Source organism: Limosilactobacillus balticus, assembly GCF_014145615.1.
Lineage (GTDB): Bacteria > Bacillota > Bacilli > Lactobacillales > Lactobacillaceae > Limosilactobacillus > Limosilactobacillus balticus.
This window is the reverse complement of the sequence record NZ_JACIVH010000064.1, coordinates 113,302-160,830: the sequence shown is the minus strand read 5'-3', so window position 1 is coordinate 160,830 and position 47,529 is coordinate 113,302. Positions and strand designations below refer to the sequence as shown.

Sequence of the window (47,529 nt, the reverse complement as noted above, 5' to 3'; positions counted from 1 at the left end):
TGGTCTTGACCGGCATAAGTTCCAGAGTGGTGACGGCGAATATCAATCCCAACATAGGCATTGAGTTGGTTAGAGTTATCAAAACGACTAATGTCACCTAATTCTCCCATTAGTTGGGCGGCAGTCTGCTTGCCAATTCCCGGAAAAGAATAGTACAGGCCATACTCTGGCAAGAGCTGGGCAATAGATTCCATCCGCTTGATCACCTCTTCTTTTTTACGTGCTAAGGCAATTAATTGGCGAGTATAGTAGCGAACTTCATCAACCTGAATAGCGTCACTAGAAACAGCCGAATATGATTGTTGGGCAAGATCGATTAATCGATCGGCATACTTATAAGCTTTCATCTTAGATATTCGTTTATCTGTAGATGCCATTAGAATATTCTTTAATTTAACTCTCGAATAAGGCCTAACTAGTGCTGGGTGAGGGAAAAGCTCCACGATATTCAACGCTAATTTAGATGTTTTATTTACAAATAATTGCTTAAGTTCTGGAAAAACCTGTTCAAGTGCAGTATGAAGATGGTTTAGACGATAGTTCCAATCAGCGTTGAGCTGATTATAGAACCGACTAAGCTCATGTAGCTGAAGATAGTCTTTTTTCCAAGGAACTGTTAATCGAAAAGTATTTTCCTGGACAGTGAGAGCAATCCGATGAGCGTCTTTCTGATCGGTCTTAACTCGTCGTAGACTCTCGGACTTTAAATGAAGTTCTAGTGGATTAAGACGGCAAAAGCGGAGACCATTGGTCTCACAGAAATGTTCAATTACTCGCGAATAAATTCCAGTCGCTTCAAAGTAGATAATTGGCTTCTGAGCTTTCTTAATCATATCTCGTAGAGCATTAAACCCCGCTTTCGAGTGTACTAAAGAAAACTCTTTTAAGCAGTGTTTCCCTCGATACCAGACACAGTAACTTTTCCCCATTGAAACATCCAAGGCAAATATATCAGCCATAAAAAGACTTCCTTTCTAGAAATAGAGCTAGTCATTACCACCATCCTAGATTTGTACTTCATTTCCTAAATACCCGAACTCACAGTTCCACAACCTAAAAGCAAAATATCAAATCAAAGATAGCTGAAATCATTTTTTAATACGGACTCGAAGTCCCTGAGGCTATGTACGACCTTAGCTCTACCTTTAGAGTAACAAAAAAGTTCAGAACAAAATTATTTTTGTCCTGAACTAATCTTAGGTTGTTTTTACGAACAATAGCAAGATAACGTGGAAAATAATCACAAGGCTCGAGTCTAAGTACGAACGCTAATCAGCCCGTGCCGTGCTAATCATCGTTCTAGCTTAGCCCACCACCTTGTCGAGGAGATTATTTCTCACTTCCACACGTCTCCAGATTTTTATAATTGCTTTTTATTCTTTGCCAGCTTTTTAATTTCACAATCATAGTCACAAGCTGCACATTTACCTTGCTTGCCTCGTTGAAAAGTCTTAACAAGGAGGTAAAAGGCTAACGCAATAATTGCAACAATAATAATAACATTAATAATTAATTTCATTTTAACTCACCCCATAAACAATCGACCAACTTGAAAGATAATAAATGCAAGCCCATAAGCAACGGCTAAACTGGATGCAACAGAATAAAGCATCCACTTAGTAGAACCAGTTTCCTGCTTAATAGTTGCTAACGTTGCGAAACATGGTGCATATAAGAGAATAAAGACTAACAATGTATAAGCAGAAAGCGGGGTCATAAACTGACCAAGTGAAGCGATGAGGAATGCTTTACTGCTTGTATGGAACATTACCATCATACTAGAAGTAATAACCTCTTTAGCAAGGATTCCTGTAAACAAAGCACTAATTGGCTGCCACTGGTCAAGACCAATTGGTTTGAAAATCGGAACAAGGATATGTCCCAGGTCGGCGGCAAAACTATTAGCCGAATTAGTAACAAAACCACTAGTACCAAAACTTGATAAGATCCAGATTAAAACAGTTCCGGCAAAAATAATTGTTCCAGCTTTTTTAATAAATCCCTTACCTTTATCCCATGTACCGTGCCAAATTATATCAAGGCGGGGAAGATGGTAGTGCGGAAGTTCAACTACAAAAACTGAGCTTTCTTTTACCTTAAAGATTACTTGATAGAATTTTGCCATTGCTAAAGCCACAATAATTCCTAAGAAGTAGACTGATAGAACAATCAGTGCTTGGTGACGGGGAAAGAAAGCAGCAACAAACAAACTATAAATCGGCAGGCGGGCGGAACAGCTCATAAACGGCATGATTAAGGTAGTAATCAGTCGTTCTTTAGGCTGCTCAATTGTTCGCGCGGCCATGATTCCCGTAACATTGCAACCAAAACCAATAATCAATGGAATAAAAGATTTACCATTTAAACCAATCATCTGCATAACCCGGTCCGTTACTAAGGCTGCCCGCGCCATGTAACCAGAGTCCTCAAGCAGGGAAATACAGGCAAAGAGCATGAAGATTTGCGGAATAAAGGCTAAAACTCCTCCAACTCCGGCAATAATACCGTTAACGACTAGCGACCGTAACGCGGAAATTGCCCCTAGACTAGCTAATGTTTGGTCGGCAGTAGTTGAAACCGGGCCTGAGATAAACTGATCAAGCATGTCTGAAAGGGGCGTGCCAACCCAATCAAAGGACAGCTTAAACATTACAAAGAAAATTAAGACGAAAATTGGTAAGCCAAGAACTGGGTTGGTAACGATTTTGTCGATTCGACTTGTTATCTCAACTTGGCTACCGTTGTTAAGTGGATGACGAGCCTGGTCGAGCGTGTCCTCAATAAACTGTAACCGGACTTCAAAAATCTGGTCAGCAAACTTTTGCGCATCATAATATTTTTGTTGCGAAAGAAGGGGAGTTAGCTCTTTTTCCTGGGCAAATTTGCGGATTACTTTATTCTTACTTATAAATTGAATCGCTAACCAACGCGCAACTTGGGGCGAAAAAGAATAATCACTTTCAAGCGCAGTACTTGCCTGCCTGATTGCCTGTTTGATCATCGGGGGATAATCTAAATCTAATTGGGTAGGATGGAGTGTATTACAATTGACAGTTTCTTTTCGTAATTGATCAATTCCCTGGTGTCCACGCGCATTTGTTGTCATTACTTTACAACCCAGCCTTTTTTCAAGCAGGTCAAGATCATATTCATAGCCTGCTCGACGGAGGTCATCAATCATGTTAAGAACCAATACAACAGGATAGCCGAGTTCCAATACCTCAATTGTTAACAGCAGGTTTCGCTTTAACTGACTAGCATTAGTAATATTTAGGACCATATTAGGTTGATTATGCATTAAATAGTTAGTTACCACTGCTTCATCTTTTGTTAAAGGATCAAGTGAATATACACCAGGTAAATCGATGATAATAATATCGGTTCCTTTAAGCGTCCCTTGCTTCTTTTCAACTGTGACTCCTGTCCAATTACCGACATAGGCGTATTTATCAGTTAAAGAATTAAACAGGGTAGTTTTCCCAGTATTAGGATTTCCAATCAGCGCAACTGTAGTCATCTCACTTTGCCTCCGTAAGCATCGTAAAAACAGTGTACCGCAAACCGATTCGTTGGTGGTCATTTTCAATTATTACTGGGCCATGAAAGGGATATCTTTGAACCACTTTAATCGGACACCCTTCACACAAGCCCATATCATGTAATCGGGCAGCTGTTGCTGTATTTAAACAATCAAATGAGTGAAGAATATAATTTTGTTGCATTATTATTGCCACCTGCCTCGCTGAATATTCCTAAATTATATAAACACTATATTATATCTTCATTATACACTTAAAAGATTTTTCTAGAAAGCGCTTAAAATAAATTGAGATGAATAGTTTTATTTTTTTATTATTCGGATATAATAAGAATGTAAAGAATTTATTGATATTTATGGAATATTTACCGAGAATATTTTGGAATATTTCGGTCAGGAGGATGAATTTTATGGCAACACTAGAAATAAAGGATCTTCACGTTTCAGTTAAAGATGAAGAAAGCAAAGAAGAAAAGGAGATCCTTAAAGGGGTCAACCTTAAGATGAAGACTGGAGAAATTCATGCGATTATGGGACCAAATGGAACTGGTAAATCTACTCTTTCTCAAACCATCATGGGTCATCCTAATTATCATGTTACGCAAGGAGACATTCTCCTAGATGGTGAGAGTATTGTTGATATGCCGGTTGACGAACGGGCACGAAAAGGCCTCTTTCTTGCAATGCAATATCCAGCTGAAATTCAAGGGGTTACTAATGCTGAATTCCTCCGTGCTGCGATCAATGCTCGTCGTCCTGAAGATGATCAGATTTCAGTTATGGACTTTATTAAGAAACTCGATAAGAACTTGGAATTACTTGATATGAGTCAATCAATGACTGAACGTTATCTTAATGAGGGATTCTCGGGTGGTGAAAAGAAGCGGAATGAAATTTTGCAGCTTTTAATGATTGAACCCAGTTTTGCGATTCTTGATGAGATTGACTCTGGACTTGATATTGATGCCCTTAAGGTGGTTTCAAAGGGCGTTAACTCAATGCGCGGCGACAATTTTGGTTCATTGATTATTACCCACTATCAACGCCTCTTGAACTACATCGTTCCTGATACAGTTCACGTAATGATGGGTGGTCGAATTGTTAAAACTGGCGGTCCTGACCTTGCAAAGAAACTTGAAGATGAGGGGTACGCTGGTTTACGTGATGAATTAGGTCTTGATATCAAACTTGTAGATGATGAAGACTAGGAGGCAGTTTGATGACAGAATTAAACTCAGCAAAAGAACAAATACTTGCTGCTAGTAAGGCAAATAATGAATCTCAGCAATTGATTGATCGCCGGCTTAGTGCTCGGGAGTTGATGGAAAAGCTTCGTTTGCCACGGATGCAACGGTTCGATTTTCGGACTTGGCCCCTGATTGCGGAGCGGCCATTGAAATGGATTAAATCAGACGCTAACCTAGTTGAAGAACCTACCGCCGATGATGAAGTAATTAAGGTAACCCAGTTTGGGCAAACTTTGCTCCATGTTAACTTGCCACAAAAGCTTCAAGATCAAGGAGTTCTTTTAACAGATATCTTTACTGCTGCTCGCAAATATCCTGAACTTTTCAATAAGTACTTCATGACTGCAATTAACCCTGAAGAAAACCGCTTAACTGCTTATCATCTTGCTTACCTTAATGCTGGTCTCTTCCTCTATATTCCAAAAAACGTTGAAATTGAAAAACCAATTGAGGCCGAGATTATTCAGGATAGCACTCAAGACAATCCCCTGATTTCGCATGTTCTAGTAATTGCCGATCGTGGGAGCCGAATTAAATTTATCCAACACCTTACAACGGTTGGTGATCATGAAAATGCCGCTAATATGATGATTGAATTAATGGCGCAGGAAAATAGTGAGATCGACTTTTCTTCCTTAGATGAATTCGGCCCTCATACCCATACTTACTTTAAGCGGCGTGCCGATATTGGCAAAGATGCACATGTTGAATGGGCAGTCGGCTTGATGAATGATGGTGCCACAGTTGGTGACATGGATTCCGAATTACTAGGTGATGGGGGTTATGCTAATTCAAAGATGATTGCCGTAACTACTCGTGACCAAGAAGTTGGCGTCAACAACCGCGTTACCAATCATGGCAAGCACACCACCGGATTGATTAACCAGCGGGGCGTTATTCTTGAAAAGTCTGAATTGATTTTTAATGGAATTGGGCAAATTATTCATGGTGCTCATGGCGCTAAAGCTGATCAACAAAACCGGGTATTGATTATGTCGGATCAAGCACGGGGGGATGCAAACCCAATTCTGTTGATTGACGAAAATGACGTTGAGGCTGGACACGCAGCTAGCGTTGGCCCGGTTGATCAGCAACAAATGTATTACTTAATGAGTCGGGGAATTCCGCGTGCACAAGCAGAACGAATGGTTATTCGAGGATTCCTAGGAGCAGTCTTGAGTGCAATCCCAGCAGCGGACGTCCGGAATAAGTTGATTACAATTCTTGAAAGGAAGCTCGCCGATGGACAACAATACGAATAATTATTTAGCTGATTTTCCAGCGCTTAATCAGCGGGTTAATGATGAACGCTTAGCCTACCTTGATAATGCTGCGACCGTTCAGCGTCCGCGTCAGGTAATTCAGGCACTTGTTAATTTTTATGATCAAGATAATGCAAATGTTCATCGAGGGGTTCATACCCTAGCAGAACGTGCCACTAAGGACTATGAAGAAGCACGAAAAAAAGTGCAAAAGTTTATTAACGCGTCGAGTGCTAATGAGATTATCTTTACTAAGGGGTGCACAGATGGATTAAACCTTGTTGCTGCAACCTATGGCGAACAAAATATTCAGCCTGGTGATGAGATTGTCATTTCAATTATGGAACACCATAGTAACCTTATTCCTTGGCAACAATTAGCTAAGGAAAAGGGTGCTACCCTGAAATATATTGAATTAACTCCAGATGGCGAACTTGATCTTGCAGATGCTAAAAAGAAAATTACCGATAAGACAAAGATTGTGGCAGTCACTCATACCAGTAATGTATTAGGAACAGTGACACCCTTGAAAGAATTAGCAACGATTGCCCACCAACATGGAGCGGTTATTGTCGGTGATGGAGCGCAAGCGGTTCCCCATATGCCAGTCGATGTACAAGACCTTGATGTTGACTTCTATGCTTTCTCTGGTCATAAGATGATGAGTCCAATGGGAATTGGGGTTTTATACGGAAAAGAGAACTTATTACGAGCGATACCTCCTTACCAATATGGCGGGGAAATGATTAACGATGTTCACCGTGATGAGAGTACATGGGCTGATATCCCGTTTAAGTTTGAAGCCGGAACCCAAAATATTGCGGGGGCAGTTGGGCTAGGAGCCGCGATTGATTATTTAAATGGTGTTGGAATGGATAGAATTGTGCAAAAAGAACAGGAACTTGTTAACTATGTTTTGCCCAAGTTAATCGCTATTCCAGATGTCGAAGTTTATGGTCCACAATCACCAGCAAAGCATACGGGGGTAATTGCCTTTAATATCAAAGGCCTTCATCCCCATGATGTTGCTACGGCTCTTGATATGGATGGGGTAGCAGTTCGCGCTGGTCACCACTGTGCGCAACCGCTCATGGAAGACTTAGGAGTAACGGCAACCGCGCGTGCCAGTTTCTATTTTTACAATACTAAAGAGGATGCTGATCAATTAATTAACGCAATCAAGGAAACAAAGGAGTTCTTTAACATTGGGACTATCTAAGTTAAATAGTTTATACCGTGAAGTGATTCTCGATTATGCTGATCATCCACATAATAAAGGGCAATTAGCAACTACTACGAATGCAATGACCCTTCATAATCCTACTTGTGGAGATACGATTAATCTTCAGGTCGAAGTAGAAGATAACAAGATCAAAAATATTGCCTATACTGGGGATGGCTGTACCATTAGTCAAGCATCGGCAAGCATGATGACCGATGCTGTTAAAGGAAAAACAACTGAAGAAGCCCTTGCGATGGCCAAAACTTTTTCTGATATGGCAATTGGTAAAGAACATTCAAAAGCTGATTTGGATCAACTAGGGGATGCCCAAATTCTTACCAGTATTATGGAATTTCCAGCTCGAATAAAGTGCGCCACGCTTTCATGGTGGGCATTACAACGAGCATTGTTGAAAGATAGCAAGGAGGAAGAAAATAATGAGTAATGATGCAGCTAGCATTATAAATAATAGTGACCAGTATGAATACGGCTTTCATGATGACGTTGAGCCGGAATATTCAACTGGAAGAGGATTAACAGAAGAAACTGTCCGCAAAATTTCAGCTGCTAAGCATGAACCTCAATGGATGCTAGATTACCGGCTTAAGGCCTACAAGATTTATCAAGAATTACCGATGCCAAAATTTGGGCCGGATTTATCAGAATTAGACCTTAAGAATATGCTTTACTATCAAAAGATGACTGATAAAAAGTTTCGCGACTGGGATGATGTGCCTGAAGATTTAAAACGGACTTTTGATCGATTAGGAGTTCCAGAAGCAGAACGAAAATACCTTGCCGGTTCATCTGCTCAATATGAATCCGAAGTTGTCTATCATAATATGAAAAATGAATTTGAAAAGCTGGGGATTATTTTTACCGATACGGATACAGCTTTAAAAGAATACCCAGAATTATTTAAGAAATGGTTTGGTAAATTAGTTCAACCAACTGATAATAAATTTGCAGCCCTAAATGCAGCAGTATGGTCGGGTGGATCATTCATTTATGTACCAAAGGGCGTTAAGACAAAGACACCAATTCAATCATACTTCCGGCTTAATGCGGAGAACTCAGGACAATTTGAACGAACCTTGATTATTGTTGACGAAGGGGCAAGTGTTGATTATGTTGAAGGATGTACTGCTCCTAATTACTCTTCTGATAGTCTCCATGCTGCGGTTGTTGAGGTTAATGTCTGCAAGGATGCCTATTGCCGCTACACAACTATTCAAAACTGGTCTGATAATGTTTATAGTCTGGAAACAAAACGGGCTGCAGCGGCAGAAAATGCAACCATGGAATGGGTTGATGGTAACCTTGGCTCAAAAGTTACGATGAAGTACCCAAGCGTCTACCTTAATGGTGAGGGGGCACGGGGAACCATGCTTTCCATCGCAGTTGCCAGCAACGGAATCCACCAAGATTCGGGAGCCCGAATGATCCACAATGCTAAAAATACATCTAGCTCAATTGTTTCAAAATCAATTGCTAAGACGGGAGGATCAACTGATTATCGTGGAACAGTCCGCTTTGGTAAACACTCTGACGGCTCTAAAGCTCACGTTGAATGTGATACGATCATTATGGATGATCAATCATCCTCAGATACGATCCCATATAATGAAATTGACAATGCTCATGTCGCAATGGAACATGAAGCTAAAGTATCTAAGATTTCTGAAGAACAACTTTACTATCTCATGAGTAGGGGGATTTCAGAAGCAAAGGCAACTGAAATGATTATTATGGGCTTCGTGGAACCATTTACGAAACAATTGCCAATGGAATATGCAGTTGAATTGAACCGTTTGATTAGTTTTGAGATGGAAGGTTCAATTGGTTAATTGAACTAGTAAATAAGTTTGGAGGAATGTTTATGGCTGACGAAAAAGATACCCCCTTTTCACCAATTGAAAATAAAGTGATGGATGCCTTGGAAGAAGTTATTGATCCGGAATTGGGAATTGACCTTGTTAATCTTGGCCTTATTTACGATGTTAAGGTTGATGGTAATGGTGAATGTACGGTTACAATGACTTTAACGACAATGGGCTGTCCATTAGGCGATATCTTAAACCGGGACATTACCAAGGCAGTTACTTCTGTTGAAGGTGTAACTAAATGCAATATTAACCTTGTGTGGGAGCCAGTCTGGGATTTGTCAAGAATGACCAGGTTTGCTAAAATTGCATTAGGAATTCACGGCTAGATATAGGAGGTCAGACATGGATATTAAACGCTTTGTTTATCAACGAAAAAGACTCGGCTACTCACAAGTTGCCTTAAGCAAGGGGATTTGTACCCAGTCGACCTTAAGTAAGTTTGAGAGTAACGGTCAGGTACCATCACTTACAATTCTAGCGCAGCTTTGCGACCGGCTAGGACTAACGATTGATGATTTAAGTAAGGACAATACGTCTTCAATTCGTTATATCCGGAGTCTGCTTGACCAGATTGAGTTAGCTTTAATGATTGAGCACTTTCCACAGGCAGTTAGCAACCTTAAGAAGATTCGGCTTGAAGATTTGAAATCGCCGCAAGATCGGATGCAATATTATTATTTAAAAGGGATGATTTACACTTTAACTAATAATAACGCGTCGACAAGTCTCTTTAACTTTACTAAGATTTTAGATGAACTAGATGAGCAACATCGGACGATCTTTTCGCCATTAGCATATTTAGGATCAGGGATCTTATATGCACGGCAAAATTCAATGGAACATGCTGATTTCTTTTTTTCGAAGGTTATTGCATTCCTAAGATCAAAGGCAGATGAAGACTTAGAAGGCGTTGGTCGAAACTATTATCTCCGGATTGTAACGATGATGTACTACGCTGCCGAGTACCATTCATTAAATAAGCGGCTAGAGGTTAGTAACCAAGTTTTGGAGGCTACGACAAAGATCTGTGCTAGCAATCATGTTACTTATTTCTTACCACGAATCAAATTACTAGAAGCAAATAATGCAATTGAGTTGGGGGAAAATTCAAAAAAAATACGCCAACTTTTAACTGAAGCAGAGGTATTTGCTCGCTTCAATAAAAACAATGTTGTTGAAGTTCAAGTAGCTGCTCTTTTAAATAACTTTGACAAGACGATTAGTAATAAATGAAAATAATGGGAGCGAGGCAAAAGTCAGAGGTGACTTCTGTTTCACTCCCATTATCTATAGGTCTACTAATTGATGTTTAACTGCATAGTGGAGAAGTTCTGCGTGTGAAACAAGATTTAATTTTTGCATAATCTTTGTCTTATGGGCTTCAACAGTTTTAGGAGATATAAACATCTTAGTAGCAATTTCTTTGTTAGTATATCCTAAAACAATCAACGGTAAGATTTCCTGCTCACGTTTTGAAAGAGCAGTGTAATTTCCTAAATCGAAGTGTGGAGAACCGCCTTTGATAACTAATAAATCTTTCTTTGTTACCATAATATTATTGTCTAAGTATTTTTCACTATTAATAGCGTGGCTTAGAGCGTGAACTAGTTCTTTTGGCGAGGAACTTTTAAAGATATAGCCATTTGCGCCATTATAAATTGCCTGATTGATGTATTGAGGTTCATTACGAGAAGAAAAAATAATAATTTTGATATTAGGGAAATGTTCGTGAATTCGTTTGATTGTGATTAGGCCATTTTCACCAGGGGGCATCGTCAAATCCATGATAACGATATCAATATCACCTTGTTCAACCCGTAATGAGGCATCTATTCCGGTTGCTTCTTCAGCAATTACTTTGAAATTATCCAGTTGCTCAACCAGATTTTTAACTGCCATTCGAATGATTGGATAATTATCCGCCACAAGTACTCTATACATCAATAAACCTGCTTTCATTCTTAAAGTTATCTCTTCTTCAGTATCTTCTTTTTGCTCATAATTATCAAGATACGAAGGTTATTTTTCACACTTGCTGAAATAGTTTCAATAAACGGCTGGAATAATTGTGAAAATTTATTGCAGAATAAAACTAATGCTGTAAAATAAAAGAGGATCATTGATGACATGACAACATCAATGGTCCACAGTAGAAGTATGTTGGCGAAAGTGATTGCAGAATCACCTTCGCCTTTTATTATACCAATTTTTTGTACTAATGTAATAAAGATTATCTTTTTATCTATAAATTATTTTATGAAAAGAATGAAGAAGTAATCAAAAAGCCGATTTTAATAGTTTTATTAAGTTGATTGAAGAAAAAATAATAATCATCTAATAATTAATGCATTTATGAATTGTTTGATCTAGAATGTAATTATTAGCTATTCTTGAATCAGAGAAAGGTGAAGCATTGATGGCAGAAAAAACATTTACAACAACCGAGCTCGCTGAGTTCGATGGTCGAAATGGACATCCCGCATACGTTGCCGTTAAAGGGATTGTTTACGATGTCTCTAACGTTCCGCAATGGAAGGATGGTAAACACCATGGAAACCTTGCTGGTCGTGATTTAACTTCAGTAATGCCTCGTTCTATCCATCTGGAATCAGTTCTTGAAAGCATCCCTGTTGTTGGTAAACTAGTTGACTAGGAATAACTATGTAAAAAGCTAGGAATTGGTAGTTTTAAACTATCTCTTCCTAGCCTTTTTATATTGTAACTTTGAAATAATCGCGCAAGTATTTTGCCAGCCCATTGTGTTCGTTATCAATTGGTGTCACATCATTGGCAATGCTCTTCAACTCAGGAATCGCGTTATGCATTGCAACACCGCGTCCCGCTGCATCAAGCATTTCCAAATCATTATGTTCGTCACCAAACGCAATAATATTTTGGCGGTCAATTTGGTACTGTTTAGCGATATAGAACATTCCTGACTCTTTATGAGTACCACGATGGATTAGTTCTAAGATGTTGTAAGGGCCACCCCATACTCGTGGTTCAACGAAATCGCCGTATTTTTCATTAACTGCCTTAATGATTTCTTCTTGGTGTTCCGGCGCATATTGGATTGTCATTGCAATTGGATTGCCTGATAAGTTAGCCGCGGTTAGGATTTGATCATCGCGCAACTTGTTTGGTAAGAATTCAGGTAAATCATTACTAGCTTGATTAGCCCATACATGATGCTTATTTTCAACGGTAATTGTTTTAATCCCTAGTTCTTTCCGGTGGGCTAGGAGGTCTAAGGCTAGCTCTCGTGTTAATTCAACATCATATTCTTTCTCCCAGTGTTCATGAGGTATATGCGTTAAGGCCCCATTAAAGTTTACCATCGGGGTCTTAATTCCAATTTCATCGTAAATGTGTTTGGCAATCCGGTAAGGACGACCGGTAATGATGCTAACAATATGTCCATCCCGGGCAAGGGCACGTAAAGTTATAATTGTCTCATTTGTTAATTTTGATTGATTATTTAATGTTGTGCCATCAAGATCAAGCGCGATCAAGTGTTGATCCATTACCATCTCACTTCTCTTTCTATAAAAAATTCAATTATAATATTGTAAACAAAAACTTAACACTTTGCCAAGTATTTTGGCTTAAAAAGACTAAAAAATAAGTTACAATAAAGATATTACGATAAAGAGGAGCGAGAAGTTAACGTGCAATTACCAAATGAATTTGTCACGAAATACAAAAAACTAATGGGAGCAGAAGCCGATGAATTTTTATCAGCACTTGCTCAGTCAAGTTATAGTGGTTTTCGCGAGAATCCATTAAAAAACGGACAGCCAGTTGCAACAATTGAAAAAGCTACGGGGAAAGTACCATATGTATCTACAGGATATTATGGCCAAGTGAATGGAAAGTCATTAGACCATGTTACTGGATGGGTATATAGTCAAGAGCCATCAGCAATGTTTGTAGGAGAAGTGGTTAATCCACAAGCAGGAGAACGAGTGCTAGACTTATGTGCAGCTCCGGGAGGCAAAACAACACACCTCATCGCCAAAATGAACAACCAGGGACTATTAGTTGCCAATGAAATTTTTCCTAAGCGGGCGAAGATCTTAGCTGAAAACTTGGAACGATGGGGCGCAAAAAATGCAGTTGTCACTAGTGAAAGTCCCGCCGATTTAGAAAAACAATTTCCTCAATATTTTGACCGGATTCTTGTTGACGCGCCTTGTTCTGGAGAAGGAATGTTTAGAAAAGAGCCCGCTGGAATTGAATATTGGTCACCAGAATACCCTGCTGAGTGTGCTAACCGTCAGCAGAAGATCCTAGCATCCGCAATGAAAATGCTAAAGCCAGGAGGAACATTAGTATATTCGACCTGTACTTTTGCACCAGAAGAGGATGAACAAAATATTTCATGGCTGCTCAATAGCAATCCAGCCTTGAAACTTATCCCAATTGAAAAGGCGGCTGGGATGGATGATGGTCGTCCAGAATGGGCTGACGGCAATGAAGAATTGAAAAAAACGGTTCGCCTATTTCCACACCATCTCAAGGGAGAAGGACATTTCATTGCTAAGTTAGTAAATGGTGAGCCGGAGTCAACTGAGAAAAAACGCAAAAAGAAGAATAAGCGGAAAAAGCAATCGATTGTTAAACCGGACAAAGAACAGGTCAAACTCTTTAACCAGTTTGCTACAAGCGTTTTTCCAGACTATCAACCACACCAATTGATTTTATTTGGTGACCAGCTCTATGATTTGCCATTAGAAGAGGACAAGATCGAGGGACTAAATGTACTCCGACCTGGACTTCACCTCGGCACTTTTAAGAAAAATCGATTTGAACCAGCGTTGGCATGGGCTCTTGCCAGCTTACCAAGTGAGGCAAACCGGATCATTGAACTAAGCCGGGAACAGTGGCACCAATATGTCCATGGGGATGTAATCAATATTGATGCTGACCTTCCAAATGGTTGGTACTTATTAATATGCGACGACCATACTGCGGGATTTGGAAAGTTGGTTGGTAAAACAATCAAAAACTTTTATCCTAAGGGGTTACGTTTTTAAATTAGGAGGATTATCGAATATGAAGGAAAAAGTAGCCTTTCACGTTAACGGTTACCTCGGGTTACTCGGGGCGATTATTATCGGTTTAATTAGTCTCTGGCTGATGTTTGTTGGTTTTACGCGTAATTTTCCGGTGGTTTTGACACTTGGAATCATTTTATTCTTGATTGTGATTCTTTTTAGTACATCATTGACAATTATTCAGCCAAATGAAGCCAAAGTTTTAACTTTTTTTGGTAATTATATTGGGACTATTCGTGATGCGGGCTTATTTATGACGGTACCATTTACAAATAAAGAACCTGTTTCTCTTCGTGTCTGCAATTTTAATAGTCAGATTTTAAAGGTCAATGATTCGAAAGGTAATCCAGTTGAAATTGCGGCCGTTATTGTCTACAAAGTTGTCGATACTGCAAAAGCGCTCTTTTCAGTGGATGATTATGAGCAATTTGTTCAAATTCAAAGTGAGTCGGCGGTTCGTCATGTTGCTAGTGAATATCCATATGATAGTTTTGAAGATCAAGATGCGATCACTCTTCGCGGAAATCCAACAGAAGTATCAGAGCGGTTAACTGCTGAGCTACAGGAACGGTTAAATGTAGCGGGTGTCAAAATTATCGAAACACGGTTAACCCACTTAGCCTACGCAACTGAAATAGCGAGTGCCATGTTGCAAAAACAACAGTCATCGGCAATCCTATCAGCGCGGAAGATAATCGTTGAAGGAGCTGTTTCAATTACTGAAGAAGCAATTGACCGGCTAAGTAAAGAAGCTAACCTTGATTTAACAGATGAGCAACGTTTGCAGATCATCAATAACATTATGGTAGCAATTATTAGTGAACGGGGAACGCAACCGGTAATAAATACAGGGACACAAGGATAAATGATATATTTAACGATTTTAATGGCTGAGCGGGTTGGTTTAATTATTATTTTAGCGTTTTTACTAGTTAGTGTGCCCTTATTTCGCCGCCTGTTATTTAATCAAACTATTAACGCCAAAATTCAACTAACGATTCTTTTTTCTATTTTTGCTATTATGGCTAATATGACTGGAATAGAGATCGACGCAAATAACCAGTTGCATAACAAAATCATTCTTACGGCAATTTCAACAAATGACTCGATTGTTAATGCCCGTATTTTAGCTGTTTCAGTTGCTGGGATTATTGGTGGGCCATGGGTTGGTAGTTTAGTAGGACTAGTGGCAGGGGTTCATCGGATTATTCAAGGTGCGCCCCTCCAAGGTTGGTTTTATGTGCCTAGTTCAGTTTTGATTGGTGCTCTTTCTGGTTTTTTGTATCATGATCGAAAAAGTTATTTCAAGGTAATGACGCCGTGGCATGGCTTTATTGTTGGAATTTTGATGGAAAGTATTCAAATGCTTTTTATTTTGCTATTTAGTCCAACGGGCTGGGCTTTGGTTAAATATATTGCCCTGCCAATGATCTTGGTTAATTCACTGGGGACGTCAATTTTCTTATCAATCATCTCAATGTACCTTCACCAAGAAGAAGAACTTCGCGCTATGCAAACTCATTCTGTCTTGCAACTAACAAATGAAACCTTGCCTTATTTTCGTCAAGGACTAAATAAAAAGTCTGCCCAACAAGTAGTCAAGATTATTAAAAAATATACCAATTTTGATGCAGTGAGTATCACCGATAGACAACGAATCCTTGCGCATATTGGAGCTGGTGATGATCATCATATTCCAGGAAATAGGTTAGAAACTTCTTTATCGAGTAATGTAATTAAGACGGGACAAATAAAGATAGCAAATAATAGTAAGATGATTGGTTGTATTGATCCAAATTGTCCCTTAGAAGCAGCAATTGTTGCTCCTTTACGAATTGGGAATGAAGTTATTGGAACCTTAAAAATGTATTATACTGATCAATGGCATTTAACACCGGTTGAAATTCAGTTAGCAATCGGCCTATGTGAGATTTTTGCTAACCAAATTGCGTTAGGTGAAGCAGAAGTGCAGGCGCAATTAGTTCGAGATGCTAAGATAAAAGCCTTACAAGCGCAAGTAAATCCGCATTTCTTTTTCAATGCTATTAATACAATTAGTGCAATTTTACGCCGAGATCAAGAGAAAGCGCGAGAACTTCTCCTCCAACTTAGTAATTATTTCCGAGCTAACTTAATTGGGGCCCGGGAGACCGAAATTACATTGGGACAAGAGCGTACTCAAGTCGATGCATACCTTGAACTGGAACAAACTAGGTTTCCACAGAAATATAACATTATCTTTGATCAACAAGTCAAAAATGATGTTTACCTGCCGCCGTTTACAATTCAAGTATTAGTTGAAAATACGCTTAAGCATGCTTTTGGAGCACTTAAAGACCATAATAATGTTCAAATAACAATAAAGAAGCTGAAAGCACGGTTGGAAATTCAGGTAATTGATAATGGAAAAGGGATTGCACCGGAACTTCTTCCTAAACTCGGGAAAGAACCATTGACTTCTTCAAAAGGAAGTGGAAATGCGCTATATAATTTGAATCAGCGGCTAATTGGTCTGTATGATGAGCATAGTGCCCTTCAAATTTCGAGTAGTAATAAAGGAACCCAGATCAAAATTTCTTTACCATATCACACTAAGGAAGGTGTAGACAATGAAAGTCTTAATCGTTGATGATGAACCGCTTGCTCGTGAAGAACTTCATTATCTAATTCAGGGAAATAGTGAAGTTACAGAAATACTTGAAGCAGATGGGATTTTTATGGCAGAGGAACAAGTAAAAAGTAAACACCCGGATATGGTTTTCTTAGACATAAAGTTATCTGATGGAAATGGGATGGCATTAGCTGAAAAAATAAAATCGTTTGATAATAGTCCTCATATTGTCTTTGCTACTGCTTATGATTCCTATGCGTTAGATGCCTTTGAAGCAGATGCGGTTGACTATATATTGAAGCCATTTTCTGCTAAAAGGGTCAACGAAGCAATTATGCGTGTAGCAAAATTAATTTCGCTAGATGATGATGTCACCAAAGCTAAGATGGAATTAAGACAGAATCCTCGAATTTCGATTCAAAATGACGAGCGAACGATTATTTTGCAGAAAAAGCAAATACTTTACGTACAGGCGCAACAAGGCTTTGTTTATATCTGGACTCTTAATAAGCATAAAATTATTAGTCGGCAAACGCTCACTAATATTTATGACCAATTAAAATCTCCGGAATTTTTACAGATTCATCGTAGTTTTATTGTCAATTTGAATGGCGTAACAGAACTTCAGCCTAGTTTTAATCATACTTATGAACTGACTTTAATCGATGGAACCAAATTACCAGTTAGTCGTTCATATGTTAGTACAACCAAAAAAGCATTAGGTTTATAAAAAAGGATTGGCGAATTGTTTATCTTTTCACCAATCCTTTTTTTGAGTAAGGGCATTTTAAGCTAACTGGAGGGCATTTTAACGCAAATTTAGGTTATTTAATAGTGAAAGCGAATACAAATCAGGAAAAATTAGTAAAATAGATTGTGATAAATGGTATTAACGTTAATGCCTAAACATATTTATCATGTTTAGGAGGATTATCATGAAGAAAGAAGAAAAGAAGAAGGAAGCGCCCATTTTAGTTCAAATGGGAATCTTTGCTGCAATTTTATTTGTATCACAATTAATCTCTAATCTTTTTCCTAAGAGTTTCGTTGTTCCTACACCATTAATTGGAATGATTTTATTATATATTTTATTAGCTTGCCATATTGTTAAGTTGGAACAAGTTGAAAAGTTCGGAGATTTCATGATTAGTTTAATTGCCTTTCTGTTTGTCCCATCAGGAATCCAACTTGCTGGGAGTCTTGGTTTAATGAAAAAAGAAGGGCTACAAGATGTAATTGTTATTATTATTTCTACAATTATTTTATTAGCAGTGATTGCTTATGTGGGAGCATTCTTTATTGGAGTACATCATAAATTATTCAAGACTAACAAGGGGGAAACTGATAATGACTAATGTATTTATTACAAATCTGGCGTTACCTTTTACCGGGGTATTCATTTCATTGCTGGTTTATTTAATTGGGATGTGGCTTTTCAAAATTAGTAATGGCTTCTTCCTTTTTACACCATTGTTAGTCGGGATGGTATTAGGAATTGTAATCCTAGCAATTTGGGCCAAGATCGCTAATTCAACGACTGCAATAGTCTATAAAAAATTTTACCAGCCAGGTGGAAATTTGATTTTTTGGTTCTTGAACCCAGCAACAATGGCATTTGCGATTCCGCTTTATCGCCGGAACGATGTTTTTAAGAAGTATTGGGTCGATGTAATTCTCACATTATTTGTGGGTGGATTCATTTCATTATTTTTGATTCAGGGAACAGCTAAATTATTTGCTCTTTCCCGTGTTTCAACGGCCGCTATGCTTCCCCAAGCAGCTACTACTGCTGTTGCGATGCCAATTGCAAAGGGAATCGGTGGTGATCCCGCGGTAACAGCGATGGCATGTATCTTAAATGCAGTTATTATTTATGCTCTTGCCGAATTCTTGATTAAGATCTTTCGGTTAAAGAAAATTTCAAAGGTTGGGACTGGTCTTGGTCTTGGATCCGCTGGACACACTGTTGGATCTGCTAAGGCGGTTCAATTAGGCTCAATTCAAGGAGCAATGGCTGCAGTTGCAGTTGTTATCGTTTCATTAGCAATGGACATTTTAGTTCCTATTTATGCTCATCTTTTTATGTAAATTTTAATTGGGGAGAGAAAAAGAAGTATGGTGACAGAAGAACATCAAAAGGTTGTTTTAATTGGTGATGGAGTTGTAGGATCCGCTTATGCTTTTAGCGTGATCCAGCAAGGTTTAGCTGAGGAATTAGTTATTATAAATAAAAGTAATGAGCGAAGCGTTGGGGATGCGCTAGATTTGGAAGACGCAACGCCATTTACTGCCCCAGTAAAAGTTAAGGCGGGTAACTATCAAGATTGTAAAGATGCTGATATTGTTACTATTTGTGCTGGTGCTGCTCAAAAGCCAGGTGAAACGCGGCTTAAATTGGTTGAACGTAACTTAAAGATTATGAAGGAAATCGTTCAAGAAGTAGTTAATACCGGGTTTAATGGAATCTTCTTAATTGCTGCTAATCCAGTCGATATCTTAACATATGCTGCTCAAAAAATTTCTGGCTTTCCAGCGCATAAAGTTATTGGATCAGGAACTTCTCTTGATTCAGCACGCTTAAGAGTAGCGATTGGTAAAAAGTTAGCAATTGATCCCCGAGATGTTCATGTTGATATGTTAGCAGAGCATGGAGATTCAGAGTTTGCTGCTTATTCTTGTGGGACAATCGGTGGAACGCCTTTAATGGATTATGCATTAGCTAATGGATTAACAAAGCAAGAACTGCTGAAATTAGAAGAACAGGTGCGTAATAAGGCTTACGAGATTATTAATCGGAAAGGTGCAACCTATTATGGCGTAGCGACTGCTTTGGCGAGAATAACGAAAGCAATTTTATATGATCAAAATACAGTATTACCCGTAAGTGCGTACTTAGATGGCGAATATGGGGAAAAAGATATTTACCTAGGTACACCAGCTGTAATTGATAAAGACGGCATTCAAAAAGTAGTAGAATTACCATTAGATTCGCGTGAACAGGAGGCTTTAATTAATTCAGCATCAGTTTTGCGTGAAACGACAGCAAATGGGATGACTAAAGCGGGGCTATTGAATTATCTTTGGAAATAAAAATGACTAAGGCTGAGGAAGTGATGTTTTCCTCAGCCTTAGTCATTTTTGCATTATAGTGACCGATGTCGAATAATCCTTTTGTGTTATTTATCTTTTTCAATTAAGTGCTTAGCTAATGCAAAATTACCAAGAGTAGCAGAACCATTTTCTGGAACAGAAGGGTTGACGATATATTCATCAAGCGATCCAACCGGAAGATAATCATTCCATAACATTGCAAATTGCTTCTGAACCCGTTTAAGAAAGGCTGGGCGGGAAACACTTCCACCAAAAATAATTTTTTGTGGACGTAAAATGGCAGTAACTTGAACAGCAGCCTGTGCAACGTAATAAGCCATGATATCCCAAACAGGATGATTGTCAGGAACATCTTCGCCACTAATACCTAACCGTGCCTTGAAAGTTGGCCCAGATACTAAGCCTTCTAAACAATCATGATGGTAGGGACAGATACCAGTAAAGTTCAGATCAGCTGGGTGGCGTTGCAAGCGAACGTGTCCCATTTCAGGGGTACTAATACCACCAATGAAGCGTCCATCTTGAATTGCTCCAGCACCCACGCCGGTTCCAAGGGTATAGTAAACTAAAGCAGGATTATCATACTTATCTTTTAAATTAACATATTCACCGTAAACTGAACCATTAACATCGGTTGTCCAGTAGATGGGAATATTGAGGGCGTCAGCCATTGTGCCGACAAAATTACAATTTTGCCATTTAACTTTAGGAGTATCAGTAATATAGCCATACTTTTCACTAGCCGGATTAGTATCAATTGGTCCAAAACTGGCAATTGAAAGTGCAGCTAAATCTGGATACTGCTTAAAAAATTCAATTGAAGCTCCTAGAGTTTCTTCAGGCGTAGTTGTAGGGATGATTTTTTTATCAACTTCATTAAAATTTTCGTCACCGACAGCACAGACAAACTTAGTACCGCCAGCTTCAATACTTCCTAATAACATAATTAAAAACCTCATTTAATTAAAGTGAACGTTTATCAATCTGATAACCATGTTTGAGTATAAACCTTAGAAAACGGTATCACAAGCACAATTAGCCTCTTTTTACTTATAAAACGTTTCACTAATTCAAATTAATTTCTGAACTTTCGCGCCAGGTGGCTTTAGCGGGCAAATTAATATGAACAGGGATATCAGTCGGGTTATTCAGACGGTAGATTAGTCTTTGAACTGCTATTTTACCCATTGAAAGACTTGCTGGATTGATCGATGAAAGGGAAGGAACTAAATATTCAGCAATATCCGAATCATTATAGCTAATAATTTGAAGGTCTTGGGGAACTCTAAGCTGGTGTTGCTTCAGGGCTCGATATGCGCCAATGGTTAGTTGGTCACTAGCTATTAAGGCGGCCTGAAAATCATCTTTTAAAAGGGTGTTCATACTATCAAAACCATCTTTAGGAGTCCACCCATTAAGGGCAATCAATGGAGAAATATTATGAAGTTTTGTCCACATCAAATAGGCTTTAGCTCGGATATCTTGATCCGAGACGGTTATTTCACCATTACTATTCATGGGATGAATATTTCCCCCGATAAAGGCGATTTTATTTAGTCCATTTTCTAGTAGCTGATCAAGAACGATCTGAGTAGCTTCAAAATACGAATTACGGATAATATCGTAAGCGGGGAGGTATCGATAGTCGTCAATTAAAACAAGATGGGGATTATGTTTAAATAAGTTAGCGTAGAATTCTTGCGTAAAAACTCCAGCGACAATTACGCCATCATATTTTTGAGCGTCAGTAAATTGAAAGTCTTTATTGGGAAAACGAACAAAAGCTTTGATTTGAATATTTTGCTTGGAAGCTTCCTGGATAATTCCATCATGGACTTGGATGAAATAAGGGTCATGAGCTTCTGTTTCTAAGGAATGCGTTGTGAGCACTAGAATTGAACGAGGAGTTATCGGCGGAGTAACGGGTCTGTTTAGGCGGGGATGGTAATTATACTTTGCTGCTACTTTTTTAATTCGTGCTCTTGTTTGTTCGCTTACTGAAAAAGATGAATCATTGCTTAAGACACGTGAAACGCTGGCAGGAGATACACCAGCCTCACGTGCTATTTTTCTGATACCAGTCATAGGAAAACCTCCTTTTAATTAATTCCTAGCATAACATATTTTTAGTAAACGTTTAGTAACTTATAATGACGGCAAAGTGTTGTTACATCAGTTATGAAAGCGATTGACTAAAAGTAACTAAACGTTTATTATAGAATCGATTTCAAGAAAGGGGCCACAGCTAATGATTACATTCGATGAACAACAACGTGTTTTTCACTTAAAAAATAAAGAGATTTCCTATTTGTTTTCAGTAGAAGAGGGAAATATTCTCAGCCACCTGTACTTTGGACCAGCAATTCGTAGCTATCATGGTGAACGCCAATATCCACGAGTTGATCGTGGATTTTCAGGAAACCTTCCTGAATCGATGGATCGAACTTATTCTAAGGATGATTTATTACAGGAATATTCGGGAAATAATACCGGAGACTATCGTGTGCCGGCAATTATTATCAAAACAGAAAATGGTTCACGATTGACTGATTTCCGGTACAAGTCTTATAAAATCTTACCGGGGAAACCCAAATTAGCTGGATTGCCGGCATCTTACGTTAACAGTGATAAAGAAGCAGAGACGTTAGAAGTTACTTTGGTTGACGAGACAATTGGTGCACAACTTATTCTTTCATATACTATTTATAACGAACGACCAGTTATTACGCGGAACGCACGATTAGTAAATACAAGTAACCAAGAATTACGAATTGAGAAGATCGCCTCAATGCAGCTTGATTTAACTAAACATGATTATGACGTTATTTCCGTTCCCGGCCAATATGCCCTTGAACGACAACCCGAACGGCAAGAATTGCGTCGAGGAATAACAGAATTTTCTAGCCGCCGCAATTCTAGTTCTCATCATATGAACCCGTTTGTAGCCTTGGTTGACAAAAATACAGATGAGTTTCAAGGAAATGCTTTGGGTGTGCTCCTTGTCTATTCTGGTAATCATCAATTCACCTTGGAAAAAGATCAGATTGACCAGATTCGCCTAATGACCGGAATTAACGATTATAACTTTGAGTGGGTTCTTGAACCGGGAGAAGATTTTCAAACACCGGAAGCAATCATGGGCTTTAGTCAACAAGGCTTAAATGGAATGTCACAAGTATTCCATAAGTTATTACGCGATCGGGTTGCTCGTGGTAAATATCAGTATGCAGACCGACCAATTGTTATTAATAACTGGGAAGCGACCTTCTTTGACTTTGATGATAAGAAATTAGATCAAATTATTGATGAAGCAAAGCCATTGGGAATTGAAATGTTTGTTCTTGACGATGGCTGGTTTGGTCACCGAAATGATGATAACTCATCGCTTGGTGATTGGTTTGTTAACCAGGACAAACTTACTGGGGGATTAAAGCGGGTAGCAGATCGGACCCACGAGAATGGCATGAAATTTGGCCTCTGGTTTGAGCCAGAAATGATTTCAGTCGACTCTAAGTTATATAAGGAGCATCCAGACTATGCCTTACATGAACCGAACCGTGGCATGACACTTTCTCGTAATCAATTAGTACTAGACTTTAGCCGTAAAGAAGTCGTTGATAATGTCTACAATCAAATGTGCTTAATTTTAGATAAGGTGCCGCTTGACTATATTAAATGGGACTTTAACCGTAATCTTACTGAGGTCTTCTCTAGCGCAGCGGATGCAGAACATCAGGGGGAGGTTAGTCACCGTTATATTTTAGGCCTATATGACTTAATGGAGCGGTTAGTTACCCGTTATCCTAATATCTTATTTGAAGGATGTTCAGGCGGTGGTGGTCGCTTTGATGCTGGTATTCTTTATTACATGCCGCAAAGTTGGCCATCAGATGATACAGATGCGGTCGAACGGTTAAAGATCCAATACGGAACATCTTTAACTTATCCAATTTCATCCATGACAGCACACGTATCGGTTTCACCTAACCAACAAACTGGCCGTTCTACTAGTTTTAAGATGCGGGGTGATGTTGCCATGAGTGGGGTCTTTGGCTATGAACTTGACTTAGCAGATTTGACTGAAGAAGATCGGCAAATGGTAAAGGAACAAATCAAGTTCTACAAGGCTCACCGTCATCTGATTCAATATGGTGACTTTATTCGCTTAGAAAGTCCTTTTGATAGCAATACAGTTGCTTGGGAATTTGTCAATCCAGATAAGTCAGAAGCGCTACTGTTTATGTTTAAGCAGTTGCATACTAATCGTTTTGAAATTAATAATACTAAGATGGCAGGGCTTGATCCAACAATTGATTATCATGATGAGATGACTGATAAGACTTATGGTGGGGATGAATTGATGAATGTCGGTTTGTTCCGTGACCCGACCCATACGGGAGATTTTCGATCTGAAGTGCATTACTTTAAAGGTAAATAATTTAAAATAATAAAAACCCGAGAAATTTTTTCTCGGATTTTTATTATTCTTTACTCTTTATTAATGCATCAATCGTCCACATCCAGATTGCATGTCCTAAAAATTCAGAAACATGTTCTTCAAGTGGTTGATCTTTTGCAGCAGGCACTGTTCCCATTAAAGGCATTAACTTGAGGTGGAAGAAATCCCAAACAGCAATCCCGAATGGCACCCCATCGCCTTTTTTGATCCACGGTGCCAACTGTCCGCCGATACTATAGAGAACGCCAAAACCAGCCGAGAAACTAAAGTGAACAACATAGCTTACCCATGGCAACTGTTGGCCGGAATAGGTATAGGTAGCGTGTGTAATCTGTGTCGGAACCCCAAATTGTTCAAGCATTTTTTGTGGTGGGTTTGTTTGATCTCGCTCTGGTGTCCGTGGTGGGAGAATATTTTCCCAACCAAGTTTAACAAGGCCGGCAACAAGACCAGCAGTTATACCAACTGTAATTGATTTGCCCCAATTAATTTTATTCACTTCAATCACCATCCAAACCTTAAGTCATTAAATCAATTGTATCAATCTTAATAAGAATTTCAATTATTTAAGTTAGCGCAAGTGTCGTTGACGAGCATATGATAGCAAGTCCGTTCCTAAAACATATTCAACACGTGAAAGCTCGGTAAATGATGAGCAACCGAGGAGCGCGAGCAAGCGTTTGACAATCACTTGCCATTCACTGAGCGTTTGATCTAATGCTTCATACCCTTCATTTTGAAGAATATTAAGGAAATACCCAGCGACACCAACTGCCCGGGCTCCTAATACACCAGCCTTGATAACATCGAGAGGAGAAATAATTCCGCCAGAGGCAATAATTTCAGTTTTACCGCGCCGAATTGAATGTGCTTCTAATAGTGATTCGGGGGTTGTTTGTCCCCAGTCCAATAAACTCTCAAAATTAATATCATGGTTACGTCGGTTTTCAATCGCTGCAAAGTTTGTGCCACCACGTCCACTAACATTGATGAGGTGAACATCATGGGTTTGCAGTTTGGCAATCGTCGTTTTGCTCATTCCAAAGCCAACCTCTTTTACAATAACAGGGACTTCCAGTTCACTGACAAGGTACTGGATATTATCCAACCAATTAAAATCTCGGTCACCTTCAGGCATAATTAATTCTTGGGCCGCGTTGATATGTAGTTCAAGGGCGTTTGCCTTGAGAAGGGAAATAGCATTTATCGCTTGGTCAAGACTGGCATTTGCACTTAAATTTGCAAAAATAATGCCATCAGGATTTTCTTTGCGAATTATTTCAAAAGACGAAAATGATTGGGGGTCTTTTGAAATAATGCTGAGCGATCCCGTTGCCATTGCCAAATGGTGCTTATGGGCTAATTGAGCAAGTTGCCGGTTGATTTTAAGCGCTTGGTCACTCCCACCAGTCATTGCTTCAATATAAAAAGGACATTCAATTTCTAGATTATCAGCTAACTGGACATGCAAATCAACATCATCTGTTGTCATTTCAGGTAAGCTATCATGAATTAGACGTACCTGATCAAAATAATGGTGTTGATGAACCTGGTCATAATATTTGGCAGCTAATGAAAGATGTTCGTTTTTCCGTTGGGCATGACGTGATTCCATCATGGAGCCTCCTTTAATCTACTTGTGAATGTAAGAAAGATGGTGCTTAACAGATTTCTTGAAGCTTTTTGCGTTATCGATAAAGTGTACGGATAAAGGAAGTTGTTCGATATGATTTTGTGCCCAACTCTTTAAGACATTTCCAAAGTTAGAGTTACTATCAATAGCGACAATTCCACAATCACCGCCACCGGCACCAGATGTCTTAGCAGCGCCACCAAAAGATTCAGCAATTTGGCAAAGCTTAGATAATGATTCTGTTTCGATGTTTACCCCTGAATTAGTACCAAGTTGTTTTAAAAGATCACGGTTATAACGAATTTCATTTTTAATCGCTTCAAGATCTTGACGGTGAAAACCATCAACCATTCGTTGAATACATGATTTGCTTTTTTCGAGAAAATGATGATATTCAGTTTGGCGACGTGCTTTAAAAAGGGAAATTTTATCAACAAGTTGAGAGGTAGATGCTGGCTTGCCAGTCCAGCCAATTAAAAGCTCTAAGTTTTTTGGAGCAGTTAAGGACTCAATATTAAGGTCAGGCCAAGGCAAGTCGATGATCGTTTTTAGGTCAAGGTACTTGCGTTGCTGGGCAAGCCACTGACGATCGAATGAATGGTAGGAAATCCAACCACCATATACAGAAGCAGCAACATCACCTAACGAACCGTTTCCTTGAACTTCAAAATGGGCTATCGCAGCTAATTTAAAGATTTGATCCTTGTTGACGGGCAAATTATAGAAACGACAAAGAGCCTTGACAGTTGCTACAGTAACCGCAGCAGAGGAACCAAGACCATATTTACGACCGTTAGCACTGTCTAATTGACTGTCAATATGGATATTAAATATTCGTAAGTCGCGACCAAAAGTACGAGCATATTCTTCTGTAACCCTAATAGCAGAAAGAATGTAAGAAAAAGGATTGTCACGTTTATCAACTACCATTTGATCTCCTAAGCGTCGCCAGGATAATTGATCATTATTATATTGGCGGCTAATGATTTGACCAACTTCTTGAGCGCTTTCTTCAATCGTACAGGTGACGAATTGATCTAACGCAACTAAAACTGCAGGATAACCATTTTCAACAACAGCATATTCACCGGCGATATACAATTTGCCGGGAGCTTTTTCAGTAATCAAAATTTAAAGTCCCCTTATTCATTAAATTTTATTCATTCCAAATTTTTATTCCAGGTCCCGGTTGTGAAACCACCAACCGTTCTGAGCCAACGATATTGCTTAATTTTTCAACAATCTTACTCCGGTTTCCTCGGTTATAAATCACCTTGACGTTTGGACCGGCATCCATCGTATAATAGCAGTTTACTCCCTGGTTACGCAAGTCTTCCACGGCTTTAATAATAGTTAACGTTTCACCATTAAAATAGGTAAAACCAGGGTCAGTTGAAAAGGTAAGTGCATGCATACGAAGGGCATTTTCTTCAGCAATATGGCCAATTTGGTCAATATCTTTTGCTTTGATAGCTTTCTTTATAGCAACCATATCATTAGCTACCACTTGGCGCCAAGCATCATAGTAGGGTGAAGTTTCAACACTGGACTGCATTCCAGATCGACTGGAAACTTTTTTCTTTTTTGTATCAACTAAGACTGCTAACATCTCGATTGGAAAATCAACATTTTCTAAAACTGGTTGTGCAAAGGACGAGGCATCGTCAGTTCCTTTTTGCCATTCAACCAGTCCACCATAAATAGATCTAGTTGCTGAACCGGATCCACGACGGGCAAGTCTTGATAGGTCACGACTTGAGAGATTTAAACCGGCCGCGGTACTGGCTGCTCCTGCTAAAGCGGCAAAAGCGGAAGCTGAAGAAGCAAGGCCAGCAGCAGTTGGAACATGATTAATTGAGTCTACGCGTGCAAAAGATTTTATCCCACTTAGTTGACGAACAATATCTAAAACATGAACTACTTTTTGTGCCTCTTTCTTACTAAGGATATGTTGATCGATGGCAACTAAGTCTGAAGTAAGATGGCTATCAAAATTTACGGTAGTCGTGGTGTAAAATTCATTAAGTGTAAGGGAGAGACTGTCAGTTTGTGGAATGATTAATTCTTGATCCTTCTTTCCCCAATATTTAACAAGCGCAATGTTAGTATGTGCTTTTGCAGTTGCCATTAGTTATTACCTCGCTTATCAAGTGGTTGGAGCCAAATATCATGCGCGCCATTCTCTTTTAAGATGCTTGCAAGGCGTCGAGCCCCCATAGCTGTCTGCATTAAAGCGATCATGCAACCACCACGACCACCCCCGGTTAATTTAGCACCAAGAGCACCATTGTCACGTGCAACATGAATAAGGTGATCTAATGCCGGGTCTGATACGTTAAGAGCAGCTAAATCAGTTTGCGCAAAGTTAAGCGCGTCGCCTAGTTTTACAATGGCGTTTTGCGCAAGGTAGTCTTTTGTTTGTTTTACTAATTCGCCGAGGTGTTTAATATGTCTCTCAGCTTTTTCGTTGTTGTTTTTCAATTCATCTTTAACTGCCAAAATGGCTTCCTTAGTAGCACCCTTTTTTCCGGTATCGGCAATTACTAAAGAGGCATCGAGGTTCATTTCAATTGGTACCCCAATTCGTCCCTTAACATAAAAAAGCGGTTTATCTGAACTGACAGTAGCAGCGTCTAAACCGGATGGACTACGATGTGTAATTTGTTCCTCAACATCTGCAAGCTGAAGCAATAATGTTCGATCGAGTGGTTCATCATAATAGTCAAAAAATGCTCGAATAATTGCAATCGCACTGGCGGCAGATGACCCCATTCCTCGTTCAGCAGGTAATTGACTTTCAATTTTCAAGTCCCAACCAGTTTCTTGGTCATTAAACCTTGCAGATAAAGTGTCAATTAATTTTTTAATTCCGATCATGGAGGAAGGCAAATTTTCTAAACTACCATGATAATAACGGCTTTTAATAATTCGCTGGTTATCTTGGCGACTGCTTAGCGTAACTGATAATTGAACGCTTGGCAATGGTAAGGCTATTGCCGGCTGACCGTATACTACGCTATGTTCTCCCATTAAAATGATTTTCGCATGGCTAGTACCAATCCCTTGTTGTTTCACCATCGTAACCTACTTTCTACATAAAAATTCAAACTTAATCATAGCATAAAACAATGATTCTAGCTAAAAACGATTGTGGATGTTACCAAATCTAAACATTTTATCACGAAGAAAGACCGATTCGTGTAAAAATGAGAAATTTATAGTAGAATGGTGTATCATTTAGTTTAGAATATTTAGTAACTTATATAATAACTTCGGAGAAATATGGTGATAGTGTGACACAGCGTAGTAGTCAGCGCACAAAAAAGCGTGACAAAAAAGCGCCAATCTACTCAGTTGTTGATTTAGAAACAACCGGAACGAATGTTAATCATGGAGATCGAATCATTCAAATCGGTTGTGTTCTCGTTCAAGATGGCGAAATCATAAATCACTTTGAAACAAAAATAAATCCGCGAGAGAAGATTCCGCGTTCAATTGTTCAATTAACAGGAATTGAAGATAAAGATGTGCGAAAAGCTCCTCTATTTGAGGATATTGCTGGAACTATTTATAGTTTATTGGCGGAAACGACCTTTGTGGCTCACAATGTTAATTTTGACTTTCCTTTCCTAAATGCAGAATTAGAACGCGCTGGATATCCTTCTTTATCAATTCCGGCAATCGATACTGTAACCCTTAGTCAAATTCTTCTTCCTACCGCAAAGAGTTTTCGTTTACGAGATTTAACTAGTTCGTTGCACATTGAGCATGATCACCCTCATAGTGCAGTGTCAGACGCTGAGGCAACTGCAGAATTACTTACTGACTTGCTAAAAAGGATTGAACAATTACCAACGCTTACGCTAGAAAAGATTACTCAGTTGAAGCTTAATTTACCTCAGCAAACAGCCGGGGTTTTTGATGTTGAGTTGCTGCGTCGACGTAAATCGCCACAACCATTAAGTGAAGAGCTGTACGTCTCTCACGGAATTGTTCTTCATAAGTCGCGGCCGATCACTGCTAATGGTCAGCGGGAGCAGCACAAATATCCTTCAACTAAAAAGGCAAAAGAAAAGCTATACGGGGATACGTTGAAACTACGGCCTGTTCAAGCAAAAATGATGAACAGCATTTACAATAATTATACTCATGATGAACCCAAGACTATGATTGTCGAGGCTGGGACTGGAGTAGGGAAGACCTTGGGCTACCTCTTTCCACTAAGTTATGTTGCGTATCCCGATAAAAAGATTGTTGTCAGCACAGCAACCAATATCCTGCAGCAACAAATTATTGACACATCAATCGCGCAACTAAATAAGGTTTTACCTTTTAAGATGAATAGTGTGATTATCAAAGGAAATGCCCATTATATTGATATTGCCCGCTTTGTTCATTCTTTAAGTGTGATTGAAGATTCGAAACTTGTTCAGTTGTTAAAAGCCAAGATTTTAGTGTGGTTACTTTCAACGCAAAGTGGAGACCTTGATGAACTTAATTTAAATTCTCAGCAGTCGCCATACTTTACTGAAATTCGTCACCAGGGTATCAGAAGCTTAAATCCAGCAAATGCCTTTTACCATGATGATTTTCTTGTTCGGCGGGAAAAGCGGCTTCATCAAGCTGATATTATTATTACGAATCATGCGTACTTGGTTGCTCATGCCCAGGAATTAGGGGATGGGACTCGCCGACCATACTTAGTAATCGATGAAGCTCAGCACTTAAGTGAAAGTATCTTAAAACGGTCACGGCGAACATTTAATTTTCAAAAATTACGTACCGCAGTTCACATAATGTCTGGGTTAGTTAATAATGGCAACGATCGGAACTTAACGGATATTTTCGCTGAACAGGCACTAGGCAGTTATAATGTTGAATTACTTCGTGGCGATCTCAATGCAGTAGAAGAGGCGGTTGATCTTTTCCAACAAGCCCTTTACCGTCAATATATGACAAGTGCTACTGGCAATCCTGATAATGAATTAATTGAACAACCGCTGCAAAATGATCAGGTGACGGCTCTCTTGGATATTAGTGGACCCGTGATGATGAAGCTAGAACAAGCCTTGAGTAGTGTGCAACTTCATTTTTCTGCTCTTAGTCATCTGTTTAATAGTCAATCAGATCGGTGGTTATTAAGTGATCGTTATCTCATGAGCCAATTTCAAAGTCAGCTTGCAAAATTAATTGAAGCCGATCAGACACTAAATGAATTTAATGAAACACTTCAGCAACAGGGAGAGGCAGCGGCTTTTTGGATTACTATTCGCCAATCGAGTGAACAAAGTGCCTTACAACTTAGTGGGGGACTATTGGAAGCAACACACTATCTTACAAAGAATGTTTATCCATATTTTGCTCAACCGTTATTTGTGGGGGCGACATTGTTTACATCGCCACGGTCCTTGTATCTTTACCACCAGTTAGATTTAGAGCGCAACAATACTTTAACACGGCGCTTTGCATCCCCATACAATTACAAACAGCATGCTAAATTATTGATCGCAGAAGATGCTCCAGTACCCAGCGCGCAAAATAACAGTGACTACATTAAATACCTCAGTGATACGATTTACCAATTAACGAAGAATGCTGATTATCAGACAATGATTTTATTCAATTCACTGGTGATGATTGAGCAGGTATATAGCCAACTTCGCGAAACAGATCTATTTGATCAGCGGGATATTTTAGCCCAAGGGATTACGGGTAATCGTGATAAAATCTTAAAACAGTTTAGTGGTGGAAAAAACTCGATTCTTCTTGGTGCTTCTAGTTTTTGGGAAGGGATCGATTTACCAGAGTCTGCCCTTGAACTTTTAATCATTACGCGTTTACCGTTCGACTCACCTGATGAAATAATGAATCGGGCTCATAATAAATTACTCCAGCAACAGGGTAAAAATCCGTTTTATCATTCAGAATTGCCCAAAGCAACGATGCGGTTACGGCAGGGGATTGGACGATTATTACGGACGGAAGATGATCATGGGGTGGCAGTAGTCCTTGATCCACGACTGCAGACAAGGCGGTATGGAAAGACGATTTTGAGTAGTCTACCTACTGATTTACCGGTTAGTAGCAAAAAAACTGCTGAATTGATTTCGATTACTCAGAAGTTTTTACAAAATGGTAAAGAGGACAAAGTTAATTAAACTTTATCAACTTTTAATTACTGATTTCTGGTATAATCAAAACAATTGTCATATAAGAATTTAAAAACTAAAGAGATAAGAGGGAAAAGATATGCAAAGTCGGCGTGAAGTTCAGCGTGAACAGAGTCGAGGTTCCTCAATGCGGACAATTCGTAACCTTTTGATTGCGATTTTACTAATCTTATTAATAGTGTGGAGTGTTTTTGCAGTTAGCAATCAACCACGAAATTCAGCACGGCGGCAAACAATTTCACTTGCCGAAAAATATGCTCATCTCCAGTCTCCTGACCAATTTTATATTTATAATCGGGAGAATACTTACTATACGATTAGTGGCAAGAATCAGCAAAAACAACCGATCCTGGTTATGGTTCCCCAACATGGTGGCAAGATTAGGGTTCTAAAACAGTCGAGTGGGATTACTGCTGCGAGAGCACGAGCGATGACAAAAGCAAATCGCAATCCGCGAGAAATTTTAAAAGTTGCTCCTGGGGTATTTAATGATAAGACTGTCTGGGAAGTAACATACCGTAATCAAAAAGGAAATCTCTGCTACGATCTGATTAATTTTAAGACTGGACAATACGTTCAAAATATTAATAATCTTTAATAAAAGCTGAAACTAATAGAGGCTGGGATTACTCAGTCTCTTTACTTTTGCAAAAAATATTTTGCTAAGAGAGGAGCTGATTAAATGACAGATGCAAGCCTTTTACAACATTACTTGCAAGCAGGTGAAACAAATATAAGTAATTTATTGCTACATCATTATAAAGAGTTAGGGATGACAACCTCTCAATTTGTCTTATATCTTCAGTTCAAATCTTACCAGGATCGAGGAATAATGAATCCGGATGTTCGGACAATTGCAAAGAACTTAGGAACAAAAGAGCGACAGGTGTTTGAACAACTTCACCAGATGATGACAAACCATCTTGTTGAGCAGAAGATGCGAAAAATGGAAGATGGCAAAGAAGATGCGATATATGATTTTTCGCTCCTCATCAACAAATTAGCGTTGCTCAATGAGAATGACCAAGAGGAAACAATTAAGGTTGAAAATACTAATACTCGGGTTGAGACATTTAATCAGCTAGAAGCCGAATTTGGCCGGCCTCTATCATCAATGGAATTACAAATCGTTAATGACTGGTTGGATAAAGATAATTATTCGGTAATAATGATTAAACTTGCTTTACGGCAGGCAGTAATGAATAGTGCGCTAAATCTCCAGTACATGGACCGGATTCTACAAAGCTGGGATCGTCAAGGCTTAAGAACCGAAAGAGATATCAATGAGCATGAAAAGAGGTTTGAACAGCGAAAAGAGGCTGGACAAAAGCCGGAAAAGAAGACATTAAAAAAGCCTAAAATACCGATTTATAAATTAGGCGAATAAAATTAAATAAAGGGTGATTGACATGGAAAAATCTTCTTCTCAAGTAATGAAGGGAATTATATGGGCAGCGGTTGCCTCTACTATGTGGGGAATATCTGGAACCGTTTTGCAACTCATCTCACAAAATTTAGCAATTCCTGCTACGTGGATGCTTTCGATGCGGACTTTTTCAGCAGGAGTAATTTTATTAGTAATTAGTGTATTTTTATATGGGAAAAAGATTTTTAACGTATTTAAAACACGAGCAACAGCTATTTCAGTCATTAGTTATGCTATTTTAGGGTTAATGGCAAACCTACTTACGTTCTATTATGCTATTCAAACAGGAAATGCCTCAGCAGCAACAATTCTTCAATATCTTTCCCCGCTATTTATTGTATTAGGTGGAATTGTTTTTATGCATCGTCGTCCATTTCGGAGTGACGTTATTGCGTTTGTTGTTGCTTTAATTGGGGTGGCATTATGTATCACACGTGGTAACTTTACACAATTAGCTTTACCATTTGTATCCCTTCTCTGGGGCTTGGGATCTGGGATTACAGCTGCATTCTATGTTGTCCTTCCACAACGTGCTGCTGATGAGAATCCGCCAATTGTTGTCCTCGGCTGGGGGACGATGATTGCCGGAGTTCTATTTAACCTTTACCGGCCATTTTGGGTTAATCCGCCACATATTACTACCACATTAGTAGCATCTGTTGCGACAGTGGTGTTATTTGGAACTATTTTACCATTTGGAATTTTGCTTCATGCAACTAGATATGCACCATCTGATGTAGTTAGTATCATGGATGCCGTTCAACCAATCACAACTTCAATTTTAAGTGTGATCTTCTTTAAATTGAACTTGAATTGGGCAGAAATTTTAGGGATTATTTTAGTAATTATTGCCGTCTATATTCTACAAAATGGTCGGCAAAAACATACAATTCATTCTTGAAAAAGTTGATAATAAAAAGGATTGCGGAGAAAAATTCCACAATCCTTTTTATTATCTTCAATTTTTTAAAAGATCTTATCATGGATTAGCTGTGCTAGGTTGCGTAGCAGGGGCAGGGCTAGAACTTGAGCTTTGTGCGGGTGCAGATGCAGATGAGCTTGAGCTAGCCGGAGCACTACTTGACGAAGATTCAGTTGAAGTATTATTTCGTTCTTCTGTGCGATTTTCGCTGCTACTACTTGAAGCAGAGCTGGAAGAAGATGAAGACGATGATGATTCACTTGAGCTAGAAGTAGAACTGCTATCACGATCAGCTGATGTATCTTCAGTATAATCGAATGCCCATTTTGAATCGCGAATTACAAGCTGACGTTTACCTTTAACTCGAACAGCCTCAACAGTATCTGGCATCGTCCAATCAGATGCGTGATTTTGGCTGTCAAGGTATTGCATTAAGTCCTTGTAAAGTAATTGTGCTGACTTTATATATTGTTCTGAAATACTGCCACCAGGTTCAAGTGGGTGGTCATAACCAGTCCAAACTGCAATTGAGTAATTCTTAGTATACCCGGCCATCCAGGAATCCATTACGCCAGACTGACCAGAATTTCCAGGATAGTTTGTCGTCCCCGTCTTACCGGCTTGGTTAACACCGTCAAGTCGAGCGTCAGTTGCGCTTCCTTGTGAATCTGTGAAGACTCCCTTAAGCATATCAGTGATCATGTAGGCAGTAGCCTTATTCATTGCGCGGTTACCTTTCGGGTTGAATTGCTTTACTGAACCATCTTGAGTAGTAATCGAGCTAATGTAGTAAGGCTTGTAGTAAGTACCGCCATTGGCAAAGGCCGCATATGCAGCAGAAACTTGGAGAGGGGAGATATACAAAGCAATCCCGTTTTGTAAAGTATATGGTTGCTTTTGTGAAATTCCTAATCCATCAAGGAAAGAAGTAGCACGTTTAATTCCCACGGCTTGTAATGCTCGAATAGCAGGGACATTCCGTGATTGAACTAAAGCTTCACGCATTGTCATATTGCCCTTGTACTTTTTATCAAAGTCATGAAGGACAGTATTAGTACCAGGAAAGACAAACCGAGTATCAGCAATTGACTTGAAGGTTGGCCATTGTAAGTATTCAATAGCTGGACCATAATCCATTAATGGTTTTGCGGTCGACCCGGAACTACGGTTACTTTGCACAGCCCGGTTAAGACCATACACAACATTTCCTGTATGACGGCCACCAAGCATGGCAATGATTTGTCCGTTATGCGGGTCGGTAACAGCTACCCCGGCTTGCATTTTATCGTTTTGGAACTGAACTTTTTTATTTGCTGCATCATAAAGGTGTTGTTGAGCATCGAGGTCAAGATTAGTGTGAACCTTTAGCCCGTCACTATATGGGTTGTATCCTTGTGCTTGCAAATCAGCAAGAACCTGTTTTACGTAAGGGTCAACAACTTTAGAATCTACAGCAGTTCCGCTTCCTGAAATATTACCATGATCAGGGTCTAAACCAGCAGTAACACTTTCGCTTGCTGCTTGGTTAGCTTGGGATTGGGTAATGTAATTGCTGCGAACCATCGCATTCAATACTTCATTTCGCCGTTGTGTTGCATATTTCGTGTTGCTTACAAGTGGATTATAATAAGTAGGCGATTGTGGCATTCCGGCGAGAAGGGCTAATTGGGAAAGGTCAAGATCGTTTAAATCTTTACCGTAGTAGTACTGAGCTGCTGTTTGCATTCCATAAATTCCATTACCCATATAAACCTTGTTGATGTAGAAATCAAGAATCTGACTCTTGCTAAAATGCTGCTCAACATTAATAGCAAGCCAAGCTTCTTGGGCTTTTCGTTTTAATGTTCGATCAGAGGCCGCTGTTGAGAAGACGGATAATTTAACTAACTGTTGAGTCAGCGTACTTCCTCCCTGCATCCCGGCCGAACGACCAAAAACATTAGAAGTGGCTGCTCCAAGAATTCGAATTGTATCAACACCATGGTGTTTGTAGAAGCGGCGATCCTCAATTGAAACAACAGCATTTTTTAACTGCTTTGGAATTTGATTATCCTTGGCATATTCTCGTTTCTGTGCTCCTAAACGAGAAATTACTCGATTTTGATCATCGTAAATAGTCGTAATACTCTGACTTGTTAAGTCGCTTCTACTAATTTTAGGGGCGCTTGAGGCATAGTAGAAAAACAAAGCTGCAGATGCCACCATTAGTAGAACGACGATTCCTGCTACCCATAGCAAGATTTTCTTTATTAAGCCGCCAACATTGCGCTGTTGATTGTCATTGTTATTATGACGCTCACTACGCGTTGACTGATTATCATTTGACATAGTAAACTCCTTTACGCTTTTGCAGCAATTATTTTATCAACAGCGTTTAAATATGGTAAACGCGGATTGAGTTGATAATGAATTTGATAGCCTTCTTTAGCGATATCGGTTCGCAAAATTGATTTACGGCCGCCGCTTTGCTGTTGGTCCCAATATTTAAATAGGTTTGAAGCGGGAAGAAGGTATAGCAGGTCAAGCTCCGTAAATTTAATGAAAGCAAAACAAATTCCCCCCTGTGCTACACATTCACGCATATGCTGAATTTGGTGGGGATGAAAGTTTTTTAATGGAAAAGAATTTTTATTACGTGTTTCTTTAGCATCAAAATCAATATAGTATCCACGGTACACCCCATTGTAATCAGTAGTTGATGGCCGCCGAAAATATGCTTCTTTAATAACAGCCGCACTCCGCTTGGGGTAATCAACTTTTACAAGCTGAATAGGGGTAGGCTTTTTATGGATAACAGCAATATGGCGAGCCAAATAGTACTGATTACTATGATTGATTTCATCCTCTAACGACATCCCACGTTTAGCATAAATAGATTGATGTGGTGTCGGTAATTCATTATGTGTATTATAGTGTTGTACAGGTTGCTGACCATTGGGATAGTGAATGGTCACGGTGATCACTCTCCTAACTAGAGATTTATTATACCAGACTAGTTGCATAATGATTGATACAAGATGATTACAAGTTTAAGTTAAGAGGCTTTATATCTGCTTATTTAGGGAGGATTTTATGAAGAGAGTGTGGATTACTGGCTATCGAAGTTACGAACTAAATATATTTAAGGATAATGATCCCAAAGTTCAAGTAATAAAAGAGGTTCTTAAAAATTATTTAAGGGCCCAATTGGAATTAAATGATGATGAATTCTGGGTAATAACTGGACCACAAATGGGAACGGAAAGATGGGGACTCGAAGTTGCCTTAGAACTCCAAGCTGATTTTCCACAATTAAAAACGGCTTTAATGTTTCCCTTTACAGAATTTGGTAAGCAATGGAATGAAAATAATCAGTTAAAGCTGACGAGTATTACTCAGCAAGTTGATTTTTTTGCTAATGTTTCAGATAAACCTTATCAATCCCCACAACAGTTGCGAAATTATCAGCAGTTTATGCTTACACATACTGATGAAGCTTTTCTTCTTTACGACCCAGAGTATCAAGGGAAAACCAAGCATGATTATGAGACAATTCAAAAATATAAAGAAGAAAGGGAATATTCAATGACTTTTGTTGATTTTGATGAACTTCAAGAAGAGGCAGAAGAATGGGCTGAGCGTCAAAGGGAAAAAGATGAATTTTAACCTTGCATTTTTTCTTTGATTTGGTATTATAGTTATTGGACTACGCAAACTAAACAATTGAGGTGTTTAAGTTGGATAACATAAAATTTACTCCACAAGATATTTTGCATAAGCAATTTAAGGAGAGAAATATTGGCAAAGGCTACGATGAAGCGGATGTTGATGCTTTCTTAGATGATGTTATTAAAGACTACGACACCTATAATAAAGAACTTGAACGTTTAAATGATGAAAATGAACGTTTGAGAGCAAAGGTTGATGAATTAAATCGCCAAGTAGAAGTTGGTTCATCTATGAGTAACCAAACTGCTTCCCGTCAACCTGTATCGAGCGCTGCGAATATGGATATTTTAAAGCGTCTATCTAATCTAGAACGTCGCGTATTTGGTTCACAATTAGATGGTAACGATAATAATGACTCACATTTGCTTTAGTGCGTGTCGAATAGTTTATTAATAATTTTGCAAGTTTTGGGTAATTGAGCACAGCTTATGTTGTGTTAGGAAGGTCCATGCTCGCACAGGCTGCGATGCCTGTAGTGTTTGTGCTCGCTGAAAAAATAAGGCGGGGCACCATTTTATGGTGACGGCGGAAAAACGGACTAAGGTTTTAACTACGTCTTAGTATTCCTGAAAAGTGCCACAGTGACGATACAATATTGGAAACGATATTGGTGGAACGCGGTAAACCCCTCAAGCGGTAAACCCAAACTACGGTAGGGGAGCTTTGGATAACAAATTGAAGTGATTCCAGGGGAGAGTATTTCGGTACTCTGAGATAGATGATTACCTCGATATAATTATGCCTGATAATTATATTACGACAAAACATGGCCTACAGATACTTGCATACAGGCACCCGAGTTCGCTCGGGTTTTTTTATTTTAAAAATCAGAGCATACTGTTATTATTTTCTTTTACATAATACGTTAACAATTACTTTTTGAAGCAAAAAGTTAAACGATGATAAATTAAATTTTGGGCGTTTGGGGTAGATATAGCTTAAAAATTCTTAAAATAGCAATAAAATATAAATAATTGTTTCATTTTATTCCAAGTGCGCCTATAATGTTAGAGGGGTTAAAATGAGTTATTTGCAAATTAGCTTATCTTCCGATTAACAAAATATCAGATAATGAAGTTAGGGAATTATGGATAATAAGAGAATAAAAATTGTATATATGTCGTTTTCTGGGAATGTACGGTCATTCACCCATCGACTTCAAGAATACGCAACGCAACAGTATCATTTAAATAATGAGAATCCGTTAATTGAGTTATTGGAGATTTCAGAGGAGACACTTCCAACCAAAAGCGATAGTAAATTTTTTGTTTTACTACCAACATATATGATCGGTGGAAGTAGATTCACGCCGACGTTAACAGAAATCTTAACAACACCAATGCACGATTATTTGGAAAGCTATGATAATGTTAAACGTTGTGCGGGAATAATTGGCAGCGGAAACCTGACCTTAGGGAAGATGTATGTAATAACTGCCAAGACATACGCCAAAAAATACGATTTGCCTTTATTAGCAGCATTTGAATCTCGTGGCACCACCCGGGATATTGAACGCATTTACAAAATATTAACTGATAAAGCAAATGAGAATTCCTTAATGTAATTAGGTTAGAATAGACTACCATTTGTAAACAAAAGAGATTGCAACATTTTTAGTTTTGCAGTCTCTTTTGTTTCTTCTTGCGGCTTCTTTTCATTTTGAAGCAACATAAGGTAAAATAATTAATAGGAATATGTCTAAAGGAGAGTTTAATGTGCAAACATATCAGTTAATTGCTACTGCTGCTGCAGGTATTGAAGCATTGGTAGGAAAAGAACTAAGAGATCTTGGCTATGAAGTTAAAGTAGAGAATGGTCGGGTGCGTTTTCAAGGAACAATGAAGGATGTTATTCGAACTAATCTCTGGTTACGGACAGCAGACCGAGTAAAAATTGTTGTGGGTGAATTCGATGCTCGGTCTTTTGAAGAATTGTTTGATCGTACTGAAAATATTGCATGGGAAGATTTGTTGCCAATTGACGCGAATTTCCCGGTTGAAGGAAAAAGTCATAACTCACAATTACATAATGTGCCAAGTGTTCAAGCAATCACTAAAAAAGCGATTGTTCAACGTCTCAGTAATGCATATCATCGTCGGACTCGCTTAGCTGAAACTGGTGCTACTTACCCATTAGAAGTAGCAATTAATAAGGACCATGTTCTTCTTACATTAGATACTAGTGGAGAGGGACTTTTTAAACGTGGATATCGTAAAAATAAAGGTGGAGCACCGTTGAAGGAAAATATGGCAGCCGCCTTGGTAATGCTTGCCCACTGGTTCCCTGATAATCCATTTGTCGATCCTGTATGTGGTTCGGGAACGATTCCAATCGAAGCAGCATTATATGGTCATAATATTGCGCCTGGAATCAACCGTTCATTTATTAGTGAACAATGGGTTAACTTGGTTCCAGATGGTTTATCTGATGAAGTTCGGGATGAGGCCGATGCCTTAGCAAATTATGATATTGAATTAGACATCCATGGATATGATATTGACCAGAATATGATCGATATTGCTCAAGAAAATTCTCGTGCGGCAGGCTTAACTCATGATATCACGTTTAAGCAATTAGCCGTAAAAGACTGGCAAACAAGCGAAGTTAATGGAGTTATCGTTGCTAACCCGCCATATGGGGAACGTTTAAGTGATAAAGAATCTGTTCATGAACTTTACCGACAAATGGGTGAGCTATACCGTCCATTAACTACATGGAGTAAATATATTTTGACGGCTGATATGGAATTTGAAAAGTACTATGGAGCGCCCGCCACAAAGCGTCGCAAACTTTATAACGGTGCCTTACGAACAGATCTCTACCAATATTGGGGCAAAAAAGATCGCTCCAAGATCAAATCCCTTAAATAGCAAGGGTTTCAACGAAAATTCTGCTTTAAAAAACGTCAAAAGGGGGATAAAAGGGGGCAAAATCTCCCAATAATAAAAGCCTTAGTAAGGAGTTGCATTGTAACGACCGCTAAGGCTTTTTCTCTGCTTAGTAGCTGATAGAACATGTGAATGATATAATCAAAATGGTATGCTGTTTTCCAAAATCACTCTATTTTGTGGAGGGCCTGATTTGCTAAATTATGTGCTCCACGATTTTGGCTTTCAGGAATCCACTGGGTAATAACCGTTGGAAAGTGTTGAAGGAGAGGATTTAGTACTGCTAATTCTTTTTGGTAATGTTTTGTATAATTTTTGCCAATTGCGTCACTTAAGATACGACTATCAGTATAAAATAGGATTGTTTCATTATTACTAAAGTGATCAATTAAGTATTTAAATCCATAGTGAGCTGCAGCAAATTCACCATGGTGATTGTCCATCTTTTCCTTATCTACTGGAATTGCAAGCTGAATTTGCTTATGATTGGTAATTATTATTATTCCTAAACCAGTAGGACCAGGATTTCCTTTTGTTGCAGCATCTGTAAAAATTTTGATCATAAAAACTACCTCTTTTCTGAAAGGATGACATTTATAATTATGGAAGAAGAAACTCGTTATTTTTACCAACCAGACCTTACGGGGGCAATTATTAGCTGGTGTTGGACTTTTCTCTTCTTTATTGCCGGTCTCGTAATTTGGCTTGAAATTACCCATTTTCAGTGGCTCAGTGCGCTCTTTTTTGCAGTTTTTGTAATTCTTGCCTTATTAGAATGGCGGCGACGAACTGTAGTAATCACTCCAACTAAAATGGTATTTAATCGCTTGTTACAAAAGCAGTATCTCGTTATCCCAATCTCTGATATTCGTCAGCCAGAGTTTACCAAGCATACGGTGACAATTACCGTGAATGGAGAAGTGATGAGTTTTACCTTTACCACTAAAGCAATTGCACGTTTGAAATTAGCATTGAAACAACAGGGGGTTCAATAATTGTTACTTGGGATCGCTATTGGTATTATTTTAATTTTAACAATTTGTGACCAATTATTAAAATCGTGGGTTGCCTCATCAATTGTTCTTGGTGGTAGTAAACAGCTAATTCCTGGTATTATTGAGTTAACTAATTTACGAAATTCAGGGGCTGCTTGGAGTCTTTTTGAAGGACAACAAACTTTTTTTACTATTATAACTATTATTGCAATTATTGTAATTGGTTACTTTATCTGGCAGTACCGTAAAAATGCATCAATGATAATCGGATTAGCATTGATTATGGCAGGAACAATCGGCAACTTTATCGATCGGTTGAGGCAAGGGTATGTTGTAGATATGTTTGAAACAACATTTATTAATTTTCCAATTTTTAATATTGCGGATATGTGCTTAACAATTGGCGTAATCTGGCTAATAATTTGCATCTTAAAGGAGAAGGACTGACAAATGTCTGAAGAAGTAGAATTAACAATTGATAGTGAGATGGTTGGAAGGATTGATAAGCAACTTGGCCATCATTTTGATCAATTTTCCCGATCACAAATTCAACATTGGATAGAAGATGGTCACGTCCTTGTTAATGGCAAACAAGTAAAGCCCAAATATAAGTTGCTTGTAGGTGACCATATCCAAATAATCCCAGAAGAGCCACAAAAAATTGATTTAACACCTGAGAATATTCCTCTTGATATTGTATATGAAGATAATGATGTTATTGTCGTTAATAAACCGCAGGGAATGGTAGTTCATCCTGCACCAGGTCATCCAGACCATACGCTTGTAAATGCTCTTTTATATCATTCACCATTGTCAACTATTAATGGAGAATTTCGACCTGGAATCGTTCATCGAATTGATAAGGATACATCAGGACTATTGATGGTAGCTAAAAACGATCTAGCCCATCGTTCTTTGACAGCTCAATTAAAGGCAAAAACTAATCAACGAGAATACGTTGCACTTGTGCATGGCGTTATAAAAGAAGATAAAGGAACAATTGATGCTCCATTAGGTCGCTCATTAAAGGACCGCAAAAAGCAGGCCGTTGTGATTGATGGACGTCACGCGGTAACCCATTTTAATGTGTTAGAACGGTTTAAAAATTATACATTAGTTGCCTGTCAGTTAGAAACGGGACGAACTCACCAAATTCGCGTTCATATGAAATATATTGGTCATCCGTTGGCAGGAGATCCTTTGTATGGGCCGCGAAAAACACTTGCTGGCAACGGTCAATATCTACACGCTCGTTTGTTGGGCTTTAAACACCCCCGAACAGGCAAAGAAATGGTTTTTACGGCTCCATTACCAGCCTATTTCACAAAAATGCTTGAACATTTACGTAAGACAGACCAATAAAATTATTGTGTTTAATTTGGAGAACGTTCATAATAATATTGATCAATTATTAACAAAGTTTTAGGAGAGTGGGACAGTGACAGCACGATACCTAATATTTGAAGATGGCTCAATTTTCGCTGGTGAAGGTTTTGGCTCACCAGCCGTTACTTTTGGTGAAGTTGTTTTTAATACTAGTATGACTGGTTATCAAGAAATTATTACTAATCAGGTTTACAATAACCAAATTGTAGTCTTTACCCAGCCCAATATTGGAAGCTATGGAATTCAACGTAATATCTATGAATCAATTGTACCGACGATTAAAGGAATTATTGTTCGGTCCCTTGCTGATACTGGAACCAATAATAATGGACGTCAATTGACTCTTGATAAATATCTTCAACAAATGAATATTCCTGGAATTACTAATATTGATACACGGGCAGTAGTTCATAAGTTAAGAAAAGCTGGAAAGCCATTAAAGGGGAGCATTGTTCCGGTTCCAGATGATCATGCTTTTGACCAACTGCATGCGACCGTTTTAACGAATCAACAGGTTGCTCAAGTATCTACTCCTAAGCCATATCCTAATCCCGGAATTGGGCTAAGCGTTGTTGTGATTGACTTTGGATTAAAGAATGGGATATTACGAGAATTAAGCCGACGAAAATGCAATATTACTGTCTTACCATATACCGCAACTGCTGAAGAAATATTACGCTTAGATCCTGATGGGGTTGTGCTCTCCAGTGGACCGGGAAACCCTAATAATGTCCGGAAGTCAGTTCTCGAAATGATTCGTACTGTTCAAACCAAAGTACCGATGTTTGCTATTGGATTAGGCCATGAATTATTTGGGATCGCTAATGGAGCGGATGTTCAACAAATTCCGGTTGAGCATCATGGAATGAATCATCCAATTCATGAAATTATTACCGATCACATTGTCTATGCAACCCAAGCAGAAGGGTACCTGATTAAGCGGAATTCAGTTGACCGCTCCCAGCTTTTTATTACATACGTTGATATGCTTGATAACAGTGTTCAAGGGCTTCGTCATCGTCGTTATCCAGCATTTTCAGTTCAATTCTTCCCCGATGGCGCACCGGGGCCCGATGAGACTGATGGTTTGTTTGATGAGTTTGTCGATACAATGAATAGGAGGGGGGATCGTCATTGATGGAAAAGTTGAAATCTGTATTGATTATTGGAGCAGGAGCCAATGATGTGCAACACGGGGATGAGCTTGACTCTGCTATTTACCAGGTATCACGCGTTTTTAAACAAATGAAGATAAAAACAATCTTGGCAGATGATAACCCATTTTCGGTAAGCTTAGAAAATGTTGATCATGGTTGTATTGTCCCGCTAAAAGTCGAAAGCCTAATGGATATTATTAATAAATTTCATCCCGATGCAATTTTACCTACGCTGGGGAATCGTCGAGCCTTTGAACTTACTCAAGAATTGCTAGAAAAGGGGATTATTCGTAAGGAAAATATTCAACTACTAGGAGTTCCTGAAGCAACTATTCGGCAAATCAATAGTGCTGTCTTGCTTGAACGAACCCTTCGACAAATGGAAGCGCCAGTTAAGAAAATCGTAACAGTTAATAATTATCAGGACGCTTTAGATGAGGCAACTAAGCTAGGGTATCCAGTCATTATCAGGTCAGTATTGCCTAAAAGTAGTAGTACCCGTAAAATTGTGCATGATCGAAGTGAATTGGCAGATGCTGTAAAGGTTTGTTTGAGCCAATCACGAGCAGAACAAGTAGTAGTTCAGCAAAGTCTTGCCGGTTATAAGGAAATTGAAGTTGTCGTTCAACGCGATAGTTCCGGAACAATGATGATGTTGTCAATGATTGAGGATATGGACCCAATTGGTATCCATGCTGGCGATTCAATTGCTTTTAATCCTGTTCAAACACTTCTCGATCGACAGATTCAAGATATTCGAGATACGGCTTTTGCTATTACTCGCAAATTAAGGATTGTCGGTACAAACCATATTCAGTTTGCCCTGGATACAAATAGTGATCGTTTCTATGTCATTAAGAGCAGCCCATACTTTGACCGAATTACTGCTTTTACTTCTCAGTCAACTGGATATCCAATTGCTGAAGTGACCGCACAATTATATGCCGGTAAGCATCTGCGAGACATTGATCTTGGCGAAAATTATGTTCATCATGCGGCTCTTATTGAACCAACGATGGATCATATTGCTGCCCGGGTTCCAATCTGGGGATTTAGTGATTTACCAAAAGCTAGTCGTTTACTTGGAACAGAAAAACGGTCGGTGGGGACGGTTTTTGGTATTGGTCGAAGTACTATTGAAGCGCTTTTCAAAGCTATTGAATCCCGTTACCATGAGCCGGCTGACTTTCATCTTGCCGCCCAAAAGCAACTGACTGACGACCAGTTAATTGCCAAAATTGTTCACCCAGAAGCAGGACGCCTTTTTGTATTAATTGAAGCGATGCAAAGAGGGTACTCAGTTAACGAATTAGCAGAGATGACAAAAATTGACCCATTTTATTTTGAACAGATTAATAAGATGCGGCTGTTGATGCATGAAATTGCCGCGCATCCTAATAAAGAACCGGTCTTACAAAAAGCAAAGAATTACGGGTTGAGCAATCAACTTATTGCAAGACTATGGAAAACTACCCCTGAGCAAGTTTATCAGATGAGTTTAGACCACCAATTATTGACAAAATACAAGGAAATCGAACCATCAGCCGGGGAATTTGACCAACATACTAATAATTTTTACTCTGCTTACGAAGAAGAAAATGAAATTAGCCGAACTTCCCAACCAAGCGCTTTGGTGATTGGGACCGGGGGATTACGATTAGGTTTAAGTAATTCTGGTGATTACTTTGTTGCCATGATGTTAAAAGAGCTTCATGATGAAGGCTTTAATAATGTCATTGTAAATTCGAATCCTAGTTCAGTTACGTTTAATCCAGAGTTAGCTGAAAAGCGTTATGTTGAGCCAGTAACGATTGAAAATGTTTTGCAGATATTACGGATAGAGCAACCTCAGTATTTGATTATTCCTGCTAGTTATAGTAAGTTATTGAAATCGTTGCAAAATTATGATTTAGATGTAAAAATCATCGTAATTCCCGATGAATTGCCAACTACTGCTGCTAGTAGTGATAAGCAACGTTACTTCTTCAATTATGTCTATGATGGAAATTATGCTTATCCATTAGGGACAATGACTGATCTTTTTTCGCCAATTGCGTTAAATTATCAATCTACCGCTTTACGCTACCCAGCTGATCTTCCTTCATCAACTTACCAAAATCTTAATGAGCAGGCTAGTATTGCTGTATTAAAGATGGAACAGCCAGGGTTATACCAAGCAATTTTTGAAGAGGATGATGGGGAATTTAGCTTAATTAAAGTTCAACCATTGTCATTGCCAGAAGTAGCCTTTTTATCCAAAGCCCTTCACATTAGCTTACCAGGAATTTTTACTCAATTATTCACTGGTAACTTTGATAAAATGCTGGAGCCCAAACCGGTATCTGGGATTGTTAACTATCGTGCAACCTTCCCATTTAAAGCGTTGCGAGTTAAGGGTGGGGTCCCTGCCCGTAATCGAGTTATTGGTGCTCAGATGCAATTTTTAGCAGAATAATTTAGGGATATAAAAAACTTCAGCCCGGTGCCTTGGGCTGAAGTTTTTTAGTTAGAAAGCTTATGTGGTGTTACATAAAGTGTTTTCTGGCCTGTAAAAATAACAAATCCAGGTTTAGCTCCGTTTGGCTTATGAAGTCGTTTGACAGGGAGATAATCAACGGGCACGTTATCTGAATCGCGACCTTTAGAGAAGTACGCTGCTAACTGTGCGGCTTCAAGAATGGTGCCTTCAGATGGGTTTGTTGATCGAATTACCACGTGGGAGCCTGGGATATCTTTAACATGTAACCAGATTTCATTTTTATTGGCAATCTTAAAGCTAAGACGGTCATTTTGCAGGTTATTTTTACCCACTAAAACTTTAGTGCCATCGCTAGTATGAAACTCTTCTGGA

At 38.9% G+C, this 47,529-nt stretch carries 46 protein-coding genes and 1 other RNA gene (1 of these 47 only partly in view); 30 read left to right on the top strand and 17 right to left on the bottom strand.

All coding sequences use genetic code 11. The features are described from left to right. From H5S10_RS05425 to H5S10_RS05410, 4 genes are all read right to left on the bottom strand, one after another. On the bottom strand, positions 1-959 hold a 959-nt coding region (locus H5S10_RS05425), incomplete at its 3' end, for an IS110 family transposase (RefSeq protein ID WP_182588668.1). A gap of 401 nt (positions 960-1,360) precedes the next feature. Continuing rightward, positions 1,361-1,519, bottom strand: a complete 159-nt coding sequence (locus H5S10_RS05420; protein WP_084405165.1) for a FeoB-associated Cys-rich membrane protein — start codon at positions 1,517-1,519, stop codon at positions 1,361-1,363. Between the two features lie 6 nt (positions 1,520-1,525). Next, positions 1,526-3,517: a ferrous iron transport protein B gene (gene feoB, locus H5S10_RS05415; RefSeq protein WP_182588997.1), complete on the bottom strand. Its 1,992-nt coding sequence runs from the start codon at positions 3,515-3,517 to the stop codon at positions 1,526-1,528. Position 3,518: 1 nt separating this feature from the next. Beyond that, positions 3,519-3,722 (bottom strand): FeoA family protein, encoded by a 204-nt coding sequence (locus H5S10_RS05410; protein WP_182586596.1) that lies wholly within the window; start codon positions 3,720-3,722, stop codon positions 3,519-3,521. 226 nt (positions 3,723-3,948) lie between these two features. Here H5S10_RS05410 and sufC point away from each other — a divergent pair, with 226 nt between their 5' ends. From sufC to H5S10_RS05375, 7 genes are read left to right on the top strand one after another with little or no spacing between them, the layout of a single operon-like run. Then, positions 3,949-4,746, top strand: coding sequence for a Fe-S cluster assembly ATPase SufC (gene sufC / locus H5S10_RS05405; RefSeq protein ID WP_003666143.1), 798 nt, complete (start codon positions 3,949-3,951; stop codon positions 4,744-4,746). An 11-nt stretch (positions 4,747-4,757) separates the two neighbouring features. Next, positions 4,758-6,047, top strand: a complete 1,290-nt coding sequence (gene sufD, locus H5S10_RS05400) for a Fe-S cluster assembly protein SufD (RefSeq protein ID WP_182588996.1) — start codon at positions 4,758-4,760, stop codon at positions 6,045-6,047. Continuing rightward, positions 6,028-7,266, top strand: coding sequence for a cysteine desulfurase (locus H5S10_RS05395; protein WP_182588995.1), 1,239 nt, complete (start codon positions 6,028-6,030; stop codon positions 7,264-7,266). The genes sufD and H5S10_RS05395 overlap by 20 nt, the downstream gene beginning before the upstream one ends. Continuing rightward, positions 7,253-7,714, top strand: a complete 462-nt coding sequence (sufU, locus tag H5S10_RS05390) for a Fe-S cluster assembly sulfur transfer protein SufU (protein ID WP_182588994.1) — start codon at positions 7,253-7,255, stop codon at positions 7,712-7,714. Before H5S10_RS05395 ends, sufU begins: the two co-directional genes overlap by 14 nt. After that, complete coding sequence (gene sufB / locus H5S10_RS05385) at positions 7,707-9,116, top strand: Fe-S cluster assembly protein SufB (RefSeq protein WP_182586599.1); 1,410 nt, start codon at positions 7,707-7,709, stop codon at positions 9,114-9,116. Before sufU ends, sufB begins: the two co-directional genes overlap by 8 nt. A 32-nt stretch (positions 9,117-9,148) precedes the next feature. Next, positions 9,149-9,481 (top strand): metal-sulfur cluster assembly factor, encoded by a 333-nt coding sequence (locus H5S10_RS05380; protein WP_182588993.1) that lies wholly within the window; start codon positions 9,149-9,151, stop codon positions 9,479-9,481. Between the two features lie 16 nt (positions 9,482-9,497). Further along, complete coding sequence (locus H5S10_RS05375; RefSeq protein ID WP_182588992.1) at positions 9,498-10,388, top strand: helix-turn-helix domain-containing protein; 891 nt, start codon at positions 9,498-9,500, stop codon at positions 10,386-10,388. A gap of 54 nt (positions 10,389-10,442) precedes the next feature. Here the strand turns inward: H5S10_RS05375 and H5S10_RS05370 are convergent, their stop codons facing one another. Further along, the gene (locus H5S10_RS05370; RefSeq protein ID WP_220477834.1) at positions 10,443-11,096 is read right to left on the bottom strand and encodes a response regulator transcription factor; all 654 of its coding nucleotides are present in this window, start codon (positions 11,094-11,096) and stop codon (positions 10,443-10,445) included. A 475-nt stretch (positions 11,097-11,571) separates the two neighbouring features. On the opposite strand from H5S10_RS05370, the gene H5S10_RS05365 reads away from it, so the two are divergent. Continuing rightward, positions 11,572-11,808 (top strand): cytochrome b5 domain-containing protein, encoded by a 237-nt coding sequence (locus tag H5S10_RS05365; protein WP_182588991.1) that lies wholly within the window; start codon positions 11,572-11,574, stop codon positions 11,806-11,808. A gap of 58 nt (positions 11,809-11,866) precedes the next feature. On the opposite strand, the gene H5S10_RS05360 is transcribed toward H5S10_RS05365, so the two are convergent. Next, entirely contained in the window at positions 11,867-12,679 is an 813-nt protein-coding gene (locus H5S10_RS05360; protein ID WP_182589002.1) for a Cof-type HAD-IIB family hydrolase, read from the bottom strand. Between the two features lie 144 nt (positions 12,680-12,823). Between H5S10_RS05360 and H5S10_RS05355 the strand changes: the two genes are divergently transcribed. The 7 genes from H5S10_RS05355 (at position 12,824) to H5S10_RS05325 (ending at position 19,913) form a co-directional block, all read left to right on the top strand. Beyond that, positions 12,824-14,191 (top strand): RsmB/NOP family class I SAM-dependent RNA methyltransferase, encoded by a 1,368-nt coding sequence (locus H5S10_RS05355; RefSeq protein WP_182586603.1) that lies wholly within the window; start codon positions 12,824-12,826, stop codon positions 14,189-14,191. 19 nt (positions 14,192-14,210) lie between these two features. Then, the gene (locus tag H5S10_RS05350; protein WP_182586604.1) at positions 14,211-15,077 is read left to right on the top strand and encodes an SPFH domain-containing protein; all 867 of its coding nucleotides are present in this window, start codon (positions 14,211-14,213) and stop codon (positions 15,075-15,077) included. Further along, a complete protein-coding gene (locus tag H5S10_RS05345; RefSeq protein ID WP_182588990.1) occupies positions 15,078-16,841 on the top strand; it encodes a sensor histidine kinase in 1,764 nt (587 codons plus the stop codon). Beyond that, positions 16,822-17,553, top strand: coding sequence for a LytR/AlgR family response regulator transcription factor (locus H5S10_RS05340; protein ID WP_182586606.1), 732 nt, complete (start codon positions 16,822-16,824; stop codon positions 17,551-17,553). Before H5S10_RS05345 ends, H5S10_RS05340 begins: the two co-directional genes overlap by 20 nt. 205 nt (positions 17,554-17,758) lie before the next feature. Next, on the top strand, positions 17,759-18,178 hold the full coding sequence (locus H5S10_RS05335; protein WP_003666169.1) for a CidA/LrgA family protein: 420 nt from the start codon (positions 17,759-17,761) through the stop codon (positions 18,176-18,178). Next, positions 18,171-18,911, top strand: a complete 741-nt coding sequence (locus H5S10_RS05330; protein WP_182588989.1) for an LrgB family protein — start codon at positions 18,171-18,173, stop codon at positions 18,909-18,911. The genes H5S10_RS05335 and H5S10_RS05330 overlap by 8 nt, the downstream gene beginning before the upstream one ends. Positions 18,912-18,938: 27 nt before the next feature. After that, positions 18,939-19,913, top strand: a complete 975-nt coding sequence (locus tag H5S10_RS05325; RefSeq protein WP_182588988.1) for an L-lactate dehydrogenase — start codon at positions 18,939-18,941, stop codon at positions 19,911-19,913. Positions 19,914-19,999: 86 nt separating this feature from the next. Here H5S10_RS05325 and scrK read toward each other — a convergent pair whose 3' ends face one another. Together scrK and H5S10_RS05315 are read right to left on the bottom strand one after the other, a co-directional pair. Next, the gene (gene scrK, locus H5S10_RS05320) at positions 20,000-20,878 is read right to left on the bottom strand and encodes a fructokinase ScrK (RefSeq protein ID WP_182588987.1); all 879 of its coding nucleotides are present in this window, start codon (positions 20,876-20,878) and stop codon (positions 20,000-20,002) included. Positions 20,879-20,999: 121 nt separating this feature from the next. After that, a complete protein-coding gene (locus tag H5S10_RS05315) occupies positions 21,000-22,019 on the bottom strand; it encodes a LacI family DNA-binding transcriptional regulator (RefSeq protein WP_182588986.1) in 1,020 nt (339 codons plus the stop codon). A gap of 163 nt (positions 22,020-22,182) precedes the next feature. Here H5S10_RS05315 and H5S10_RS05310 point away from each other — a divergent pair, with 163 nt between their 5' ends. Beyond that, positions 22,183-24,372, top strand: coding sequence for an alpha-galactosidase (locus tag H5S10_RS05310; RefSeq protein WP_182586611.1), 2,190 nt, complete (start codon positions 22,183-22,185; stop codon positions 24,370-24,372). A gap of 43 nt (positions 24,373-24,415) precedes the next feature. On the opposite strand, the gene H5S10_RS05305 is transcribed toward H5S10_RS05310, so the two are convergent. Genes H5S10_RS05305 through mvk form a run of 5 tightly spaced genes read right to left on the bottom strand, consistent with a single transcriptional unit; the run spans position 24,416 to position 29,104 of the window. Further along, a complete protein-coding gene (locus tag H5S10_RS05305) occupies positions 24,416-24,904 on the bottom strand; it encodes a DUF1440 domain-containing protein (protein WP_182586612.1) in 489 nt (162 codons plus the stop codon). A 60-nt stretch (positions 24,905-24,964) separates the two neighbouring features. Then, positions 24,965-26,011, bottom strand: a complete 1,047-nt coding sequence (gene fni / locus H5S10_RS05300) for a type 2 isopentenyl-diphosphate Delta-isomerase (protein ID WP_182586613.1) — start codon at positions 26,009-26,011, stop codon at positions 24,965-24,967. Positions 26,012-26,026: 15 nt separating this feature from the next. Next, positions 26,027-27,154 (bottom strand): phosphomevalonate kinase, encoded by a 1,128-nt coding sequence (locus H5S10_RS05295; protein WP_182586614.1) that lies wholly within the window; start codon positions 27,152-27,154, stop codon positions 26,027-26,029. 28 nt (positions 27,155-27,182) lie between these two features. Further along, positions 27,183-28,154 carry a diphosphomevalonate decarboxylase gene (gene mvaD / locus H5S10_RS05290; protein WP_182588985.1) on the bottom strand — a complete coding sequence of 324 codons (972 nt, stop codon included), beginning with the start codon at positions 28,152-28,154 and terminating at the stop codon, positions 27,183-27,185. Next, entirely contained in the window at positions 28,154-29,104 is a 951-nt protein-coding gene (gene mvk, locus H5S10_RS05285) for a mevalonate kinase (protein ID WP_182586616.1), read from the bottom strand. Before mvk ends, mvaD begins: the two co-directional genes overlap by 1 nt. A 215-nt stretch (positions 29,105-29,319) precedes the next feature. Between mvk and H5S10_RS05280 the strand changes: the two genes are divergently transcribed. From H5S10_RS05280 to H5S10_RS05265, 4 genes are all read left to right on the top strand, one after another. Then, on the top strand, positions 29,320-32,184 hold the full coding sequence (locus H5S10_RS05280) for a helicase C-terminal domain-containing protein (protein ID WP_182588984.1): 2,865 nt from the start codon (positions 29,320-29,322) through the stop codon (positions 32,182-32,184). A gap of 91 nt (positions 32,185-32,275) precedes the next feature. Then, positions 32,276-32,794, top strand: coding sequence for a cell wall elongation regulator TseB-like domain-containing protein (locus H5S10_RS05275; RefSeq protein ID WP_003666187.1), 519 nt, complete (start codon positions 32,276-32,278; stop codon positions 32,792-32,794). 84 nt (positions 32,795-32,878) lie between these two features. Continuing rightward, positions 32,879-33,583 (top strand): DnaD domain-containing protein, encoded by a 705-nt coding sequence (locus tag H5S10_RS05270; RefSeq protein WP_182588983.1) that lies wholly within the window; start codon positions 32,879-32,881, stop codon positions 33,581-33,583. A 22-nt stretch (positions 33,584-33,605) separates the two neighbouring features. After that, the gene (locus H5S10_RS05265) at positions 33,606-34,523 is read left to right on the top strand and encodes a DMT family transporter (protein WP_182588982.1); all 918 of its coding nucleotides are present in this window, start codon (positions 33,606-33,608) and stop codon (positions 34,521-34,523) included. 78 nt (positions 34,524-34,601) lie between these two features. On the opposite strand, the gene H5S10_RS05260 is transcribed toward H5S10_RS05265, so the two are convergent. Then, complete coding sequence (locus H5S10_RS05260; RefSeq protein WP_182588981.1) at positions 34,602-36,872, bottom strand: PBP1A family penicillin-binding protein; 2,271 nt, start codon at positions 36,870-36,872, stop codon at positions 34,602-34,604. 11 nt (positions 36,873-36,883) lie between these two features. After that, entirely contained in the window at positions 36,884-37,498 is a 615-nt protein-coding gene (recU, locus tag H5S10_RS05255) for a Holliday junction resolvase RecU (protein ID WP_003674119.1), read from the bottom strand. 118 nt (positions 37,499-37,616) lie between these two features. Between recU and H5S10_RS05250 the strand changes: the two genes are divergently transcribed. The 5 genes from H5S10_RS05250 to H5S10_RS05230 all read left to right on the top strand — a co-directional run bounded on the left by H5S10_RS05250 (position 37,617) and on the right by H5S10_RS05230 (position 41,122). Then, positions 37,617-38,189, top strand: coding sequence for a DUF1273 domain-containing protein (locus H5S10_RS05250; RefSeq protein ID WP_182588980.1), 573 nt, complete (start codon positions 37,617-37,619; stop codon positions 38,187-38,189). A gap of 71 nt (positions 38,190-38,260) precedes the next feature. Beyond that, positions 38,261-38,623, top strand: a complete 363-nt coding sequence (gene gpsB / locus H5S10_RS05245) for a cell division regulator GpsB (RefSeq protein WP_182586623.1) — start codon at positions 38,261-38,263, stop codon at positions 38,621-38,623. A 32-nt stretch (positions 38,624-38,655) separates the two neighbouring features. Further along, an RNA gene (gene rnpB / locus H5S10_RS05240) (RNase P RNA component class B) lies at positions 38,656-39,031 on the top strand. A 308-nt stretch (positions 39,032-39,339) separates the two neighbouring features. After that, on the top strand, positions 39,340-39,816 hold the full coding sequence (locus tag H5S10_RS05235; protein ID WP_182588979.1) for a class Ib ribonucleoside-diphosphate reductase assembly flavoprotein NrdI: 477 nt from the start codon (positions 39,340-39,342) through the stop codon (positions 39,814-39,816). 151 nt (positions 39,817-39,967) lie between these two features. Further along, the gene (locus H5S10_RS05230) at positions 39,968-41,122 is read left to right on the top strand and encodes a THUMP domain-containing class I SAM-dependent RNA methyltransferase (RefSeq protein ID WP_182588978.1); all 1,155 of its coding nucleotides are present in this window, start codon (positions 39,968-39,970) and stop codon (positions 41,120-41,122) included. Between the two features lie 185 nt (positions 41,123-41,307). Here H5S10_RS05230 and H5S10_RS05225 read toward each other — a convergent pair whose 3' ends face one another. Continuing rightward, complete coding sequence (locus H5S10_RS05225; protein WP_182588977.1) at positions 41,308-41,703, bottom strand: ribonuclease HI family protein; 396 nt, start codon at positions 41,701-41,703, stop codon at positions 41,308-41,310. A 24-nt stretch (positions 41,704-41,727) separates the two neighbouring features. Between H5S10_RS05225 and H5S10_RS05220 the strand changes: the two genes are divergently transcribed. From H5S10_RS05220 to H5S10_RS05200, 5 genes are all read left to right on the top strand, one after another. Beyond that, a complete protein-coding gene (locus tag H5S10_RS05220) occupies positions 41,728-42,135 on the top strand; it encodes an EbsA family protein (protein ID WP_182586721.1) in 408 nt (135 codons plus the stop codon). Beyond that, complete coding sequence (gene lspA / locus H5S10_RS05215) at positions 42,136-42,582, top strand: signal peptidase II (protein ID WP_182588976.1); 447 nt, start codon at positions 42,136-42,138, stop codon at positions 42,580-42,582. A 3-nt stretch (positions 42,583-42,585) separates the two neighbouring features. Next, positions 42,586-43,497 carry an RluA family pseudouridine synthase gene (locus H5S10_RS05210; protein ID WP_182588975.1) on the top strand — a complete coding sequence of 304 codons (912 nt, stop codon included), beginning with the start codon at positions 42,586-42,588 and terminating at the stop codon, positions 43,495-43,497. 76 nt (positions 43,498-43,573) lie between these two features. Beyond that, the gene (locus H5S10_RS05205) at positions 43,574-44,659 is read left to right on the top strand and encodes a carbamoyl phosphate synthase small subunit (protein WP_182588974.1); all 1,086 of its coding nucleotides are present in this window, start codon (positions 43,574-43,576) and stop codon (positions 44,657-44,659) included. Then, the gene (locus H5S10_RS05200) at positions 44,659-47,133 is read left to right on the top strand and encodes an ATP-binding protein (RefSeq protein ID WP_231796081.1); all 2,475 of its coding nucleotides are present in this window, start codon (positions 44,659-44,661) and stop codon (positions 47,131-47,133) included. Before H5S10_RS05205 ends, H5S10_RS05200 begins: the two co-directional genes overlap by 1 nt. Before the next feature lie 47 nt (positions 47,134-47,180). Here the strand turns inward: H5S10_RS05200 and H5S10_RS05195 are convergent, their stop codons facing one another. Then, a protein-coding gene (locus H5S10_RS05195) for an NFACT RNA binding domain-containing protein (RefSeq protein ID WP_182588972.1) crosses the window boundary here: on the bottom strand, positions 47,181-47,529 show its 3' portion. The gene runs 1,334 nt beyond the window's last position; only the last 349 of its 1,683 coding nucleotides appear in the window; its start codon lies beyond the right edge, outside the window — the gene reads right to left on this strand; the stop codon is at positions 47,181-47,183.

Bases quoted from the DNA above. Each gene is read 5' to 3' on its own strand.
- H5S10_RS05260 (WP_182588981.1), bottom strand. From the start codon at position 36,872: ATGTCAAATGATAATCAGTCAACGCGTAGTGAGCGTCATAATAACAAT.
- H5S10_RS05365 (WP_182588991.1), top strand. From the start codon at position 11,572: ATGGCAGAAAAAACATTTACAACAACCGAGCTCGCTGAGTTCGATGGT.
- H5S10_RS05410 (WP_182586596.1), bottom strand. From the start codon at position 3,722: ATGCAACAAAATTATATTCTTCACTCATTTGATTGTTTAAATACAGCA.
- feoB (WP_182588997.1), bottom strand. From the start codon at position 3,517: ATGACTACAGTTGCGCTGATTGGAAATCCTAATACTGGGAAAACTACC.
- H5S10_RS05225 (WP_182588977.1), bottom strand. From the start codon at position 41,703: ATGATCAAAATTTTTACAGATGCTGCAACAAAAGGAAATCCTGGTCCT.
- H5S10_RS05235 (WP_182588979.1), top strand. From the start codon at position 39,340: ATGGATAATAAGAGAATAAAAATTGTATATATGTCGTTTTCTGGGAAT.
- sufC (WP_003666143.1), top strand. From the start codon at position 3,949: ATGGCAACACTAGAAATAAAGGATCTTCACGTTTCAGTTAAAGATGAA.
- sufD (WP_182588996.1), top strand. From the start codon at position 4,758: ATGACAGAATTAAACTCAGCAAAAGAACAAATACTTGCTGCTAGTAAG.
- H5S10_RS05250 (WP_182588980.1), top strand. From the start codon at position 37,617: ATGAAGAGAGTGTGGATTACTGGCTATCGAAGTTACGAACTAAATATA.
- H5S10_RS05315 (WP_182588986.1), bottom strand. From the start codon at position 22,019: ATGACTGGTATCAGAAAAATAGCACGTGAGGCTGGTGTATCTCCTGCC.
- H5S10_RS05335 (WP_003666169.1), top strand. From the start codon at position 17,759: ATGAAGAAAGAAGAAAAGAAGAAGGAAGCGCCCATTTTAGTTCAAATG.
- H5S10_RS05350 (WP_182586604.1), top strand. From the start codon at position 14,211: ATGAAGGAAAAAGTAGCCTTTCACGTTAACGGTTACCTCGGGTTACTC.
- H5S10_RS05325 (WP_182588988.1), top strand. From the start codon at position 18,939: ATGGTGACAGAAGAACATCAAAAGGTTGTTTTAATTGGTGATGGAGTT.
- H5S10_RS05220 (WP_182586721.1), top strand. From the start codon at position 41,728: ATGACATTTATAATTATGGAAGAAGAAACTCGTTATTTTTACCAACCA.
- H5S10_RS05310 (WP_182586611.1), top strand. From the start codon at position 22,183: ATGATTACATTCGATGAACAACAACGTGTTTTTCACTTAAAAAATAAA.
- H5S10_RS05395 (WP_182588995.1), top strand. From the start codon at position 6,028: ATGGACAACAATACGAATAATTATTTAGCTGATTTTCCAGCGCTTAAT.
- H5S10_RS05210 (WP_182588975.1), top strand. From the start codon at position 42,586: ATGTCTGAAGAAGTAGAATTAACAATTGATAGTGAGATGGTTGGAAGG.
- H5S10_RS05305 (WP_182586612.1), bottom strand. From the start codon at position 24,904: ATGGTGATTGAAGTGAATAAAATTAATTGGGGCAAATCAATTACAGTT.
- H5S10_RS05420 (WP_084405165.1), bottom strand. From the start codon at position 1,519: ATGAAATTAATTATTAATGTTATTATTATTGTTGCAATTATTGCGTTA.
- H5S10_RS05360 (WP_182589002.1), bottom strand. From the start codon at position 12,679: ATGGATCAACACTTGATCGCGCTTGATCTTGATGGCACAACATTAAAT.
- scrK (WP_182588987.1), bottom strand. From the start codon at position 20,878: ATGTTATTAGGAAGTATTGAAGCTGGCGGTACTAAGTTTGTCTGTGCT.
- fni (WP_182586613.1), bottom strand. From the start codon at position 26,011: ATGATGGAATCACGTCATGCCCAACGGAAAAACGAACATCTTTCATTA.
- mvaD (WP_182588985.1), bottom strand. From the start codon at position 28,154: ATGGCAACTGCAAAAGCACATACTAACATTGCGCTTGTTAAATATTGG.
- H5S10_RS05345 (WP_182588990.1), top strand. From the start codon at position 15,078: ATGATATATTTAACGATTTTAATGGCTGAGCGGGTTGGTTTAATTATT.
- sufB (WP_182586599.1), top strand. From the start codon at position 7,707: ATGAGTAATGATGCAGCTAGCATTATAAATAATAGTGACCAGTATGAA.
- H5S10_RS05270 (WP_182588983.1), top strand. From the start codon at position 32,879: ATGACAGATGCAAGCCTTTTACAACATTACTTGCAAGCAGGTGAAACA.
- H5S10_RS05380 (WP_182588993.1), top strand. From the start codon at position 9,149: ATGGCTGACGAAAAAGATACCCCCTTTTCACCAATTGAAAATAAAGTG.
- H5S10_RS05370 (WP_220477834.1), bottom strand. From the start codon at position 11,096: ATGTATAGAGTACTTGTGGCGGATAATTATCCAATCATTCGAATGGCA.
- H5S10_RS05375 (WP_182588992.1), top strand. From the start codon at position 9,498: ATGGATATTAAACGCTTTGTTTATCAACGAAAAAGACTCGGCTACTCA.
- H5S10_RS05275 (WP_003666187.1), top strand. From the start codon at position 32,276: ATGCAAAGTCGGCGTGAAGTTCAGCGTGAACAGAGTCGAGGTTCCTCA.
- H5S10_RS05265 (WP_182588982.1), top strand. From the start codon at position 33,606: ATGGAAAAATCTTCTTCTCAAGTAATGAAGGGAATTATATGGGCAGCG.
- H5S10_RS05200 (WP_231796081.1), top strand. From the start codon at position 44,659: ATGGAAAAGTTGAAATCTGTATTGATTATTGGAGCAGGAGCCAATGAT.
- H5S10_RS05330 (WP_182588989.1), top strand. From the start codon at position 18,171: ATGACTAATGTATTTATTACAAATCTGGCGTTACCTTTTACCGGGGTA.
- mvk (WP_182586616.1), bottom strand. From the start codon at position 29,104: ATGGTGAAACAACAAGGGATTGGTACTAGCCATGCGAAAATCATTTTA.
- H5S10_RS05340 (WP_182586606.1), top strand. From the start codon at position 16,822: ATGAAAGTCTTAATCGTTGATGATGAACCGCTTGCTCGTGAAGAACTT.